Consider the following 57671-nt stretch of genomic DNA (forward strand, 5'->3'; position numbering starts at 1 on the left):
GCGCCAAAAAGCGCGCGCCGGCCGCGTTCCGTCCATTTCGGCGGCTTCATAGAGGTCTTTCGGGATAGCCTGAAGACCAGCCAGAAGAATCAGCGTGTAGAAGCCCATATGCGCCCAGATCGACACGCCGACGGTGGCGGCAAAAGCCCAGTTGCGGTCGTTCAGCCATGTGTAGGGTTCGAAGCCGAAGCCATAGAGGCTGAAGTTCAAGAGGCCCTGGCGCTGCAGGATCCACTTCCAGATGAGGCCGACAACCACCGGTGACAGCAGCACCGGGAAGAAGAACACGGCACGCCAGAAGCTGCGCGCCATCAGGTCGCGGTTGAGGATCAGGGCCGTGATCAGCGACACGATGATCATCAGCGTCACCTGCAGAATGACGAACCAGCCGGTATTGCCGACGGCGGTCCAGAAGGTGTCCTCGGTGCAGCTGTTCGCATTGAGGTAGTTGGCGCAGTCGAACAGCCGGGCATATTGATCCCCGCCGACGAAGCTGCGGTCCGCCAGGAAAAGGGCGGTGCCGCCGGTCATCGAATAGGCGAAGTTGATGAAGAACGGCAAAAGCACGAAGATGCCGAATATCAGCATGTTCGGCATGAGGAAAAAGGCAGCCATGCCGCCGATTCCGAAGACCCGTTGGAGCCATCGTAGCGGTGCGTCGACAATGCCCATCGCAAACCGTACCGGAGCCAAGATGGTCTCGCCAGGGCCGGGGCTGGCTCGTTGTGGAAGTTCTGCCTGCATAGTCTGGCCTCCTGCCCACGCTGATAGCGGTTCGCCATGCCTGCGAAGCCGGTAATCATGTCCATATTTTTATTGCGGTGTTGGCAAACAGTCTTGTGCCGGCGGCGTCGCGTGGCTCCCGCATCTCCGCAGCTGTCGAGCCGCCGGCACGAATTCCTGCCGCTGGGTTAAAGACTGGAGTCTTTTACCTTCGCGGCGATATCCGCATCGATGCGAGTGATCGCTTCGTCAAGCGGCATCTCACCGGCCGCGGCCTGGCTGACGCGCGTGACAAGAGCCCCGTAGAACGTGTCGGACCAGTGCCAGCCGGGCAGCTTGCGAGCGAGTTCGGACAGCGAACCTGCCGCCGCGACAAACTCGGCCAAAGCCGCCTTTGCCTGGGCGTCGTCGGTCTTGAAGTCGAGACCCTTTGCCAGCACGCCCTTGTGCGCGGGCAGGAACAGGGTGCGCTCCGAGAACTCCTTTACGATGTCCTCGCGGGCGAGATAGTCCATGACCTTGGCGACGTCCTTGGGGTTTTTCGTGTATTTGATCGCAACGAGCCCAGCACCACCGGTCATGCCCGTGCAGTTTTCAGATCCGCAGGGGCTGCCGGTCGCCACCCAGTCGAAATTCGAACCGATCTTGGCGGAGAAGTTCGGAACCTGCCACGAGCCGGAGTAGTAGTAAACAAGCTGGCCGTTGATGAAGTCATCGGCGGCGGCGCGATATGTCGATCCGGCGGCCGATACCCAGACATCCTTGCTCATCGTTCCATCTTCAATCCAGCCCACGAACTTGCCGAGGAAGGCCTTGGTGCCTTCATCCAGCGGCGCGGGCTTGCCGTCGGGACCAATGTAGTTGGCGCCATAGGCTAAGTTGGGCCCGCTCAAGCGGTGGCCGGATCGGTCAAGGGCCATCGGGAAGGGAACCTGCTGGCTCTCGGCGACCTGCTTTGCAGCTTTCGCCCAATCATCCCAGGTCGCATCCTTTCCGGGGATTGCAACGCCGGCCTGCTCGAACAAGGTCTTGTTGGCAAAGCCGCCGGCAATGGTGATCTGTGTCATGAAGCCGGAAATCTGGTTCGAGCCGTCAGGACGCATCCAGTCTGCCTGGGCGCCGAAATTTTCATCCCAATAGGCGGCATCGGCCACCAGCGGGCGAAGATCGAGCCAGTGCTGGCTCATCGCCTTGAGGTTGGTTACGCGTGCAATGTCCGGGCCGTCCCCGGCTTCGAGCTGCACGGGGAGCTGCTCGCGCACGACGCTGTAGGACACGTTGTCGAGCACGACGTTGATGTCCGGATTTTCCTTCATGAACCGGTCGAGGAGGTCCTTGAGGACTTCTCCTTCCACACCATCGGAATACCACATGACGCGGACATCGCCGGCGATCGCGGCCGTCGATGTCAAGAGCCCGACGGCCAAAGCCGCCAGCATTGTTCTGGTCTTTCGCATAGTCTTCCTCCTCTTGTGCGCGAGCCCTCCAGCTCGCAGGTCAACGTCACGCCGGCTTCTCCCGCCAGCGCTTCGCTCTTAATTGGCGGTCAGCATGATGACCTCGCCGGCAACCGTGAATTCGTTTGGCAAGATAGTGCGGCCTTCCGCCTCCGCCGAGCCATCCGCGCGGAATGTCACGGTGCCGTATTGCGGATCGTCGATGACGAACGAGCCGTCTTCCTTCTCCTCGACTGCAAGCGCGCCGAACCGGGCTTCCACCGATGCAAGGCTGGAGGCTTCGCAGACCCGCACGATCCAGCGCGTCTTGCGGCCGTATTGGCGCAACTCGGCATTGGCGGACGGACCGTCCTTGACCATGACGAAGTCGGTGCTGCCGCGCAGCATCATCGCCCCTTGGCCGCTGCGTGCAAGTGCCAGATTGCCCACGACGCTGCTTTCTGTGAATTCGGCGGCGGGGAACCAGGCGTGGGTGAAGTCCGGTTGTTCGTCGAAAGTGGAAAAATCGAGTACGGCCAGCCCGCGATACTGGTGGGCGCGAGGGAGGGTGCCGCAGCCGCCCCAGAAGGAGGGCCGGCCGTACCCGAACTGAATCGTCTCGCCGGGATGGTTGATCCAGACGGCGGCCTCGGGCCGCTCGCCGATCCGCAGATGCAGTACCGTCTCCTGGTAGCCCCATTCATTCCAGCGGTAGTGGGCGGCAGAACCCATGGCGAAGTCGCGGCTCTTGTAGTGATAGAGCGCGGCAAGACGGTTTTCGCCCTGCGCGAAACGCCACTCCTGATGCGCCTCTGCCTGATGGTTTGCGATCATCGCGAAATCGCCCGGGATATCGAGGCCGTGGTCGCGCAGGCAGACGGCAAGCTGCGGCAACGCATGGACGCGGCGGCCGTACCAGCCTTTGCCCCACAGCAGCCGCGCGACGCCGGAGAGTTCGAGTGAGCGGCCGGCGCAGAGCGTGTGTTCGTAGGAGCGCCCCTGCGCCGCTGTCATCATGCCGTGGTGAGCCGAGCGGGCGATCACTTCGCAAAGGCGAACGATACCCTTTTTGGCGCGATCGGCGATGTCGGCATCGGGGGACAGGGCGGCGAGCGCCGTCAGACCCTTGAGGTCGATCGGGAAATAGGGCGCGGAGTTGAACTCCGCCATTTCCCAGGCCTCGAAATGATCGAGCCAGGCGCGCACGCGGGCTGCACCCACGGCACGCTGTTCGGCTCCCGTGCGGCCTGAGCGGGTGAAGGTCTCGTCGGCCAGGAGATCTCCGGCGAGATAGGCTGAGGTGTGAAACAGGAGTGCGTGGTTTTCGGAGAAATACCACTGTACGTCGTTGCCGGGCTCGTCCATCCAGTAGCGGAAATCGAGGATCGCCTGGTCGATGCGGTTGCGGGTTTTCTCGGCGATGTCGTTGCCCCAGACGGTTCGCGACCAGATTAGCGGAACCAGCGAAAAATCGGCGCAGTCGTGGCAATCTTCGATCGACGGCAGGATTTCCTCGATCATGGCATCCGTATCGGCGCCGCCGCGGCCGCTTGCGAGCCGTGCAAAGGCGCGTACCGTATCACGTTCGGAAAAAGCCGAGATTTCGTCCAGCGTTTCCGCGATCCGTTCGGCAAGCGCGGCAGGCGCGCTTCCCTGCCGGCCGGCATGACAGATCTCGACGCCAAGCGACCGCGAGGCGACAAAGCCGCCAGCCTGCAGCGTGATGCGGAAATGGCGGAAATCGGCGGGCGCATCTTCCGACGGGCCAATGATCAAGCGCGCATCGCCCGCCTTGAGAACGAAGTCGTAGTCGACGCGCTCGGTCGACATGAAATCGCCCTCGACCGCCACGTTCACGTCGACATCGACCGGCAAGGGCCCGGCGAACAGAAGTTTGATATCGCCTTCAAAATAGGCCGTCCTGTCGAAGTGCATTCCCTGGAGCGCCGCCTCGATCGTCCCGGCGACCTTGCCTTCGATCGGCACCGGCACGGCCACGCTTGCGGCCGGTCCGTCGAGATAATCGAGCTGGAAGAAGTAGCGGGCGTCGCGCTCGGCCAGATCATCGAAAAAGATGGTGATCTCGTTCAACCCAGCCGTCAGCGGCAGGTCGAATTCGGCCTTTGCCTCCAGATTGCGGCTATAGGGCGCCATCCAGCCGATCTCGGTACCGTTCAGCCAGAGGACCGCGCCGCCGCAGGTGCCGAGGCGCAGCTTTGCCGTCCCGGCCTTTTCGGCGGCGATGAAAGTCCGTGCCCAGGTGGCAAGTCGCGTCGGGCGGAACCAGAAGCCGGACAGATCGAGCCGCGGCGAGCCGAAGGGAAGCCACCAGCGGGTGGCCTCGAAGGCGCTGCGCACATCCGGCCGCTTGCCGCGATAGCGCTCGGCGAAGATCGTGCGGCAGGGATATTCGTGCGGGATGAAGTTCTTGTGCTTGGTGAGGAAGAAAAACGGGTCCATCTCGCCCTTCATCGGGGCGTCAGGAACGTCGAAGCGCTCTTCGGCAATCACGCCGAGTTGCCAGTAACGGATGGCTTCGCCTGGATTCAGCTCACGGTTCATAAGAGATCTCATATTCGTCATTTCAGCTCGGCCAGGGCCACCGGGGCCACATCGTTGTATTCCTGGTTTTCGCCGGTCATGCCCCAGACGAAGGCGTAGGGACCCGTGCCGGCGCCCATATGGATCGACCAGGCGGGAGAGAGCACGGCGTCGCCATTGGCGACGATCAGATGGCGCGTCTCTTCGGGGCGACCCATCAGATGGACGATGCGATCCTCCGCCGCCATGTCGAAATAGCAATAGGCTTCCATGCGGCGCTCGTGCAGATGCGGCGGCATGGTGTTCCAGACGCTGCCCTCGGCAAGATCGGTAATGCCCATCAGAAGCAGGCAGGAGGGCGCGACTTCCGGATGGATGTACATGGCAAGGCGGCGCTTGTTTGAACGGCGGCCGTCGCCGAGTTCGAGCGCTTTGGATTCTGCCTTTTTGATCAGCCGGTGAGCGTTGTCCGCACCGGCCGGCACCGAGTTCATGTAGAACCGGGCAGGGGCTTTTCCCGAGGCGCTCGCCATCGTAATTTCGCGCGCTCCGCGGCCGACATAGAGCACGTCGCGATTCTCCAGCGTGAAGGATTGCCCATCTACGGCCACGGTGCCCGTGCCGCCAAGATTGGCAATTCCCATTTCGCGCGCCGACAGGAGATACGGCGTGCCGATCTCGGCACCGGAACCGAAAGTCACGCTCCTGGAAACCGGCATCGCGCCGCCGAGAAGCAGGCGGTCCACATGCGTATAGGTGAAATTGACTGCGTCCGGCATGAACAGGTCGGTCATCAGGAAGGCGCTGCGGAGTTTTTCCGTGTCGTAGCCTTTGATGTCTTCCGGCCCGGCGCCGTACAAAATCTTCATCGTCATGCCGCTTGTCCTTCTATCCCGACGTGCTCAAGGCCTTCGGAAAGGCATAGGATAGCCAAAGCCTGCCCGTAGCCCGTCGGTTGAATGGGAATATCCTTGTAGAACTGGAGGTCATGGCCCATGCGCGTGCCGTAGGAGACGTTGAGCACGGTGCCGGTCTCGTCAATATTATCCATCACCACCCCAAGCGCCTTCAGACCCGCCATGCGCCAGTCCGGGGTGCCGAGCCCGAGCCGGTAACCCTTGAGAAGGCCATAACCGATGCCGGCGGTGGCGGAAATTTCCTCATAGGAGGTGGGATCGTCGAGCAATGTGCGCCAGGCGCCAGACGGTGCCTGAAGCGCAAGCAGGGCATCGACCTGCGCCACGAGAACGCCCTGGAGGAAGTCCTTCACCGGCTTGGCGATGTCGGCGAGATCGAAGAGGTCGAGCAGGCCCGCGGTGATCCAGGCATTGCCGCGTGCCCAGCGGGCCCGCGCGAAATTGTGCCGGCCGTCGAAGGTCCAGCCATGAAACCACAGGCCGCTATGCGTGTCGGCGAGGTAGCGGGCATGCACGAGAAATTGGCGGGAGGCCTCGTCGACCAGTTCGCGCCGGCCGCTCGCCTGGCCATAGGATGCCAGGAACAGGGCGACCATGTAGAGGGTGTCGTCCCAGAGCTCGTTATGATTGACCTTGTCGGAGACGTGATGCTCGAAGCCGCCTTCCGGCGTGCGGCCCAGGTCCAACATCACGCGGTTGGCCCAGTCATCGAGGACTGGCTGCCAGCGGGGATCGCGGGTGCTGGCCCAGAGAACCGAAAGGCCGAGCATGGGCGCGGTGGTGTTGACGTTGAGCTGCGGCAAACCCGCCTCGATGCGCGCCTGGTACCACCCTTCGATGAGCTGACGCAGGTCGTCGCGGCCGGTGAAAAGCCAGAGCTTGATCAGGCCATAGAGGCCGACGCCCTGCGGCCACTCCCAGCTGTCGAAGCTGATGTAGTCGCCGGCAGTTCCGTCGAGATTCGGCTCGTGGAAGCGACCATCGTGCCTCAGGCCGGTCGTTCCGGCGACAAGGCGATCGAGACCATCGCGAATATCGCGGCCATTCAGGGCCATGGCATTCCTCCCAATCCGTCCGCTCTTCGGCGGCTCCTGTGCTGGTAATAAAGGCATGATATTTTTTCTTGCGCAATCTGAAAATTTTTCTCATAATTGCGACAACGAGGGATGAGATGACTGTGAAGCCATTGCCCGGAAAGCGCGGAAAGAAGAGCAAGCGCGTGCGTCTAGAGGATATCGCAGAGGCTTGCGGGGTTTCTCTGAGCACCGCCTCACGCGCGCTCGCGGGTGAGAAGGGCGTTCGGCCGGATATCCGCCAACGGGTGCTCGAGGCTGCGAAGGTTGCCAACTATCTCATCCCGACTGCGGTTGCCGGACAGAAGGTCATTCTGGCCGCATCGAGCGCCGCCATGATCGATTATGTGCGCAACCAGTTCACGCTCTATGTCCTTGAAGGCTTGACGGAGCGCGCGCAGGCGCTCGGGCTTGAAATCGTCACACGCCCGATCGCCGACAGGAACGAAGAACTGGCGGTGCTGAAGGAGGCTTTGGACGATCCTCAGGTTGCCGGCCTGCTTTTTCTTACCGTCGATGACGAAGGCATGCTGGCCGCCACGCGCGGTTTCGACAAGCCGGTCGTGCTTCTGAACGGCGACGATCCGTTCATGCGGCTTTCCAGTGTCACGCCCTGCAATCGATCGAGCGCACGGCTGGCCGCCGATCATCTGATCGATCTCGGCCACCAGCGCATCCTTTTCCTGATGCGGCCCGGCCGGCGCACCATTGAACGGCGCTATGAAGGTTGGAAAGATGCCCTGCTGCAGCACGGGCTGCCTTGCGGTGATGATCTTGTGGTTCCCATCGAAGATTGGCTTCCGGAGCTTGCGGCCCAGGCGGTCGCGTCGCGGATCGCCGCACGCGGCCTTGATTTTACCGCCGTTCTGGCTGCCGGCGACAGTCTTGCCGTCGGCGCCATGATGGGTGTGCAGCAGTCAGGGTTTTCCGTGCCCGGCGACGTCTCGGTGATGGGTATGGACGATCTTCCGCAGGCGGCCTTCCTCAACCCGCCGTTGACGACCATGCATATTCCGATGCGCGAGATCGGTTCCGTGGCGCTCGATCTCTTGCGCGACAACCTTTCCGGTCTTCCAATGCCGCCGCGCCGCGTCGAACTCGCCTGCCATCTGGTCGAACGTTCATCGACGGCGCCGGCCCGGAATAGATCTGCCTAGCAAGAGTTGGGTCGCTTTACTGGACTGTGCCGGAGACCGCCATGCGCGTGAAAATCGTGTAATTGGATTCCGAGACCATCATGGCGACGAAGACGAGCACGAGGAGCGGCGGCAGCAGGATGGCATAGACAAGCGCCAGTCGCTCCCAGGCCATATGCATGAACACAGCGACGATCAGCCCAGCCTTGAGGATCATGAAAAGCAGGATCAGGGACCACCGTAGATAGCCCTGCAGGCCGACATAATCGACCAGATAGGAGCCGGCGCTGAGAATGAACAGAAAGCCCCAGACGACGAGATAGAGCCGGATCGGATGCTGCTGATGCTGCTCCTGCTCCTGCACCTGCTCCTGGGCATGCATTGCAACTTGTGCCATCAGATCACCTCACCACAGATAGAAGAAAGCGAAGATGAAAACCCAGACCAGATCGACGAAGTGCCAGTAGAGGCCCATGATCTCGACGATTTCGTAATTGCCCTTGCGGCTGGTAAAGAAACCGCGCCTTTCCGTATCGAAATCGCCCCGCCAGACCTTGCGCGCGATAATGAGGAGAAAGAGGACGCCGATCGAGACATGGGTGCCGTGAAACCCTGTGATCATGAAGAACGACGAGCCGAATTGGGCGGCACCCCAGGGGTTTTCCCAGGGGCGGACGCCCTCCGAAATCAGCTTCGACCATTCGAATGCCTGCATTCCGACGAAGGATGCGCCAAGAACCGCAGTCAAAAGCATCAGGATTGCCGTCGTGCGGCGATCCCGGCGGTAGCCGAAATTGACGGCCATCGCCATCGTGCCGCTGCTGGAGATCAGGATGAAGGTCATGATGGCAATCAGGATCAGCGGGATTTCCTGTCCGCCGAGCGTGAGTGCGAAGACTTCACTGGGGTTCGGCCAGGGGACGGGTGTCGACATGCGGGCGGTCATATAAGCGAGCAGGAAGCAGCCGAAGATGAAGGTGTCGCTGAGCAGGAAGATCCACATCATGGCCTTGCCCCAGGACACATTCTTGAAGGCTCGCTGATCCGACGACAGATCGGCCGCGATACCGCGTAAGCCCAAAGGGCGCTCGTGCGTTTCGCCGGTATGCACTTGCGTGGATTGCGCCATCGTCACCACTCCCTATGTGAGCAATTGCCGGCAAAGATCGGCGAAATCATTTGCCCAGCCAGCGAAGAGTGCAAACAGGACCAGCCAAACGGCGAGCATGAAGTGCCAATAGACGGCACAGAGATCCACGCTCAGGCGCAGGCTGCGTGATGCGGGGGCGCCCCAGGCCTTCGTCATCGTCCGGCCAAGGGCCACAAGGCCGCCGAGAATGTGGAGGCCATGCATTCCGGTGATCACGTAGAAGAAGCTGTTCGCCGGATTGTCGGCGAGCACGTAGCCCGCCTGCGTCAGTTCCCGCCAGGCGAAGATTTGTCCGGTGAGAAAAAGGACCGCAGTCGCAAGTGCGGCAAGGAGGGCGGTTTTCACGGTGTCGCTGCGGCCGTGTTGCGCTTCAGTTTTGGCCCATTGCATCGCCGCGCTGCTGACAATCAGGGCGGCGGTGTTCAGCCATAGCAGTCGGGGAATAGGCGTCGACCACCAGTCGGGCGTTCCGACCCGCATCAGATAGGCGCTGATGAAGAGGCTGAAGAGGGCGCCGACGACAGCGAGAAACACATAGAGGCCGATTTTTGCAGGCGGGATGGGCGATCGTTCACCGCCTCCCGGTTGTCCAAGGTGCCCCACTTCGAGCCATGGCCTGGAAGTCAGCCGCTGCCCCGCCATCCACCAGATGATGATGACGGCGATAGTGGCGAGGAAGAGCAGCATGACGCTCATCACACCGCCTCTCGCGTCGGCCCGCCGAGCCCCGGCTGGTTTTGCGGAATGAAGTCTTCGGCGGCGCCCGGTACGCTGTAGTCATAGGGCCAACGATAGACCACGGGCAGTTCCTTGCCCCAGTTGCCATGGGCGGGCGGAGTTTGCGGCGTCTGCCATTCGAGCGTCGTCGCCCGCCAAGGGTTGCCGCCGGCCTCTCTACCCTTCTTCAGGCTCCAGACGAGGTTGAACAGGAAGAGGATCTGGGCGGCGCCGACGGTGAGCGCCATGACGGAGATGAACGCATTCAGCGTGTGGGCCGATTCGGGAATAAAGGCCGTTTCGCCAAGTTCATGATAGCGGCGCGGGATGCCCAACAGGCCGAGATAGTGCATCGGGAAAAAGATCAAGTAGGCGCCGAGGAAGGTGACCCAGAAGTGGATCTGGCCCATCGCCTCGTTCAGCATCCGTCCGGTGACTTTCGGATACCAGTGATAGATCGCCCCGAAAATCACCATGATCGGCGCCACGCCCATGACCATGTGGAAATGCGCGACGACGAACATCGTGTCGGACAGGGGCACGTCGACGACGACGTTGCCGAGGAACAGGCCCGTCAGCCCGCCATTGACGAAGGTGACGATGAAGGCAAGCGCAAACAGCATAGGCAGCGACAGGTGGATGTCGCCGCGCCAGAGGGTCAGCACCCAGTTATAGACCTTGATCGCGGTTGGAACCGCGATGATCAGCGTCGTCGTGGCGAAGAAGAAACCGAATTTCGGGTTCATGCCGCTGACATACATGTGATGCGCCCAGACGATGAAGGAGAGCGCGCCGATGATGACGATCGCCCAGACCATCATGCGGTAGCCGAAGATGTTCTTCCTCGCGTGGGTGCTGATCAGATCGGACACGATGCCAAAGGCGGGAAGGGCAACGATATAGACTTCGGGGTGGCCGAAGAACCAGAAGAGATGCTGGAACAGGATCGGGCTGCCGCCCCCCTGTTTCAGCTGCTCGCCCATCTCGACGATGGCCGGCATGAAGAAACTGGTTCCGAGAAGCCTGTCGAACAGCATCATCACGGCGGCGACGAAGAGGGCGGGAAAGGCGAGCAGCGCCATGATCGTTGCGGTGAAGATACCCCAGATCGTCAGCGGCAGGCGCATCAGCGTCATGCCGCGGGCGCGCGCCTGCAGCACGGTGACGACATAGTTCAACCCACCCATGGTAAAGCCGATGATGAACAGGATAAGCGACGACAGCATCAGGAGGATGCCCCAATCCTTGCCGCCCGGCGTGCCTGAGAGGATGGCCTGCGGCGGATAGAGCGTCCAACCGGCGCCTGTCGGTCCGCCGGGTGCGAAAAAGCCGGCGGCCAGGACGAGGACGGCGAGCAGGTAGAGCCAGTAGCTCAGCATGTTGGCATAGGGAAAGACCATGTCGCGGGCGCCGACCATCAAGGGGATGAGATAGTTGCCGAAGCCGCCGAGAAACAACGCAGTCAGGAGATAGATCACCATGATCATGCCGTGCATGGTGATGAACTGGTAATAGTGATCGGCGTCGATGAAATCGAACGTGCCGGGAAAGCCGAGTTGCAGGCGCATCAGCCAGGAGAGCACCAGCGCCACCATGCCGATGGCCGTCGCGGTGATCGAATATTGAATGGCGATGATCTTGGCATCCTGGCTGAAGACATATTTCGTCCACCAACTCTTCGGATGATAAAGCTCGACATCCTCCACTTCCGCCAGTGGAATGACTTCGCTTGCATCGGACCTGATATCGACCATCATTTCCCTCCCGCTTCGTCTTCTTGCACGCCTGCTATTTCGCGGAGGACGTGCTGGATGCAATCGTCGTTTCTTCCTGTCTTGCTGCGAGGAGCTGGGTGAAGGTCTGCTGCTCTTGCAGCCATGTCTGATAGTCGGCCTCGTTATCGACCACGACGGTGCCGCGCATTTGCGGATGACCGGTGCCGCAGAGTTCGGCGCAGAGAACTTCGAACGTCCCGGTTCGGGTCGGAGTAAACCAGAAATAGGTCTCCATGCCCGGTATCATGTCCATCTTCGCCCTGAATTCGGGGACGTAGAAATCGTGCAGCACATCGACCGAGCGCAACAGCATCTTGACGGGTTTTCCGACCGGCAGGTGCAATTCGCCGCCTTCGATGATGAGGTCGTCGAGACCGTTCGGGTCATTGGGGTTCACGCCGAGCGTATTGCCGTCGCCGATCGCGCGGGTCTCGGAGGTGCCGAGCTTGCCATTGGCGCCGGGCAGACGGAAACTCCAGAGCCACTGCTGGCCGACGACCTCGACCTCGGTCGTTCCGGCTGGAACGGTGACGAACTGATGCCACACGAAAAGCCCAGGCGCCAGCATGGCGGCAACGCCGATGCTTGTCACCGAAGCGAGCCAGACTTCCAGTTTTTTGTTTTCCGGTTCATAGGCGGCGCGGTTTCCCGGGCGATGCCGGAAGCGAAGGACGCAATAGGCGACGAACAGCACCACGGCGACGAAGACGAAGCCGGTGATCCAGAACGTGATGATGATGGTATTGTCGATGTAGTTCCAGTTAGACGCAATTGGCGTCCACCACCATGGGCTGAACAGATGGAACAGCACGGATCCAACTGCCAGAATGACGAGAATAAGCACTACAGCCATTTCCTGTCCCCTCCCTGCCTCGGACGGCTGTGGACATGAATTCGTAACCTGTAGAATTGCCGGGTCAGTATCGCACGAACAACAAATTCAGGCAATTAGCAGCTTGCATAAGCCTAAAGAGTACGTGCGGACTTTTCTCATCAGGGGAATTGTTTGAGATAGGCGATGAGGTTGGTGATTTCGTCGTCCTTCTTAACCCCGGCGAAGGCCATTTTCGTGCCTTTCACTTTCGCCTTTGGATTGTGCAGATAGTCGCGCAGCGTTGTTTCGTCCCAGACAAGTCCGCCTTCGCCAGCCGCCTTCATCCCCGACGAGTAGCTGAAATCCGGATGTGTTCCGGCCTTCCTGCCGAACAGGCCCTTCAGCGAGGGACCGACCTTGTTCTTGTCGCTATCGACTACATGACAGGTTGCGCATTTCTTGAAGACGGCGGCGCCTGCCTCCGCATCGCCTTCCTGGGCAAGCGTACTGGGCGGACAGAGAAGAATGACCAACAAGCCTATCGTCAGAACGTCGCCTCGCATTGCAATCCTCCTCCAGGTTGCCCGAAACACCGGCCTGCGCCTCCCATTTTTGCCGCCGCAGCCGGACCGCACCGCTCGTCACCGTTGCGGGTGAAAGACGGTTGCGATCAAGAAAAGGTATGCCTCGGCCCTGATAAGTCAATTGGTACGAAGGGAGAGGGCGCACCAAGCGTCGTCCGCAATCATCTGTCCGGCGGGCGCGGGTGCTGGTTTCAGACCGGTGCGGGTCTGGTCTGATCCACGGGCGTCAGCAGGCTTTGCGCAATTCGGGCTGCCTCCTCGATATGGGCACGGCATGCTGCTGCGGCCGCATCCGGATCGTTGCGCTCGATGGCGTTGAAGATTTCGCGCATTCTCGCCGGGCCCGATACGGTGCGGTTGGTAGTGGAAAGGGTCATGACCCGCAGCCGCGAAATGCGGCTGTTCAGCCGCTTGACGATGTCCCAGGCGATCTCGTGGCCGCCCGACAGGAAGATCGTTTCGTAAAATTCGGTTGTCGCGGCAAGGATCGTCAAGGCGTCGTTCTTGCGCGAATTGCGATCAAGATCCTTCAGGACCGTCTTCAGCTTTTCCTTCGTCGCCGTATCGGCGTTGCGGGCGCAATCGGCGACCGCCGTCGTTTCGAGCGCGATGCGGACGTCGTAGATCTGCCGCGCCTGGCGCCAGTCGATCAGGGCGACGATCGGCCCTTGTTTCGGCGCCGTCTCGATAAGACCTTCCGTTTCGAGATGGCGCAGCACTTCGCGGATGACGGAGCGAGAGACGCCGAGCTGGTCGCAGAGCGTACGCTCGACGAGGCGCTGTCCGGGGCTGAAAAGGCCGGCAATGATGGCGTTGCGCAGCCGTTCGAGCGCCATTTCCCGAAGGGTTACCGGCGGGGTTTCGATCCGGAGCGATTCCAGCTTCCGGGCGGTTTCGGCAGTCGGGGCGAAAAGCTTCTGGTTCATGGTTCACTCATAGACACAGAAATGATTCCAAACAAGACTTGACACGTGATATTATGGTATACCATCATACGGAATATCGACATAGAAGGAAAACGGCCTTGGCTATCGAAATCCGCAAGACACTTCTTCAGGTGGAAACCACGCTGGTCGAGGGCGGCAAGGCCGCCCAGACGCCGCTGAAGCTTTACGCGGCGATGGCCGTGGTGAAGAATCCCTGGGCCGGACGGGGGTTCGTCGAAGATCTCAAGCCGGAAATCCACGCGGCGGCGCCGGTGCTCGGTGAGCTCCTTACGCGCATGATCATCGAGGCCGTCGGGTCGGGCGAAAAGGTCGAGGCCTATGGCAAGGCGGCGATCGTCGGGCTTGATGGCGAGATCGAGCATGCTTCCGCGCTGATCCATACGCTGCGTTTCGGCAACCACTATCGCACCGCGGTCGGTGCAAAGTCCTATCTTGCGTTCTGCAACACGCGTGGCCCGGCCAATGCGCCTGTCATGATCCCGCTGATGGACAAGAACGACGAGGGGCGCCGCTCGCACTACCTCACCATCCAGACGTCGATCGCCGACGCGCCGGCGGCCAATGAGATTGTTGTCGCGCTTGGCGCCTCGGTCGGCGGCCGTCCGCATCATCGCATCGGCGATCGCTACCAGGACCTCAAGGATCTTGGCAGCGACGTGAACAACCCGGCAGCGGTCTGAGGCTGACATGGAAGCGGTCCGGCGGTTGCACACCAAGAACGGCACGGCCTATGCGGAGCAGGGCGCCGGCGAACCGCTGGTGCTTATCCATGGCGTCGGCATGCGGCTGGAAGCCTGGGCGCCGCAGATGGCGGCGCTCGGCAAGAGCCATCGTGTGATCGCAGTCGACATGCCGGGGCATGGCGAGAGCCGGCCCTTGTCAGGCGAGGCTGGGCTTGAAGCCTTCGTTGCGTGGCTTGGCCTTTTCCTCGACGATCTGGGGCTTGAGCGCATCAATGTCGCCGGACACTCCATGGGTGCCCTGATTGCCGGCGGTGCGGCCGCGACGTTCGGTGCGCGAATTACCCGCGTGGCGCTGTTGAACGGCGTCTATCGTCGCGATGCTGCTGCAAGTGCCGCGGTCATTGACCGGGCGCGGGAGATCCGGGCCGGGCAGATCGATGTCGACGGTCCGCTGCTGCGCTGGTTCGGGACGGGCAGTCAGGAAAGCGATGCCTACCGCCTGACCCATCGGTGGCTGTCTTCGGTCGATCGCGGGGGGTATGCTACGGCCTATGCCGCCTTTGCCGCCGGTGACAGCACCTATGCCGATTGCTGGCCGAATGTCGGATGTCCGGCACTGTTTCTGACTGGAACCGACGATCCCAATTCGACCCCGGCCATGGCGCAGGCCATGGCGGATGCGGCGCCTGCCGGTTACGCCGTGCTGATCGGCGGCCACCGGCACATGGTCAATCTGACGGCGCCCGACGAGGTCAATGCGATCCTCTCGGACTGGCTGGCGAAACCGGAGGAGATGAGATGAGCGAAGCGGGTTTCGATGCGCGTGCCCTGCGCGATGCGTTCGGCGCTTTTCCAACCGGCGTGACGGTGGTGACGGCCCATGACCCATCCGGACAGCCGATCGGCTTCACGGCCAATTCCTTCACCTCGGTGTCGCTCGATCCGCCGTTGCTGCTGATCTGCCTGGCAAAGACCTCGCGGAATTTTGCGGCAATGACCGGGTCAGCCGGCTTCGCGGTCAATATCCTGTCCGAAGCCCAGAAAGATGTTTCCAACACCTTCGCCCGTCCGGTCGAGGACCGCTTTACCGCCGTCGAATGGAAGAAGGGACCTGAAGGTTCGCCGATCTTTTCCGATGTCGCGGCCTGGTTCGATTGCGCGACCGAACAGGTGCTGGATGCGGGCGACCACGTCATCATGACCGGCCGGGTCAAGGCGTTCGCCAACAGCGGCCTGAATGGTTTGGGTTATGCCCGGGGCAGCTATTTCACGCCGGCATTGGCGGGCAAGGCGGTTTCGGCGGCGGCTGAAGGCGCAGCACAGTTGAGCGCCGTGATCGAACGCAACGGCTCCGTCCTTCTGCTTGGAAGCGACGTTCTCAGCCTTCCCACCTGCGCCATGGAAGGCGGCGAGCCGACGCAGATGCTGCGGGATTACCTTGAGACGCTCACGGGACTGAGCGTGTCCATCGGCTTTCTCTATTCCGTCTATGAAAGTCGCGCCGACAACCGGCAACATATCGTCTACCGCGCAACCGCGCTAGCCGGGGAGCCGGCCACCGGACGCTTCCTGCCGCCCGCCGAGGCATTGAAGCAGACATTCGACACCACTGCCACCGCCGATATCCTCCGACGCTTCGATCTGGAAAATTCCATCGGCAATTTCGGCGTTTATTTCGGCAATGAGACGGCCGGCAAAGTTCACCCGGTATCAAGGAAGGCCTGATCGCGATGAAATTTTCCCTCTTCGTCCATATGGAGCGGCTCGATGCCGGTCAGGATCACAAGCGCCTGTACGAGGAATTCGTGGCGCTCTGCGAGATCGCCGACAAGGGCGGCATGCACGCCATATGGACCGGCGAGCATCACGGCATGGACTTCACCATCGCCCCCAACCCGTTCGTGACCATCGCCGATCTGGCACGCCGGACCAGCAAGGTGCGGCTGGGCACAGGTACGGTGATTGCGCCGTTCTGGCATCCGATCAAGCTCGCCGGCGAGGCGGCGATGGCGGACCTCATCTGCGACGGCCGGCTGGATATCGGCATCGCGCGCGGCGCCTATACCTTCGAATATGAGCGGTTGCTGCCGGGCCTCGATGCCTGGGGGGCCGGCCAGCGCATGCGCGAACTCATTCCCGCGGTGAAGAAATTGTGGGAAGGCGACTACGCCCATGACGGCGAGTTCTACAAGTTCCCGTCGACCACCTCTGCGCCGAAGCCGATCCAGCAGCACCCGCCGATCTGGGTGGCGGCGCGCGATCCGAACTCCCATGAATTCGCGGTCGTCAATGGCTGCAACGTGCAGGTGACGCCGCTCTGGCAGGGTGACGATGAGGTCGAGACGCTGATGGGACGCTTCAACGAGGCCTGCGCCAAGCACGCTGCCGTCGAGCGGCCGAAGATCATGCTTCTGCGCCACACCTATGTCGGGTCCGACGAGGCCGACATCACGCAGGCCGCCCATGAGATGAGCGTCTACTACAATTACTTCTTTGCCTGGTTCAAGAACGAGAAGCCGATCCATCAGGGCCTGATCGAGCGGATCCCGGCCGAGGATATCGCCGCCAATGCGATGCTGTCGGCGGACGTCATGCGGGCAAACAACGTGGTCGGCAGCGCCGGCGACGTCATCAACCGGCTCAAGGCTTATGAGGCCATGGGCTATGACGAATATTCCTTCTGGATCGACACCGGTATGAGCTTCGAGCGCAAGAAGGCCTCGCTGGAGCGTTTCATCGCCGATGTCATGCCGGCATTCGGGGAGTAGGGTGATGCAGCAGTTCCAATGTTACATCGACGGACGTTTCGGCAATGGCGAGGCGCGTTTTCAAAGCGTTGATCCCGCAACAGGCGCTGCGTGGGCGGAGATGCCCGAGAGCCGTAAGGCCGATGTCGACCGCGCGGTCGAAGCGGCCCATCAGGCGCTGCACGGCGGCGGCCGCTGGGCGCGGATGACGGCGACGCAGCGTGGCAAGCTGCTCTACCGGCTCGCCGATCTCATCGCGGCGAGCGTGCCGCGGCTGGCCGAGCTCGAAACCCGCGATACTGGCAAGATCATCCGCGAGACGTCCTCGCAGATCGCCTATGTCGCCGACTATTATCGCTATTATGCGGGGCTCGCCGACAAGATCGAAGGCGCCTTCCTGCCGATCGACAAGCCGGATATGGACGTCTGGCTGCGCCGCGAGCCCGTCGGTGTCGTCGCGGCCATCGTGCCCTGGAACAGCCAGCTCTTCCTCGCCGCCGTCAAGATCGGCCCGGCGCTTGCCGCCGGCTGCACGATCGTCGTCAAGGCATCGGAAGATGGCCCGGCGCCGCTGCTCGAATTTGCCCGGCTCGTCGACGAGGCCGGTTTCCCGCCCGGTGTCGTCAATGTCATCACCGGCTTTGGGGCCACCTGCGGCGCTGCGCTCACCGCGCATTCGAAAGTCGCCCATATCGCCTTTACCGGCGGCGCCGAGACCGCCCGCCATATCGTGCGCAGCTCGGCGGAAAACCTCGCCTCGACCTCGCTCGAACTGGGTGGCAAGTCGCCGCTCATCGTCTTTGCCGATGCCGATCTCGAAAGTGCGGCGAATGCGCAGGTCGCCGGCATCTTTGCCGCCACCGGCCAGAGCTGCGTCGCCGCCTCCCGGCTGATCGTCGAGCGTAGCGTCAAGGACCGCTTCCTCGAAATCCTCGCTGCCAAGGCCGAGGCGATCCGCATCGGTTCACCGCTCTCCATGGACACCGAAGTAGGGCCGCTGGCAACGGAACGGCAGCGCCGGCATATCGAAACCCTGGTCGCCGCCTCGCTCGATGCGGGTGCCAAGGTCGTAACCGGCGGCTCGGCGCCGGCCGGGGAGGGCTATTTCTATCGCCCGACCATTCTCGATTGCGACGGCACGAGCGCGCCGTCGCTGGACAAGGAATTCTTCGGCCCGGTCCTCTCCGTCATTTCCTTCGAGACGGAGGCCGAAGCGATCGAGCTTGCCAACAGCACGCCCTATGGGCTCGCGTCGGGCATCTTCACGCAGAACCTGACGCGGGCGCACCGGCTGATGAAAGCGATCCGCGCCGGCATCGTCTGGGTCAACACCTACCGGGCGGTGTCGCCGATTGCGCCCTTCGGCGGCTCGGGCCTTTCCGGCGACGGGCGCGAAGGCGGGCATGCGGCGGCACTCAGCTACACCCGCACCAAGACCGTGTGGCTCCGGACGTCCGATGATCCGATCCCCGATCCCTTCGTGATGCGGTGACGACGATGTTCTACGAAATCCGCACCTACCGGCTGAAGAACGGTGCCATCCCGGCCTATCTCAAGGTCGTGGAAGAGGAAGGCATCGCGATCCAGAAAAAGCATCTCGGCGACCTCATCGGCTATTTCTTCTCGGAAATCGGCCCGATCAACGAGATCGTCCACATCTGGGGTTTTTCCAGTCTCGATGATCGCGAGGCGCGCCGCGGCGGCCTGATGGCCGATCCGGACTGGCAGGGTTTTCTGCCGAAGATCCGCGACCTGATCGAGGTTGCCGAAAACAAGATCATGAAACCGGCAGCCTTTTCACCAACGGGAGGATCGCGACCGGCGTGATCACAGGTGGCCTACATGCCGGAGGAGGGAAAACTCCGGCGTCAACGGGTCCACAAACAGCGGCGCAGATCGCTGCAAACCATCAGAACGCAGTCCAACAATAACGGAGCAAGGGAACATGACAAAGACATTCATCATCGCGGCCATGGCCGCCACACTCGGCCTGTCCACCACGGCCGCGGCCGCCGATCTGGTGTTCACCAGTTGGGGCGGAACCACCCAGGATGCACAGAAGGCCGCCTGGGCCGATCCGTTCACATCGGCAACCGGCATCAACGTGGTGCAGGACGGACCGACCGATTATGGTAAGCTCAAAGCCATGGTCGAGGCCGGAAGCGTCACGTGGGACGTGGTCGACGTCGAGGGCGACTATGCCGTCCAGGCTGGCAAGGCCGGCCTGCTCGAAAAGCTGGATTTCTCGGTCATCGACAAGTCGAAGCTCGATCCGCGCTTCTTGACCGACTATTCCGTCGGCAGCTTTTATTATTCCTTTGTCATCGGCTGCAACAAGGATGCCGTCTCGGCCTGCCCGAAGACCTGGGCGGACCTGTTCGACACCGCCAAGTTCCCCGGAAAGCGGACGTTCTACAAGTGGTCGGCACCCGGCGTGATCGAAGCTGCCTTGCTGGCGGACGGCGTTGCGCCCGAGAAGCTATATCCGCTTGATCTGGATCGCGCCTTCAAGAAGCTCGATACCATCAAGGCCGACATCATCTGGTGGACCGGCGGTGCGCAATCGCAGCAGCTGCTGGCTTCCGCGGAAGCGCCGTTCGGGTCGTTCTGGAACGGGCGCCTGACGGCGCTTGCCGAAACCGGCGTCACCGTCGAAACGTCATGGGAGCAGAACATCACCGCGGCAGACGCCCTGGTCGTGCCGAAGGGCACGAAGAACAAGGAAGCGGCGATGAAGTTCATTGCGGCTGCAACCAGCGCCGATGCCCAGGCGAACATGGCGATCAACACCGGCTACGCCCCGATCAACCTCGATTCCAGCGCCATCATGGATGAAAAGATTCGCATGACCCTGCCGGACATGCAGTCGGCGAGCCAGATCAATGCCGACATGGAATACTGGGCGGCAAACCGCGATGCGATCGGCGAACGCTGGTACGCGTGGCAAGCCAAGTAAGGCGTCATCGGCGGGGCGCGACCGGTTCGCGCTCCGCCTTCCGCACTCGACGGAACCGTTCTGATAAGGGGTTTTCGGCATGGCCTTGCTGACCGAGCGAGACAACACAACGGCGATGGGCAACGTCCGCTCGGTCCGGTCGAGGAATTTCGCCCTGACCGTTCCGGCACTGCTGCTGCTCGTGGTGTTCTTCATCCTGCCGGTGGTGTCGCTGCTGTTGCGCAGCGTGATGGAGCCTGAGCTTGGCCTCGGCAACTACAAGGCCCTGCTCGCCTCGACCACCTATCTGAAGATATTCCTGAACACCTTCAGCGTGTCCGCACTGGTGACCGTGGTGACACTCGCGATCGGCTTTCCTGTCGCCTGGGCACTCGCCATCATGCCGACGCGCTGGGCCTCGATCGTCTTTGCCGTTTTGCTTCTGTCGATGTGGACAAATCTTCTCACGCGCACCTATGCCTGGATGGTGCTGTTGCAGCGCACCGGCGTCATCAACAAGACGCTGATGGGATTAGGCCTGATCAGCGAGCCGTTGCCGCTGGTCAACAACCTTGTCGGCGTCACCATCGGCATGACCTATATCATGCTGCCCTTCATCATCCTGCCGCTCTATGGCGTCATCCGCAAGATCGATCCGGCCATCCTGCAGGCGGCGGCGCTATGCGGCGCAACCCGCTGGCAGGCGCTGACGCGCGTTCTCATCCCGCTCGCCGCCCCCGGCATGGTCGCCGGCGCGCTCATGGTCTTCGTCATGTCGCTCGGTTACTTCGTTACCCCGGCGCTTTTGGGCGGCACGGCAAACATGATGCTGGCCGAACTGATTGCGCAGTTTGTTCAATCGCTGGTCAATTGGGGCATGGGCGGCGCGGCGGCGCTGGTGCTTCTCGTCGTCACCCTGGCACTCTACGCCGTACAGCTTCGCCTGTTCGGGACCGCCCGCATGGAAGGACGCTGAGATGCTGTTGAATTTCGATCGCCTTGGCGGATGGAAATGGGCGCTCATCGCCATCACCGGCCTGACGGCGGCCTTTCTGATCCTGCCGATCGTCTTTATCGCGGCGTTGTCCTTCGGCTCGTCGCAATGGCTGATCTTTCCTCCGCCTAGCTGGACGCTGAAATGGTATGAAGCCTTTTTTGCCGATCCGCGCTGGCTCGAGGCTGCCGGGACGAGCTTCTACATCGCCGCCATCGTCACGGTTCTGTCGGTCCTCATCGGTCTCGTCGCCTCGTTCGGTCTGGTGCGGGGCCGCTTCATCGGCAAGGAGGGTCTGCGGGCACTGTTCCTGACGCCGATGATCCTGCCGGTCGTGGTGCTTGCCGTCGCTCTCTATGCCTTTTTCCTGCGCATAGGGCTCAACGGAACGGTGACCGGCTTCGTCATTGCCCATCTGGTCGTGGCGCTGCCGTTCTCGATCCTCTCCATCACCAATGCGCTGGAAGGTTTCGACAAGTCGATCGAGGACGCGGCCGTGCTCTGTGGGGCGAGCCCGCTGGAGGCGAAGCTGCGGATTACCCTGCCGTCGATCAGCCATGGGCTATTTTCGGCAGCTGTCTTCTCGTTTCTGACGTCCTGGGATGAAGTCGTGCTGGCGATCTTCATGGCGAGCCCGACCCTGCAGACGCTGCCCGTCAAGATCTGGGCCACGCTGCGGCAGGACCTGACGCCCGTGATCGCCGCCGCCTCCACCCTTCTGATCGTCATCACCATTGCCCTGATGCTTCTGGTCGCGCTGCTGCGCAAAGGACTGAAATCATGACCGCACCCTTCCTGCAAATCCGCAGCTTGAGAAAAGACTACGGCATCGTCACGGCCATCCGGGAGGTCAGCCTCACGGTCGAGCGCGGCGAGTTCATGACGTTTCTCGGCCCCTCCGGATCGGGCAAGAGCACGACGCTCTACATCCTCGCCGGCTTCGAGAACCCGACGGCGGGCGATATCCTGCTGAACGGCCAGAGCCTGATCGCGACGCCCTCGCACAAGCGCAATATCGGCATGGTGTTCCAGCGCTACACGCTGTTTCCGCATCTGTCGGTCGGCGAGAACATCGCGTTTCCCCTGAAGGTCCGGCGTCTTCCCAAGGCCGAGATCGACGCCAAGGTGGCGAAGATGCTGAAGCTCGTCCGGCTCGAAGGGTTCGAGGACCGCAAGCCGGCACAGATGTCGGGTGGTCAACAGCAGCGCGTGGCGCTGGCGCGGGCGCTCGCCTACGATCCGCCGGTGCTTTTGATGGATGAGCCGCTGTCGGCGCTCGACAAGAAGCTGCGCGAGGAAATCCAGCACGAGATCCGCCGCATCCATCAGGAAACCGAGGTGACCATCCTCTACGTGACGCACGACCAGGAGGAGGCGCTGCGGTTGTCCGATCGCATTGCTGTGTTCTCCAAGGGCGTGATCGACCAGATCGGTACCGGCCCGCAGCTCTATGCCAATCCTGCCACCCGCTTCGTTGCGGAGTTCATCGGTGACAGCGATTTCGTCACCTGCCGCGTGCTCTCTGCCCGGGACGGACGGGCGGAACTCGCGGTGGGCACGGACATGACGATCAGCGGCGTTCCCATGCATGGCAGCGCTGCGGCCGGTAGCAAGGCCGCCTTGATGCTGCGCCCCGAACGCCTCTCCCTCAAGCGTGGACAAGGCGGCGGCAACGGCCTGTCGGCTACCGTCACGGACATCACCTTCCTCGGCAGCAACATCCATGTCGCCGCAATGGTTCCGTCCGGCGAGGCGCTGTCGGTGCGCTTGCCCTTTGGACACGAGGCGACCGCCGGCCTGGCACGGGGAGACACGGTATCGCTTGGTTTCGACCCGGCGAGCGCGCACGTCTTCTGCGCCTAGACGGCGCGGCCGCCGCGATGGTGCGGAGGGAGCGTTCTATCGTCTGAACGTCTCGCTTGAGGGGCGTTATGCGCTGCGATACGGTCGGTCTCGGGATATCGCCGATACCCTGAAGCCGCTGTGGCTTCGGAGACGGCAGTCGAGGCTGCGGCACCGGGAGTGGCGGCGTGAACAGGCATGCGAATGAGGCCGCAGTCGATGCGGGCAGTTATGATTTCATTATCGTCGGCGCGGGCTCGGCGGGATGTGTGTTGGCGAACCGGCTGTCGGCTGATCCGAAGACACGGGTCCTTCTCCTGGAGGCAGGGGCAAGCGACCGCTACCATTGGGTGCATGTACCGATCGGCTATCTCTACTGCATGGGCAATCCGCGCACCGACTGGATGATGAGGACCGCGGCGGAAAAAGGGCTGAACGGCCGCTCCCTGCCATACCCGCGCGGAAAGGTGCTGGGTGGCTGCTCCTCGATCAACGGCATGATCTACATGCGCGGGCAGGCGGCGGACTATGACGGCTGGCGGCAGGCGGGCAATACCGGCTGGGGCTGGGACGATGTCCTGCCCTATTTCCTGAAATCGGAGGACAGTTATCGCGGCAAGTCTCAGATGCATGGGGCCGGCGGCGAATGGCGGGTGGAAAAACAGCGGCTCTCCTGGCCGATCCTCGATGCTTTTCGCGACGCGGCCGAGGAACTCGGCATCCCGAAGACGGACGATTTCAACGCTGGCGACAACGAGGGATCGGGTTATTTCGAGGTGAACCAGCGCGGCGGGTTGCGCTGGAACACCACGAAGGCCTTTCTTCGTCCGGCGATGAAGCGGCCCAATCTGCGGGTATTGACCGGAGCGGAGACCGAACGTCTCGAGCTTGACGGCAGACAAGCTACCGGTGTCCGCTTCCGGCGGAACGGGCAGCTCCATGTCGCCCGCGCAGGCCGAGAGGTGATCCTTTCGGCGGGCGCGATCAATTCGCCGAAGATACTGGAGTTTTCGGGGGTCGGCCGGCCGCAGGTGCTGTCCGCCGCCGGCATCGATGTCAGCCATGAATTGCCTGGCGTCGGTGAAAACCTGCAGGATCATCTGCAGATCCGCACCGTCTTCCGCATCGAAGGCGCAAAGACGTTGAACCAGCTCTACCATAACCTCTTCACCCGCGCCGGGATGGGGCTCGAATATGCGCTATGGCGTTCCGGGCCGCTGTCGATGGCACCCAGCCAGCTCGGCATCTTTGCCAAGAGCGATCCTGCCGTGGCGACCGCCGATCTCGAATATCACGTGCAGCCGCTCAGCACCGATCGCCTCGGCGAGCCGCTGCATCGCTATCCGGCGGTCACCGTTTCCGTCTGTAACCTGCGGCCGGAAAGCCGGGGGACGGTACATGTCACTGACGCGGACCTGTCGGCGGCGCCGGAAATCCGGCCCAACTATCTGTCGACGGCTGGAGACAGGATCGTCGCGACGAAATCGATCCGTCATGCCCGCCGGTTGATGGCGGCGAAGGCAATCGGGAAATACCGTCCGCAGGAGATGCTGCCGGGGACCGAGTTCCAGAGCGACGAGGACCTGATCCGTCGCGCAGGCGATATCGCGACAACGATCTTTCATCCGGTCGGCACCTGCAAGATGGGCGGTGACACAATGGCCGTCGTCGATCCCCAGTTGCGGGTTCATGGGATTGCCAATCTCCGGGTCGTCGATGCCTCGATCATGCCGGCGATCGTTTCGGGCAATACCAATTCGCCGGTCATCATGATCGCGGAAAAAGCGGCAGCGATGATCGCAGTGAAAGGATGAGGCGAGGCTTTTGGATCAGGATTTCCGGGTGACACCATCTGGCTTGTGACCTATCTCTTCACCACACCTCTTTACGGCGGCAACGAAAGCCTGACGTATGCCCAGGTGCTCGGCCTTACGCCGGGTTACTTTTCCGACTATGCGCGTGAAAACGGCTGCAACCTGGGAGACCTGACATGATGGCTGGCGTTTTTTCCTTTTTGATCTTTTCCGCGGCGATCGGCGCCGGCCTCAATGCCGGTCTGTTCTTCATCTTCTCCGTCTGCATCATGGCCGCGCTCGGGCGCCTGCCTGCTGAGCAGGGCATTGCCGCCATGCAGTCGATCAATGTCGTCATCCTCAATCCGTGGTTCATGCTGGCCTTCTTCGGAACGGCGCTTCTGTCGCTTGTGCTCGTCGCTGGTGGGTTCATGACCGGCAGCCCGGCGAGGCTCTACGTGATCGCAGGTGGATTTCTTTTCCTCGCCGGCACGATCCTGGTGACGATGGTCTTCAATGTGCCGATGAACAATGTTCTCGTGGCATTGCAGCCGCAAAGCGAGGAGGCCGCCCGGCTGTGGTCCTCGACCTATCTCGTCGATTGGGTCAGGTGGAACCATGTGCGGACGCTGTCGTCCGTCGGTGCGCTCGGTTGCTTCGTCATGGCTTTCCGGGTTGCCTGATGGGCTCTCCGGAAACCAGCTAAGGCACCGGTCGCCCGGTTGCCGTTTCCAACACGTGGAACCAATCCTGAAGTTCAAGCTCGATTTCGCCGGCGCGGGCCAGCGCCTGCACCCGTTTGGGGTCGGTCGAGCCAATGATCGGCAGTGGTTTGGAGGGCAGACGCAGCAGCCACGCAAGTGCAATGGCGCCCGGACCACCCGCATTGTAGCGGGCCGCGAGATCGGTCAGCAGTTCGACAAGTCTCGGATTGCCCTTCTCCGGGTCAAACAACCGGCCACCGCCAAGCGGAGACCAGGCCATCGGGAGTACACCGAGGCGCTGGCAGTCGTCGAGCGTGCCGTCATGAAGCGGTGCCGTATGGGTGACGGACAACTCGATCTGGTTTGCCACGAGCGGAATGTTGAGCTTCGATTGCAGCAGCGCGAATTGCGGGGGCGTGTAGTTCGAAACGCCGACAGCGCGGGTCTTGCCCTCCGCAACCAAGGTTTCCAGCACGCCGGCAACCTCTCCGGCATCAAGCAGGGGATCTGGTCGATGCAAAAGCAGCAGATCGACGTGATCGACTTTCAGATTGCGCAATGAGTTTTCGAGCGACTGCCGAATATGCTGGGGAGTGCTGTTATAGTGTTTAATGCGATGATCCGGCCGCGCCGGGCCGACCAGCGCGATGCCGCATTTCGTCACCAGTTCGATCCTGTTGCGCAAATCGGGGCGGCTCGCCAGCATCTCGCCGAAGAGCGCCTCGACCCGGTAGCCGCCATAGATATCCGCGTGATCGATCGTCGTGATCCCTGCGTCGAGACATGTGTCGACCATGCGGGCGATGTGCGCGATCTCGCGCCGCTCCGGATCGTTGGTGACGCGGTACGCTCCCCAGACCAATCTCGAAAGTACAGGGCCGTCGCTGTGAAGCTGGATACGGGACATCATGGTCGCACCTCTAGCCCGCTGCGTTGGCGCGGGTCTTCAGGATCGCCGAAAAGCGCGGGTCGAAGGCGCGGCTGATCGGCTCGGCGGCGGCGCCGAGCGCCACCGACCAGGGGTCGGTCATGCCAAGCTGCAGGCGGGGCAGGGTGCGGCCGGGGCGATCTGCGATCGATGGCAGCAGAGGATGGATGGCGTCGAAAATCCGGCGGGTCAGGGCCTCCGGCGCGCCGGAGCACAGGATGACGGTCTGCGGATCGAAGATCGTTTCGATGAGTTGCACGCCCCAGCGCAGTTCTTCGGCAGCGGCGTCGATCCATGAGGCGATCGCCGGATCGTTCTTGCGGACCAATAGGGTCAACCGTTCGTGAAGGTCCGGATCGGCCGGATCGGCATTCAGATGCTGGTAGAGCGAGGCAAGCGATGCGCGATGTTCGAGTGATGATTGTTCCAGACGCCGAACGGTTGGCGGCAGAAGTGCCATGCCGATTTCGCCGGCATTGCCGTTGCCGCCGGCGTAAAGCTCGCCATTGAGGATAAGACCGGCGCCGATGCCGTAGCCGACATAGAGGCAGACGGCATGATCGATGCCGTGGGCGGCGCCGACCATGCGCTCGGCGGTGGCGCAGGCGGCGGCGTCGTTCTGCAGGGCGACTTCCAGCCCCGTTCCGGCAGCGAGCGTTTCAAGCAGCGGAAAATTCTGCCAGGCCGCCATCATCCATTGATCGTCATTGTCGGAGGCAAGGCCGAATGGTCCGGGCATGGCGACACAGAGGCCGACAAGACGCTTCTGCGAATGTTCCGCGATACCGGCGAGTTCTGTCCTCGCCTGCTGGATCAGATCGAGGATCACTCTCACGCCGTTCGCAGGCCCCCCCGGTGGCAGGTCGGCCTCAGCGCGCACCAGCACGGTGCCGATAAGGTTCACGGCGATCACCCGGGTCATATGGCGGTCGATCTGCAGGCCGATTGCGAACGCACCTTCCGGCACCAGCCGATACGGCGTCGAAGGCTGGCCGCGGCCTTTGCGCACGGCCGCTAGCGACACCACCAGCCCGTCCTGCTCCAGATCGTCGATGATGTTGGAGACCGCCTGCTTGGTGAGCCCGGACGCCCGGGCAAGGTCGGCGCGGGACAATTTTCCGTTCAGCCGCAGCGCGTCGATCATGACGCGGCGATTATGGGCGCTCGTTCCCTCCTGGTTGGTGCCGCTCTTACCCCGTATCACCCGCATCGCATTCACTCGCAAAATCCTCTTGACACTATTAGAATATTGAACAAGAAATAAGTCAAATCAATTGACTTATTGAAGGGAGCCAAAGAGCTCTCATGGGAACGGGAACGGCTTGCGGGAACACTCCCATGGCCGTGCGACACTTCGACAAGGCATGCCGGATGTCGCCGAAAGCGGCTTTCCGGAAAGATGCGCGCGATCGCGCGCCGGCGAAACGATTGTTGTCAATCACTGGAGGCAAGACATGTTGAAATCCAAGCGCAACGCACTCATCGGCGCGACACTGATCGGTGTATTCCTTGCGACTAACGCCTATGCCGAAACCACGCTCAACGCGTTGTTCATGGCGCAGGCGGCCTATAGCGAGGCGGATGTCCGCGCTATGACGGAGGCGTTCAGCAAGGCCAATCCGGACGTCAAGGTCAATCTCGAATTCGTGCCCTACGAGGGCCTGCACGACAAGACCGTGCTGGCACAGGGCTCGGGCGGCGGTTACGATGTCGTCTTGTTCGACGTGATCTGGCCGGCCGAATATGCGACCAACAAGGTTCTGGTCGATGTGTCCTCGCGTATCACCGACGACATGAAAAAGGGCGTGCTGCCCGGCGCCTGGACGACAGTCCAGTATGAAGGCGCTTATTATGGCATGCCTTGGATCCTCGATACGAAATACCTGTTCTACAACAAGGAAATCCTCGAGAAGGCCGGCATCAAGGCGCCGCCGAAAACCTGGGACGAGCTTGCCGAACAGGCAAAGATCATCAAGGACAAGGGTCTGCTCGCGACGCCGATCACCTGGAGCTGGTCGCAGGCGGAAGCGGCGATCTGCGATTATACGACGCTAGTCAGTGCCTATGGCGGCAAGTTCCTCGATGGCGGCAAGCCGGCGTTTCACACGGATGGCGGCCTCGATGCGCTGAAATACATGGTGTCCAGCTACACCTCCGGCCTCTCCAATCCGAATTCCAAGGAGTTTCTCGAGGAAGACGTCCGAAAGGTGTTCGAAAACGGTGAAGCCGCTTTTGCGCTCAACTGGACCTATATGTACAACCTTGCCAATTCAGGCAAGGACAGCAAGGTTGCCGGCAAGGTCGGCGTCGTTCCGGCACCGGGCGTCGCCGGCAAGAGCGAGGTTTCGGCGGTCAACGGCTCGATGGGGCTGGGCATCACCTCGACCAGCAAGCATCCGGACGAAGCGTGGAAATACATCACCTTCATGACCTCGCAGGAGGTCCAGAACCAGTACGCCAAGCTCAGCCTGCCGATCTGGGCATCGTCCTATGAGGACCCGGCCGTGACCAAGGGTCAGGAGGAGCTCATCGCGGCCGCGAAGCTCGGGCTCGCCGCCATGTATCCGCGGCCGACGACGCCAAAGTACCAGGAGCTTTCCACCGCCCTGCAGCAGGCAATCCAGGAAGCGCTGCTTGGCCAGACCAGTCCGGAGGATGCGCTGAAGACCGCCGCCGAAAACAGCGGTCTCTAAAGGCGCGGGGGTCCGCCCCTTCGCTCGCATTCACCATATCCGGGCGGCACCCTCCCTGCCGCCCGGCACCTTGCATCCCATGAATTTCAGGAAAAGCAGCCCCATGTCCGGGACCTCTATGACCACACGCGCATGGCTTCTGATGCTGCCGCTGCTCGCCGTCATGGTTGCCGTCATCGGCTGGCCGCTCGCCGATACGGTCGGGCTCTCCTTCACCGATGCCAGGCTCGTCGGGACCGCCGGAAATTTTGTTGGCATCGACAACTATGTGAAGACGATTTCGGGCGCCAATTTTCAGCGTACCCTGATCACCACGACGCAATTCGCGATCATTTCAGTCTTCGCCGAGATGGTTCTCGGTGTGCTTGCCGCCCTTCTCCTCAATCAGCAATTCTATGGCCGCACTGTTCTGCGCGGACTGATGATCCTGCCCTGGGCGCTGCCCACCGTTGTCAACGCGACGCTGTGGCGGCTGATCTACAATCCGGAATATGGCGCGCTGAACGCGGTGTTGACGCAGATCGGTTTGCTCGACGCCTACCGCTCCTGGCTCGGCGAACCCGGCACGGCGCTCGCATCGCTGATCGTTGCCGATTGCTGGAAGAACTTTCCGCTGGTGGCGCTGATCGCGCTTGCCGCGTTGCAGGCCGTGCCGCGCGATATCACCGCCGCCTCGCTGGTCGATGGTGCAGGTCCGTTTGCCCGCTTGCGCTTCGTCATCCTGCCATATCTGGCCGGACCGCTGATGGTGGCGCTGGTGCTGCGCACCATCGAAGCGTTCAAGGTGTTCGATATCATCTGGGTGATGACTCGCGGCGGACCGGCAAACAGCACACGGACATTGTCGATCCTCGTCTACCAGGAGGCATTCTCCTTCCAGCGGGCCGGATCGGGCGCTTCGCTCGCCTTGATCGTCACCTTGCTGGTGGCAGCGCTCGCTGCCGGCTATGCTGCGCTTGTGCGCAAGACCGCGGGGAGCAACGCCTGATGGAACGCAAGAGCTTCCTGTACTCCCTGTTCATCCATGCCTGCGCACTGCTGCTTGCCGCCGTCATCCTCGCGCCGCTCGTCTGGCTGTTCGTCATGAGCATTTCGCCGGCCGCCGATCTCACAGCAAAACCATTGCGCTGGTGGCCGCAGGCCATGGATTTCTCGCGGTACGGCGTATTGCTCTCCAGCATCGAAAACAGCGCCGGTGCGGCCTTTGTCGCCTCCCTCATCAACAGCATTGTCGTCGCCGGCATGGCGACGATCGCGGCGCTGGCGCTTGCCATTCCGGCCGCCTGGGCCGTATCACGAACGCCTGCGGTCGGCTGGTCGCTCTATATGGTGATCGCCACCTACATGCTGCCGCCGGTGGCGCTGGCGGTGCCGCTCTATTTCGGGCTGTCGCACCTTGGCCTGCTCAACAATGTCTTCGGGCTGGCGCTGGTCTATCTGACTATTCTTGCGCCCTTCACAACGTGGCTGATGAAGTCCGGCTTCGATGCCATCCCGAAGGAGATCGAGGCGGCGGCGATGATCGATGGCGCCGGGCTGTTTGCGACGCTGCGTATCATTACCCTGCCGCTGGCAGCACCTGTGATGGCCACCTCGGCGCTGTTTGCCTTCCTGCTTGCCTGGGACGAGTTCTTCTACGCATTGCTGTTCACCTCCGACCTGCGCGCCAAGACGCTCACCGTCGCCATCGCCGATCTCGCCGGTGGCCGCGTTTCCGATTATGGCTTGATCGCAACCGCGGGCGTGCTTGCCGCCCTGCCGCCCGTGGCGATCGGCCTTGTCATGCAACGGGCCCTGATCTCCGGGCTCACCAGCGGCGGCGTCAAGGGATGACCATGACTTCGAACGACAAACGCCCGCTGGGCCTCCAAGCCATCGATCGCGAAATGGCGCGGCAGAATGCCGATGCCATTGCCTCCTTCGAGGGCAATGGCGAACAGGCAAAAACCGCCGCAGCTTCGATCGGCGGGACAGGCCGTTTGCTGCTGCTCGGCATGGGCGGCTCGCACGCCGTCAACCGCGCCGTCGAGCCGCTTTATCGCGGCTTGGGCATCGAGACGATTGCAGTCACCCTGTCCGAACAGCTCGGCATGCCGCTGCCGATCGGGGGACGCATCGTGCTCGTCACGTCGCAATCCGGAGAAAGCGCTGAGGTGCTGCGCTGGTTCGCTGAGACCGGCGGCACTCGGGATACATTCGGACTGACGCTGGAAGGCACATCCTTTCTTGCGCGGTCGGCTCCGTCTTTGATCGGCGCTGGCGGCACCGAGCTGGCCTTTGCCGCGACACGCAGCTTGACGGTGAGTTTTGCCCTGCATCTTGCGATCCTTGCGGCTCTTGGCACCGATCCCGCGCCGGCGCTGGCCGCGCTCAAAGCGCCGGCCGAAGTCGATATCCAACCGGCACTTTCCGCATTCGGGGACGTTGGTGCCGTTGTGACCTCTGGCCGGCGGCTGCAGGGGCTTGCGGAGGCATTGGCGCTGGGGCTGACCGAACTCTCCCGCCGACCGTGTTTCTCGCTGGAAGGAGGACAGCTTCGACATGGGCCGATGGAGATGCTTGGTCCCGAGATCGGCGTTGTCCTGTTTCGAGGGCAGGATGCCACCGCCGATCTCGTCACCGCCACGGCGGTTTCCGCAGTCGAAACCGGGGCGCCGGTGGTCATTTTCGATTCCTCAGGCATGGTGCCGGTCGAGGGCGCGACAATGCTGGGCTTCGAGCCGGCGGACGGCCTAGCCGCTATCCTCGCGATGCTGCCGGTTGCACAGCGCTTCATGATCGCCTTTGCCGAGAGCCGCGTGGAAAATGCCGGTACGCCGGTGCGCTCAACCAAGATCACCCGGAGTGAATGAAATGCGTCCGCTTGCCGTCATCGGAAATGTCAATGTCGACCTTATCCTGGGACCGGCCGAGCCTTGGCCAAAAGCCGGCACCGAGATCATTGTCGATCATGACGAGTTACGCGTCGGCGGTGCTGCGGGCAACTCGGCGCTTGCCTGGCGGGCGCTCGGTATCGATTTCGACATTGCTGCCAATACCGGCACCGACGAGTTCGGCCGCTGGCTGCGCGAATCCTTCGGCGAAAGAGCTGAAAAATGGCCGATCCGGCCGGAGGGGACGACGCTCTCCGTCGGCATCACCCATCCCGATGGCGAGCGCACCTTCTTCACCACGCGCGGCCATCTGCCACGCTTCTCGCTCGCGGACGTGTTTGCCGCTCTCGATGGTTGCCGCCTTTCGGGCGGCTATGCGCTGCTCTGCGGATCGTTCCTGACCGACGATTTGACGGGTGACTATCCAGCCCTGTTCGACTGGGCCGACAGCCATGGCATCACGCTGGCGCTCGATACCGGCTGGCCGCTCGACGGCTGGACGGAGGCGAACCGGCAGGCCACCCGCAACTGGCTTTCCCGTTGCGGCTGCGCTCTCCTGAACGAGGTGGAATCGACCGCGCTTTCCGGCCGCTCCGACCCGATCGAGGCCGCGCGCGAGATCAAGCGCCATATGCCGGAGGGGGCGATCGTCGTCGTCAAGCGAGGTCCCGATGGCGCCATTGCCGTCGATGCCGACGGCGCATTCGTTTCCGCCGCGGCCCCCAGCGTCCAGGTCGTCGACACGATCGGTGCTGGCGATGTATTCAATGCGGCTTTCCTCGCCGCACTGGCGGATGACCTGCCGCTCTCCGATTGCCTGGCGACCGGCACATGCGTCGCCTCACGCGCCATTTCCACGCTTCCTCGCAGCTATGTCGGCTCGCTGTCTGCCGCGACGGGAGGGGCTGTATCATGAGTGCGCTCGATATCGAGAACATCCGCAAGACCTATGGTGGGATCGAAGCGCTGAAGGGCATCGACATTTCGCTCGACAGCGGCGAGTTCCTGGTGCTGCTTGGATCGTCGGGCTGCGGCAAGTCGACCCTGCTCAATATCATCGCCGGCCTTGCCGAGGCATCGGGCGGCGATATCAGGATTGGCGGACGCTCCGTCCTCGGGGTGCATCCCAAGAATCGCGATATCGCAATGGTCTTCCAGTCCTATGCGCTCTATCCGAACCTTTCCGTTCGCCGCAACATCGGCTTCGGCCTGGAGATGCGCGGCGTGCCAACGGCTGAGCGGCAAAAGGCGGTCATGGAAACCGCGAAACTGCTGCAGATCGAGAACCTGCTGGATCGCAAACCCGGCCAGCTTTCGGGTGGCCAGCGCCAGCGTGTCGCGATCGGCCGGGCGCTCGTCCGCAAGCCGCAGGTCTTTCTTTTCGACGAACCGCTGTCCAATCTCGATGCGAAGCTGCGCATGGAGATGCGCACGGAGCTGAAGCGATTGCACCAGATGCTCGGCACGACGATCGTCTACGTCACGCATGACCAGATCGAGGCGATGACGCTGGCAACCCGGATTGCGGTGATGCGCAACGGCCGGATCGAGCAGCTGGGTACACCGGAGGAGGTCTACGACCATCCCGCCACGCTCTACGTTGCCGGTTTCGTCGGTTCGCCGCCGATGAACGTGCTGGATGGCGTCGTGACGGGCGAGAGCGTTCGGTTGGATGGGTCGGACTGCGTCATCGCGCTGCCTGCCCGTTTCAACAATGCCATCTCTTCAGGCAGGCGCATCAAGATCGGCATCCGCCCGGAAGCGCTGCGACTGGTTGAGGATGGCGACCGGCAACCTGCGCTGGACGTAGCGGTCGAGGTTGTCGAACTGACGGGACCGGAACTGGTGGTCACCGGCCGCGTCAGCGGGCAGCGGGTCACCGCCTGCCTGCCGCCCCGCACAAGGCTTGCGGTGGGCATGACGCAGGCGTTCGCCTTCGACAACGATGCGCTGCATCTCTTCGATGCCGAAACGGAACTGGCGTTCGGGCGGTAGCTTCCGGGGAATTCGTCGCTGCCGCCGTTCCCATCGCCGGCGCGATGTTCTAAACCGCATTCTGATGAAGATCGCTTTCTATTGTCCGCTGAAATCTCCCAACCATCCCGTTCCCTCCGGGGACCGGCTGATGGCGCGCCTTCTGATGACGGCGCTGGAGCGGGCGGGGCATCAGGTGGAGATAGCTTCGGAACTGCGGGCGTTCATGCCCGAGGCGTCGAGCGCGGCTGTCGGGGCTTTGGCGGCCGCAGCGGAAGCGGAGAGGGGGCGGCTTTCGGCGCGCTGGCGCGAAGCCGGCCGGCCGGACGCGTGGTTCTGTTACCACCCTTACTACAAGGCACCCGATCTGATCGGTCCGGCGCTCGTCCGCGATTTCGGCTTGGATTATGTGACGGCGGAAGCGTCCTATTCTGCCCGGCGCAACACCGGCTTGTGGGTGCAGATGCAAGCGCATGTACTGGAGGCGGTGAAGCTCGCCTCCGTTAACATCTGCCTGACGAGGCGCGACCTCGCCGGGCTTGCGGCGGCTCCGGATGCGCGGCTCGCCCTGTTGCCGCCCTTCATCGATTCGGGCCTGCTGCTTGAGAAGCAACCCGCGCCTCGGCCCGGGCAACTGATCACCGTGGCGATGATGCGGTCCGGCGACAAGATGCAGAGCTATGTCATGCTTGCGGATGCGCTCTCGCGGTTGGCTCATCTGCCCTGGCAACTGTCCGTCATCGGTTATGGCCCGCGTGCCGACGAGGTGAGGGCGCTTTTTGCCGGCTTCGATGAAGGGCGCATCGTCTGGCACGGACAGAAAACGGCTGACGAGATCGCCGGTCTCTTGTCGAAAAGCGCGCTCTATGTCTGGCCCGGCTGCGGCGAGGCCTATGGTCTTGCCTATCTCGAAGCGCAGGCGGCGGGTCTGCCGGTCGTGGCGCAGGAGATCGCCGGCGTGCCGGAAGTGGTGGCACACGGCCGCACCGGCCTGCTGACGCCAGCCGGTGATATCGATGCCTATGCGAAAGCGATTGAACGGCTGTTGACGCGGAACGAGGAGCGGCTGGCCCTTGCTGGCGCCGCACGGATTTTTGCCGGCGAGGAGCGCTCGCTCGATCGGGCCGCCGTGCGGTTGGGCACTATCCTCGATCAGCATCTCAAGCGGGCGGAATGAAATGGACGATTTTGACAGGTTCATCACCGAGGAACTGGACCGGTGGCAGCGGGCCGGCAAGGTTGCGCGCTTCTGGCTGCGGGATGACGATGCGGTCGAGCCGAGTGCACCGCTCGAGCGGCTGCTGGAGATCACCGGCGCATTTTCCATACCGCTGACGCTTGCCGTCATCCCGGCTCATACCGGGGAGGCGCTGGCTCGAAGGCTGGAACGCGAGCCTTGGTGCACTGTTGCGGTGCACGGCTGGTCGCACATGAACCATGCAGGCCCGGAGGAGAAGAAGCAGGAACTCGGCCGTCATCGCCCGGCTTCTGAAGTTCTCGGAGAGTTGCAGCAAGGCCTCCGCCATCTGGCGAGGCTGCACCCGAACCGTCTCGTCCCCCTTCTCGTGCCGCCATGGAACCGGATCGATGCGGCGCTCGTGCCGCAGCTTGCCGGCCTCGGCTTTGAAGCACTGTCGGTCTACGGCCCGGAAAAACCGTCCGCCCTGCCAGTGGTGAATACGCATGTGGACGTGATGGACTGGCACGGTACGCGCGGCGGGCGCGACCGCATGGCGCTTGCTGCGGAGATCGTCGCGCGTCTCGGGCAGATGTTCGATCACGGCGGGTCACTGGGGCTGTTGACCCATCATCTGGTTCATGACGAGGCCGCCTGGGATTTCATGACCGCGCTTTTCGATGTCACAGCGCGCCACCCTGCCTGCCGCTGGAGCCGGGTCACGGACATTCTGCAAGATCAGTAACCCGACGGACGGTCGGGGCGCGTTGTTCAGAGGTCGATCGCCTGGCCGTCACGCGCCATGAAGGCGCCCTTGAATTCCTGCACGGCGAGCCGCTGGATGGCGTCAAGCTCGCGGTCGGTGCGCAAAGGTGAGTGGTGGATGAAGGCCACCCGTTTGGCGCGGGCGGCCTTGGCGAGGCGGATGGCCTGCTGCCATGAGGAATGGCCGTAGCCGACATGGCGCGGCATCTCCTCGTCGGTATACATGCAGTCGTAGAGGAACAGATCTGCGCCATCGATGAGATCGAGCACGGCCGGATCGAGCGTTCCCGGCCGATGCTCCGTATCCGTGACGAGTGCCACCGCACGGCCTCCCCATTCCACCCGGTAGCCGATTGAACCGCCGGGGTGGTTGAGGCTGCCGGTCTTGATCGCCACATCCTCATAGGGAACCAGCACCTCGCCGGAACGGAAATCGTGGCAATTGATGGCGGCGCGGCAGATGTCCGGTTCGACCGGAAACCAGGGCGGCCGCATGAATTCGCCGATCATCTGGCGCGTCGACATACGCCCGGCCAGATGTCCCGACCACAGCGTCACCGAGGCATGCGGATCGAATAGTGCCGGCAGATAGGGCAGGCCGATGATGTGATCATAGTGACAGTGGGTGAAGAACAGGTTGAAATCGGAGACGCCGGCGGCCTTGAGCGCCTGGCCCGCGGGCATCAGCCCGGAGCCGGCATCGAACAACAACCTATGCGGCCCGCATTGCATCTCGATGCAGATGGTGTTGCCGCCATAGTGCTGAAACTCGGCCCCCGAGACCGGGAGACTGCCGCGCACTCCCCATAACCGCACCCGAAACACGTTTTCGTTCACTCTCTTGCCTCAGTCACGGCTAGCCGTAACGACTGTCCGTCTGCAACCGTCCCACGTAATTCTTAAGGTCGTCTTTTTATGGCAGGCTTGATTAATCAATCCTAATTTCAATCATGTTAGCCAAACTGCCGGGGTTAAGCGAGACACCAATTCGCTTTTTCTTTCCATATGTGGCAGAGACGAAAGCAAACGAATCCGGTTTGAACCTGCCGACGGAAACTCTGACAGTATGCCGCCCTTTGAGCATCCGCGCATCGCCGTCATCGCCGATGCGCATTTTCATGATCCTTATGCCGATTACGGCTTTCCCGGAATCGTGCAGGGCGGCCGCCGCGTGACCTTCAGGCTGCTGGCCGATGCCGCCCGGTCGACACGGGTCTTCAACGAGAGCTACTTTGCGCTTCACCACGCGCTCGACGGTATCGCAGAAAGCGGCATCCGCCATGTGGTGCTGCTTGGCGATTATTCCGACGATGGGCAGGTGGAAACCGTCAAGGCTGTCAAAAAGGTACTCGACGGTTATGCTGCACGATATGGCATGCGCTTCTACGCTACCGTCGGCAATCACGACATCTTCGGCGCGACCGGCCGCCACCGCGCCAAGCGGTTCATGAACGAGGACGGCAGCTACAGTGTTGTCAGCAGCGATCCGCAGGTGCGCGACCGGGGCGCCCGGTCGATCGTCGGCAGCGATCGCATGTATTGCCAGGGTTATCCGGACGGGCTCGATGCCGTCGCGGATTTCGGGTTTTTTCCGCGACCCGGCGACCTTCATTGGGAGACGCCGTTCGGTACGGATGGCGATCCGTCAGCGCGGCTTTACGACGTACATTCGCCGGATGGGAAAACCACCCGCTCGCTGATGGACGCGTCCTATCTCGTTGAACCGTTCCCCGGCGTCTGGCTGTTGATGATCGATGCCAATGTCTTCGTGCCCGTCGATGGCGTCGTGCCGGGCGAGGCGGGAGACCTTGCCGACAGCACGAGCGCCGGCTGGAACGCCATGCTGACGCACAAGCGGTTTGTCTTTGACTGGATGAAAGACGTTTCGGCGCGGGCGCGCCGGTCGGGCAAAAGCCTTCTGGCTTTCTCCCACTATCCCGTGCTCGATCCTCTCGACGGAACAATGGGCGAAGAAGTCTCCCTGCTTGGCCGGACGGGCATGTCTGAGCGCATTCCGGTTGCGGCCGTTGCCGAAGCCCTGATCGAGGCGGGCATCGACATACACTTCAGCGGGCATCTGCATGTCAACGACACGGCGCAGCATCGTCGCGGCAGCCGGTTCCTGGTCAATGTGGCGATGCCGTCGCTCGTTGCCTTTCCTGGCGCCTACAAGGTGGTCACCATCGGCGAACACCATCTCGACATAGAGACTGTCGGGATCGAGGACATGCCATTGAACCCCGAGCTGCGGCAGACCTACGACCGGGAGATCGTGCCGTCGGGGCTCGATGCGGGCGGCATGCTCGACGTCGGCGACTATGGCGGCTTCCTGTTCGAGCATCTCGGCCATCTGGTCGGGCGGCGGTTCCTCAAGCGCGAATGGCCAAAGGATATGGCAGCGCTCATCCGCAGCCTCGACCTTGCCGATCTGGCGGCGCTGGCGCTGATGGACAAGCCGGTGGCGACGGATGACGCCGTCGGTGCAACCGCGGCTGCCCGCAACGACAGGGTACTGCAAGGCCGCCTCGCGGCCCGCTTGAAGGGTGCCGGCGCAAGATCTGAATTGCTGCGCGACATTTCCGCGATCGACTTCCTAGCCGACTGGTATCGGCTGCGCATGGGGAGCGACCTTGCGCTCGACTGGATCACGCAGGAGCGGATGGCACTTTATCGGGCGGTTGGCCGTCTTTATGCGGATGGTGGTTGGGACGACGCGAATGCGGCGCAGGCACGCTTTGCCCTGGTCTTCCGGATGTTCGAGAAATCCGTGTCCGGTCTGCCGTCCGGCAATTTCCGTATCGACCGGATGACCGGGGCCATCGCCTTGAGAGATCCGATGGCGAATGCGCCATTGGAGAGGCTGGGGGCCAACTGAGGGACGCGCCCTGAATGCGACTTGCCAACAATCGCCAAGGCTTACTCGGCCTTGCGGGCGCGGCTTCTAGCCTCGGACAATTCGCTCGTGGTGTGGCTCAAACGGTCGGCCAGCACGCGCATGATCTCGATGGTGATTTCGGGGAAATCGGTCAGGAGCTTGAGGAAGTGTTCCTTGCGGATGCGCAGGGCTTCCACCGCTGTTGTCGTCTGCACCGTGGCCGTTCGCGAGACATCACAGAGGATGGCGATCTCGCCGACGATGGAATTGGTCTCGACTTCGGCGATCTTGATCGGGCCTGTCGAAGAGTCGACCAGAATATCCGCCTTGCCGGCCAGCACGACATAGGCAGCATCGCCGGTGTCGCCCTGATGGAAGATGGCCTCGCCGGCATTGTAGCTGACACGGTCCGACGTGAAGGCGAGAAGCTTCAGCTTTCCCGGCTCGACATTCGAAAACAGCGGCACCCGCCGCAGCATTTGAACTTCATCCTTCAGAAGCATTTCCGTGCCCATTCCCCATTTTCCTCCTTCCGGGATCAGGCGCCGGTGATGTTCACCGATGCTACCGTTTGGAAGGATGCCCCTGCCTGCACCGACTGCACGCATGGACTTTGCCTTTGCATTATGATGACACAAGTTCCTTAAAGATACCGTTATTCTCAACAAGTGCCGCATGCGTCCCGTCCTCCACCAGCATGCCCCTGTCGAAGACCAGGACACGATCGAAAAGGCTCGACAGCGCGGTATTCGAAAGCACCCAGACGACCGCCGGGTCGCGTCCGTCGCGGCGCACCAGCTTCAGTACGTCGCGGACGATTTCATCCTGAAGACGGTGGTCGAGACCGGGTAACGGACGGTTAAATATATAATAATCCGAACGGCGCACCAGTGCACGCGCCAGATTGAGCTTCTGCCGCTGCACGGCGGTCAAGCGCTTGCCGCCGGCGCCGAGATTGAAGTCCAGGCCGATAGCAATCACGTTCTCCAGGAGGCCAAGCGAGTTCAACAGAGAGCTGACGATCGAACGAATGCGCTTCGAACCGTCGGAATGCTTGTGACTGATGCGGCCGAACAGGATGTTGTCCATCAGGCTTGCGGAGGCCAGGTAGCGTTCCGGGTCATAGCGCTCGATGTCGCCGCGCATGCTTTCAGGCAGGCCGTCATGGAACTGGCGGCGGACATCGACGATCTTCGCCATCAGCTCGGGGGTCAGGAGACCGAAACGATGCCGCGGCTCGATGTAGCGGAAGCTCAAGCGAATGATGGCGCCTTTTTCATCCTCGGAGGCCGCATCGAAGCCCTTGCCCTTGAGTTTCTGCAGGAGCAGTTGATACTCCGGAATGTCGTCCGCGGTCATGAAGGTGAGCTGCTGGAAGAACGGATGATCCGGCGGCAGGTCGGCAAACAGTTCCACCGCGTTTTCCGCGATGCTGTAACCCATGTCGAACATGATACGGTCGAGGCCGGTGCGGCCGACCACGGAGCGGAAATAGGCGTTCTTCCCGATCGCCTTGCCGATGAATGCCGGACCGGTTGCCGTGCCGAACAGAAGGTTCTCGCCGACGGTTGCCTCGGTGTTGTAGGCTCCCGGCTCGAAGGAAACGACGAGGCTGCTGAGGCCCGCTTCCTCAAGCTCCTCGCGAAGGGCATGGCGCATCTCGACGATGCCCTCCGCAAGGCCAGGATGGTCGTTGGGAGACACGGTGCTGCGCAGTGCGAGGTCGAGAATGTCCTTGGATAGCTGCACGGTATCCAGCACCGACAGGACCGGCGTAAACAGATCTTCCCGGTCCGTCGCATCGGCGGCCTGGTAGTCGATCCAGTCGCCGTTGACGTCGTAGTCCGGGTTTCCGGCCATCCGCGCTTCGTTGATCTCCCATTTGCGATGGGCGGCACCGCTGCCCTCATAGCTGGCGTCCTTCAGCGGCGCGTGCTTCAGCCCATAGAGCAGGTTGTCGCGCAGGCTCCCGTAGAAGAAATAGGCATCCGCCGAAACATAGGAAATGCCGCGTCCGGTGATCGATTCCGGCAGCTCGAGAAGGTCGTCGCCGCCGGCGGTAACCTTGCCGCTCTCGGGCCAGGTCAGCCGGCCAAAGGCTTCGGCCAGCATGTCGCCGCCGCCGGCAGCACCACCGACGATCGCCACCGTCTCGCCGGGATGGATCTGCACGGAAACGCGCTCCAGAAGCTTGGCCCCGCTATCGTCAGCAAGCGACAGGTTGACCGCCGCCAGAGGATGTTTCATCGAACCGGCATTGTCGATGGCGACTGCCTGAATGGACGGATCGACCGTCCGGTCGACGCTGAACTGCTCGACGACCTGAACGTATTTCACCTGGACGTCCTGACGGGTCTGATCCCAGTCGATGAGGTCCTTCAGCGGACCGGGCAGGTCCTTGTAGGCGCTGATCACCGCGACCAGCTGGCCGATGTCGAGGCGACCCTGCAGCGCCAGATAACCGCCGATGCAGTAGAACAGGAACGGTGTCAGCTGGGCGAGGAAATTGTTGATGAACTTGACCAGGAATTTCCACTGGTAGAGGTCGTAGCGGATCTTGAAGATGCGGCCGAGGCGCGAGGCGATATCGGCGCGCTCGTAGTTCGAGGTATCATAGGCGTGGATCGTGCCGATGCCGTCGACGATTTCGCTGACACGGCCGGCAAGTTCGCGCGCCGTGAGTTGGCGTGCGCGGCCAAGCACCAGCAGCCGCCGGCGCATGCGCGGAATGATCACCGCCTGGATGCCGACCATGACGGCCGCGATCAACCCGAGCCAGACATTCTGCATGAAGATGAAGAACAGCGCCGTCAGCGCCTGCCCACCGAGCAGCGCTGGCTGAACGAATGCGTCGCCGGTGAAGCCGCCAAGGGGCTCGACCTCGTCCTTCACCATGCTGGAGACTTCCGCCCCCTTCATGCGCTTGAACTGGCTGGGCGGGAAACGCAGGATGCGGTCGACGAGTTCGAAGCGGATGCGCCGCAGCAGCCGCTCGCCGAGACGCCCCTTATAGGTGTTGATGTAGAATTTGAAGAGTCCGTTGACGATCACCAAAGCCAGGAACACGAGGCTGAGCGCGAACAGCATCTGCATGCGCGTCAGCTCGATGCCGCCAAACAGCGTGACCGTGCCGAGCCAGGGCAGGTCGAAGCTGAGGTTCATGAAGGTTTGCGTGGCGCCCGGCTGATCGAAACCCTGGCCCTGGATGGGGCCGTTGACGATCTGCTTGGGCAGGTCGAACGACAGGAAATAAGGAACCATCGAGACTGCGACGACCAGCAGAATCCAGAGCTGCTGACCGCGCGTATGGGTCCAGATATATCGGGAGAGACGTTTTTCCATGGGCGGGTTCAACTGACCGAATAGCGGGTGTCGAGGACATAGAAGCGCCGGGCGGCATAGGGCGTGCCGGCGACCTCGGGATCGTGGAGGTGAAGATCGAACTGCCCGCGAATCTTGACCGATGGGCGGCTGACGATCTGTGGTACCTGTGATGCGGCACGTTCGAGTTCCGGCGCGTATTCGATGACGACGATCCTCGCATTGTCGATCAGCGAGAACAGCAGTTCGCCAAGCGGGTCCTTGCTGCCGAAAGGCTTCAGCGAATAGCCGAGCATGACCAGACCGTAGCTGCCGGGCTGGTAGTGATAATCGATCTGCTGGAACTTGGCCCGAATATGCCGGACATGGCACTGCCTGCCGTTCAGTTCATGCGCGTCATAAGCCTCGGTTTTCGGATCGACGGCGGTCACCGACAGCGGATGATGGGTGAGGTAGGGCGTGATGGGCCGGATATGGCTACCGATCTCCAGGACGTGCGGGCAGTCGCGCATGAAATGCGCGGCAAAGACCTGCCGCATGGTCGCGCCTATTCCTGCCAGATGCGGTATGTCCTTTCCTGTCTCCAGGCTCTCAGAAACGGAGACGGCATCCCTCAGGTTGACTTGCATTCCTTGCACTCCAGAAAAGTCCAGACTACAACACGCGCATGATGAAAACCACCCGAACAAACGAAGCAAACACAACAGATTGGCACGAAAGTGCCTTCGATATCATCCGCGGTCTGGCCGCCTATACGGGAAGCTCTCTGGTCGAAGGTCTTGCGAAAGTCGTCGCCAAATATCCGGACGCGGACCTTGGTACGGCCTTCAACCACAAGCAGGTTGGAAGCAAGATATGGGCACGCGACAGGCTGTTTGAAAGTCTTGGCGGAAAATTTAAGCGCATCGTCATTCTCGGCGGCTGGTACGGCGTGCTGTCAGCCATGTTTTTCGACGACAGCCGTTTCGATATCGGGCTGATCGAGAGCGTCGATATCGATCCGCAGGTTGCAGACGTGGCCGAAACGCTGAACGTCAAGGCGGGGGAGCGTTTCCGCGCAGTCACGCGGGATATGTACGCGCTCGACTACAGGGCTTCCGGGGCTGATCTGGTGATCAACACCAGCTGTGAACACATCGCCGATCTTCCGGCGTGGCTGTCTTTGCTGCCGCGCGGCACGCAGGTCCTGTTGCAGTCGAACGATTATTTCAGCGAGCCTACGCACATCAACTGTGTGCCGACACTTGAAGCCTTCCAGGACCAGACGGCGCTCGGCCACGTTGCCTTTGCCGGCTCGCTGGCGATGAAGAAATACACCCGCTTCATGGTGATCGGCACCGTCTGATCGCGGATCAGAGGAGGCCGCGTAGAATTTCCGCGGTGCGGTGCGCGCCATCGAGATCGAGCGTGTGCGGCCGACGGCCGGAAGCTGTGAGCGCCGATTCGATCGCCTGCGTCATGCTTGCCGGCGACAGCGCGTCCTCGGTGAGGACATGGGCGAGCCCCAGCTTTTCGAGGCGTTCCGCCCTGACCGTCTGTTCGGTTTCGCCGCCGGCGGTGAAGGGGATGAGCAAGGGGTGGCATCCGGCGCGCAGAATGTCGCAGACCGTATTGTAACCCGCTTGTGACACGGACAGTTTGGCGCCCCTGAGAAGGCTCGCGAAGTCCGGGCGGAACCGATAGACGCTGACATGATCCGGCGCATCCGCCGAGATCGCATCGAAATCGGATTGCAGCAGATTGGGACCGGTGATCAGGGCCCACGACAAGGGCTTGTCGATCGACTTTGCTGCTTCGAGGCCAGCGCGGATCAGGGCATTGCCGACCGCGCCGCCGCCGGCCGATACGATGATGTCGAACCGCTCCGCCGGTTCTGCGGGGGGCGGTGCCGCGACGAGGCCGGTGTAGACGACCTTGCCGGCAATCTCGGCTGAAAGTGGAAACGTATCTTCCAGCCTGGCGAAGGCCGGATCTCCGTGAACGAGGACCCGGTCGAAATACTGTTTCAACACTGCGACTGTTTCCTCGTCGCGGCCGGGCTTGGAACGTTCCTGCAGGATATCGCGCAGCGATGTCACGACCATGGGTCTGTCGTCCATCGTGGCGATTTCGTCGAGGAGCGGCAGAAGTTCGAAGCGGACCTGGCGGCGGCCGAAGGGAAAGGCTTCGATCACGACGATGTCCGGCCGGTTGTTCCGGAATGCCGTCAGCAAAAGATTGCGGCGGTTGTCCTTGAAAGCGTCATCGACCGGATTGCCGTTGATATCGGCAAGCCCGGAAAAGCCGGCGTTGCTGGCGGTGATCGGTGGCAAGGCGACGTGGTGCACCTGTGGTCCGGGGAAACCCGGGACCGGCGTTCCGCCCGTTGCCACGGTCACCTCGAAACCATCCGCGGCAAGCGCACCGGCAATGCGGCTGGCGCGCGCAAGATGCCCGATGCCGAGCAGGTGCTGGACATAGAAAAACACGCGCGGCGACGCCGTCCGGCCACTGGTCATTGCGCTGCCTGCCATTCGGTCTCGAAGAGGGTTTTCAGCTGGCCGATGCTGGTGTGGTGGTCGAATTCCCGGCGCACGGTTCGTTCCGCCGCTTCGCCCAGCCGTTGACGCAGGGCTGGATCGCGAATGGCCTTTTCCAGGGCGTCAGCGAAGGCTTGCGGGGCCTCCGGTGGCACCACCAGGCCGTTTTCGCCATCGACGAGCAATTCCGGTACGCCGGAAATGTTCGTCGATACGCAGACCAGCGCCTGGCTCGCTGCTTCGACCAGCACATTCGGCAATCCATCGCGGTCACCGTCTGCCGTGATGCGGCAGGCGAGGGCGAAAATGTCGGCGTTGCGGTAGTGCTGAAGAACGTCCGTTTGCGACAGTGATCCGTGCCAGACGACCTTGCCCGCAATGCCGAGTTCGGCCGCCAGCGCCTGAAGCCGCTTCAGCTGTTCGCCGCCGCCGATATGTTCGAATTGCCAGTTAAGCTCGCTGGGCAGCAGGCTGAGCGCGCGCAGCAAAATGTCGAAGCCCTTTTTCTCGACGGCACGGCCGACACTCATGATCGTCACCGGCGCATCCGGCCGCGAGCCATCAGAGGGTGGCCGGACGCCGTCAAACGCGCCGAAGCGGCTGAGGTCGAGGCCGTGATAGCTCAGATGCACGTGCGGCTTGCCGCCGGCAAGATGCCGCAGATGCTCAAATCCCGTCTGCGTGCAGGTCACCGTCCAGCGCGTGCTCGCGAGCTTGCCTGCAAGTTCCCATTCGGGCGAGGTCCAGATGTCCTTGGCATGGGCCGAGCAGGTCCAGGCGATCCCCTTGATCGTGCTGGTGTAACGGGCAACGGAGGCCGGCGTGTGGATAAAATGGGCGTGCAGCCATTCGCCGCCCTTTGGCCACTCGGCGGCAAGGACCATCGCCTGGCCGAAGCGACGCAGCCGGTTGCGTGTCCGGTCGCGCCAGAGATCGGACAGGAACGCCGGAAGGCTGCGCCAGAAACCGGGTTTCGCAAGGCAGTGTGCGAAGGCGCGAGCGACCCGCAAAGGCTCGTCGTGCAGATATTCAGGAAGATAGTGAACCGGCGCGCGGATTTCGTCGTGCACGGGGTGGCGCTTCTCGTCCGTCGGGCGGCGTAACGCCACCAGCGCCAGTTCGAAGCCGGCCCGTTCCAATCCCAGCAGCTCCTGGGCGATGAAGGTTTCCGAAAGGCGCGGATATCCCTTAAGCACCACGACGATCTTGCGACGCTGCGTCAAAGTGAAGTCATCCCTTCAGGGCGGTCAGATGCTCGTGTTCACGGCGACCGAGCCATTCTCCAACGATCTGCGATATATTGGCAAGACCTTCAAGCGTCATGCCGGAAGCGCTTTTCGACGGCGGCTGTCGGTCCGGCAGGGCCTTGAGGGCTGCGGCAAAGCGCATGGGGTCTCTGGCTTCCTCCGGCAGGAGCATGTCGATCAACCCAAGCTCAGCAGCCCGGCTTGCACGGATCAACTGTTCTTCACGCGGCATGACCCGCGGCACGATCAGCGCCGGCTTGTCGAAGGACAGAATTTCGCAATAGGTATTGTAGCCGCCCATGGCGACCACGGCCTTGGCGCCGGCAATCAGTTCTTCCATCCGGTTGTCGAATTCGATCACTTCGAGATAGGAGATCTTCGCGCATTTGGTGATCAGCTTGTGCCGCTGTTTCGCCGGCATGTAGGGGCCAAGCACGATCAACAACTTGTGCGTCAGCGTCGGATCTTCCTGATAGGCGTCGATCACGTCATGGATCAGGTCCGAGCCGTCGCCGCCGCCGCCGGTGGTCACAAGGATGTAGTCGCCCTTCGGCTTGTGTTCGGACTCCACGTCAGGGGAGACGCTTCTCTGCAGGAAGCCGACGAAATCCATCTTCGCCCGAACGTGCGAGGGAACGTCGAGACCGACGAGCGGATCGTAGAAATCCGGCGGGCCATAGACCCACACGTTGTCGTAGAACTGGCCGATCTTGCGCATTACGTCGTTGGCCTTCCACTCCGCATCGAGCAGATGCGGCGCGTCCATGACCTCGCGCAGGCCGAGAACCAGGGTCGTCCCCTGTTTTTTCAGATAGGCGAGGGTCTCCTCGACTTCGCCCTGCAGGCCCATCGGCTCCTTGTCGACGATGAAGATATCCGGCTGGAAGGTCTCGGCGGTATGGCGGATGATCGACTTGCGCATCTTCAGCGTCTCGTGCAGGTCGATATGCCGGTCCATCGAGGTGTATTCGCCGTTGCGCAGTTTGATGACGCTCGGGATCTTCACGAAATCGACGCGGGCCCGATAATCGAAGGCACCGGCGATGGTGGCGCCGGAGATGATCAGGATGTTGACGCCGCGATAGTCCTCGACCAGTGAATGCGCGATGGTGCGACACCGCCTGAGATGACCGAGGCCGAACGTGTCGTGGCTGTACATCAGGATCCGGGCGTCTTCGATCCGGCGGGTCATGAGCGGAGCCTCTTGTCTCCCCTCGCACTGCCCATCTTCCTCAGCATATCAAGTTCCACTTCACTTATAGGGGTCGGCAGCATCGCGAAGACCGTCGCCCAGGAAATTGAACGCGAGAATCACCAGGATGACCGGAATGGTTGGAAACAACAGCCAGGGATAAAAAGCAATGACGCTGACGCTACGGGCTTCCGTCAGCAGAATGCCCCAGCTCGTGATCGGCGGGCGAAGGCCCAGGCCCAGGAAGCTGAGTGCGGTTTCGCCGAGGATCATGCCGGGGATCGACAGCGTCGCCGTTGCGATCAGGTGCGACATGAAACCGGGGACGAGGTGACGGCCGATGATGCGGCTCGAACCTGCGCCCATGAGCTGCGCTGCCAGAACATAATCTTCCTCACGCAGCGCCAGCAGCTTCGAGCGCACAGCGCGCGCGAGGCCTGTCCAGTCGAGCAGGCCGAGAATGGCCGTGATGCCGAGATAGATGAGGATCGGGCTCCAGGTCACCGGCATGATCGCAGCAAGCGCCATCCAGAGCGGAATGCTCGGGATGGATTGCAGCACCTCGATGATGCGCTGGACGATCAGGTCGAAAATGCCGCCGTGATAACCGGCGAGACCGCCGATGACGATGCCGAGCACGAAGCTCATGGTGATGCCGAGCAGGCCGATGGTCAGCGATATGCGGGCCCCGTAAAGAATGCGCGACAGCACGTCGCGACCGAGGCGGTCGCTTCCGAGCAGGAACATCTCGCCGCCTTCGGCCGGGCAGATCAGGTGTTTGTCGGCTTCGAAGAGGCCCCAGAAACGGTAGGTATCGCCGCTGCAGAAAAAGCGGATCGGCTCGACCCTGTTCACATCGTCGGTATAGATGCGGCGCAGCGTGTCCATGTCCAGCGCCATCGAACGCCCGTACACGAACGGTCCGACGAAATTGCCGTCGTGGAACAGATGCACACGTTGCGGCGGCGAGTGGATGAAGTCGACGTTGCGGGTGTGCAGATTGTAGGGGGCGAGGAACTCGACGATCGTGATGATCGCGTAGAGAAAGCCGAGGAAATAGAGCGAGTATAGCGCCAGGCGGTGTTTCTTGAATTTCCACCACATCAGCCGCATTTGCGACGCCTGATAGACGCGCGATTGCTCCTCGCTCATCACATCGACGGAATGCGGGTCGAAGGGCGCGGTCGATACGTAGTGCGCCAGCGGCGCGCCGGATTCGGGAAGGGATATCGTCACTTGGTGCTACCGCCTTGCAGTCTGATGCGCGGATCGAGCAGGGCAAGCGCGATGTCCGATATAAGCACGCCGATCACCGTAAGGAAGGCCAGGAACATCAGGAAAGAACCGGCAAGATACATATCCTGACTTTGCAACGCTTTTATCAGCATCGGCCCGGTTGTTTCGAGCGACAGGACGATGGCGGTGATTTCGGCACCGGAAATGATTGCCGGGAGGATCGAACCGATATCCGAGATGAAGAAATTGAGTGCCATGCGCAGCGGATATTTGACGAGCGCGCGGAACGGATGCAAGCCCTTGGCGTGTGCCGTCACGACATATTGTTTTTGCAGCTCGTCGAGCAGGTTGGCGCGCAGCCTTCGGATCATGCCGGCGGTGCCTGCCGTGCCGACGATCAGCACCGGGATCCACAGATGCTCCAGGATCGACTTCGCCTTCTCCCAGCTCATCGGTTCGGCGAGGTATTTCTGGTCCATCAGATGGCCGATGGACGTGCCGAACCAGATATTGGCGAAATACATCAGAATCAGCGCGAACATGAAGTTCGGAATGGCGATACCGACCAGGCCGAGGAATGTGAGGCCATAATCTCCCCAGCTATATTGGTGGGTGGCCGAATAGATGCCGATCGGAAAGGCGACCAGCCAGGTGAACAGGATGGTGACGAAGGAGACCAGCACGGTCAGCCACAGGCGGTCGCCGACAACCTCGTTCACCGGAAGCTGATATTCGAAGGAATAGCCGTAGTCGCCTTGCAGCATACCGGCAACCCAATGGAAATAGCGCAGCACCGGCGGGCGGTCGAAACCGTATTGGGCGCGCAACTCCTCGATTTCCGCCATGTCCACGGCTTCGCCCTGGGCCCGCAGTTCGGAAATGTAGCTTTCGAAATAGTCGCCCGGCGGCAGTTCGATGATGGTGAAAACCAACGCGGAAATGATCAGCAGCGTCGGGATCATCGCAAGGATGCGCCAGAATATGTAACGCAACATGATCAGCTAACCTCGCTGCTGTACCAGAAGGTATCCGGCATATAGACCCCGAGGTAACAGGTCGGATCGAAGCCGTAGAGACCCCTTTCCGGAACGTTGCGGATAAACGCCGAGTGCAGCACAGGCTGCAGTGTGCTGTTGACAATGCCGATTGAAAACACATTTTGCGTGTAGATGCTCAGCATCTCGCTCCAGATGCGCGTTTTCTCAGCTGTGTCGGAGGCCCGGCGCCAGGATTTCAGAAGAGCGAGCAGAGCTGCCGCTTCGGGAAGCTCCGGCGCATGACCATATTGTCCGAGTGAAAGATAGTGCATGCCCCAGACTGGCCACTGCAACTGATCGTCGGCGCTGGGGGCGAGCTGTCCGGGGTTCATGTCTGCGGTCGGCACGCCGTTGTCGATGCCCAACCACATGGACATCATGATGTCGCCGCCCATCGCGCGGCTTCGGAAAACGTCGCGCTGCGATGTCTTGACGAAAAGCGAGAAGCCGATTTTCATCCAGTGATCCTTGATCAGCTCCAGCACATCGGTCTCAAGCGTACTTTCGCCAGCGGTCTCGATGACGATCTCAGCCTCGCGCCCATCCGGCAGGAGACGAATGCCCGCGCTGTTTTTCTGCACGAGGCCGACCTGGTCCAGCAGGGCATTGGCCGCATCCGGATCGTGGCTCGCCCATGCCGAGGCATATTCGGGCTTGAACAGCGGGCTTTCCGGAAGAATCGTGTCGGCGCTTTCCTTGCCGAGGCCATAGAAGCTCACCATGTTGATCTCGTGCCGGTCAATCGCGAGCGAAAGGGCGCGCCGCACACGCACGTCCCAAAACAGATCACGCCATACCTTGTCGCTGCAATTGAGGTTGGGCAACAGGGCGATGCGTGAGCCTTGCGTTCTCTTCCAGAGATTGACTTTTACCGGGTAGCGTTTTTCCGAGTCCTTGAAAAACGCATAATCGGAGAAATCAACGCCCGAAATTTGAAGGTCGCTCTCGCCCGCCCCCGTCTTGGCCGGGATGATTTCGGATGAGCTGATATTAAGCAGGAAGCGATCGATATAGGGCAGCTGCAGCCCGTTTTCATCGACCCGGTGGAAGAATGGATTGCGCTCGAAGACGAATTGCTCGGCCGGCGGCGCAGTCCTGTTGACCCATGGATCGAGCGTCGGCAGATCGGGGTTTTCAGGACGGAATTGCCGCGACATCTTGATATGCAGATCGGCCCATTTCTTGACCCGGTACTGTTTCATCAAGGCCGACAGACGGAATTTGTCCTGATACTTCTTGTGGAAATGCCGCATATAGGCGGACGGCAGAAGCAGGATGATCGGGGATGCGGCTGCAAGACCCGGCAGGAAGTCCGGGTTCGGCGCGCTCCAGGTGTAGCGGACGGTCAATTCGTCCAGGATCTCGAAGACGGGTGGTTTTCCATCGGCCAGAAGTTCGCGCTGAACGCCGCCCTTGCGCAGATCCTTGTCGAGGATCACATCTTCCCACGTATAGCGGAAATCCTCAGATGTCAGGTAGCTGCCGTTCGACCAGCGGTGGCCGTCACGTATCTTGAACGTGAAAATGCGGCCTTCCTGAACATCGAAGCTTTCCAGGATATCCGGTTGGAATTGCAGGTTCTCATCGTAGCCGACCAGACGGGAATAACCGTTGATCGTCATCAGCCGGATGTCCTTCTGGCTGCCGATCAGCATGCGAACCGTTCCACCGTATTTTCCAGGCTCCCGGCCCATGGCGGCAAGATTGACGCGGCGCGGATTTTTGGGAATCCGCTCGCTGAGGACAGGCAGCGTTTGCGCGCGCAGGTGGGGTCGCAGATATGCAGGCTCCGGCGTGGCGCGGCTGGTGCCGGGAACCAGCACGGAGGCAAGCATGCCAAGTGTCGTTCTGCGGGTAATCACGGTTGCAACTCCCTCACGTCGGCGTTTCGCCGCGCAAGGACCAGATGGCCGTCGCCAAGATCCGCCGTCGCTAGAACGCCCTCATCTCCCTCATCGGAGAACTGTTTGCCCCAGCTGCGCGTATCGGAGGCACCGCTCGGGTCGAGCATGGAAAAGTCGAGCGGCCGGTCGAGATCGGGAAAGGGTACGGCGGCGAGCAGGGACTTCGTATAGGGATGGACCGGCGCGCGCATCAGCGTTTCGCGCGGGGCGATCTCGACGATCCGCCCGCCGCACATGACGGCGATGCGGTCGGCCATGTAGTCGACGACCGCGAGATTGTGCGAGATGAAGAGATAGGTGAGACCCAATTCTTTCTGCAGGTCCTTCAAAAGGTTGAGAATCTGCGCCTGGACGGAAACGTCGAGCGCCGAGACGGGCTCGTCGCAGATCAACAGGTCCGGTCCGAGAGCCAGCGCCCTCGCTATACCGATGCGTTGCCTTTGGCCGCCGGAGAAGCTGTGCGGATAACGGTTGAGATGACGCTCGTTGAGGCCGATCGCCTTGAGCAAGGCCTTGACTGTCTCGACGCGCGACTTGCCGCTGCCGCGACCATGGATCTCGAGCGGTTCGCTCAGGATGTTCTGCACCGTCATGCGTGGCGACAGCGAGGAGACCGGGTCCTGGAACACCATCTGCACCTTGGTGCGCAGTGCCTGCAGGCCACCGCCCTCGGCATTCAGAACGTCGATCGGGCCGTCGCTGCTGTTGAGCATGACCGCGCCTCTATCCGGTGTCACGGCCCGCATCAGGATCTTGCTGACCGTCGTCTTGCCGCAGCCGCTTTCGCCGACGAGCCCGAGGCATTCGCCACGCATGATGTCGAAGCTGACACTGTCCACTGCCTTGGTCACCGTTGCGGTATTCTTGGTCAGCCAGCTCGATTTGCGGGTGCTGAAGGTCTTGCTGATGTCGCGCACCGAGAGCAGAACGTCGGGCTTGATAGGTTGGGCATGGGCGACGAGCTTCTGCTTTCCGAGCAGGTTGCTGGTATTGACCGGTACCTCGCGCAGGGCTTTCAGCCGTTCCCCCGGCTTCATGTCGAAATGCGGCACCGCGGCCATCAGGCCCTTGAGGTAGGGGTGTGCAGGCTTGCGGAAGATGGTTTCGACCGGCCCCGCTTCCATGACCTCGCCATGATAGATCACCACCACCTCGTCGGCGACATTGGCGACGACGCCGAGATCATGGGTGATCAGGAGCATCGCCATGTTCAGCTTGGTCTGCAAGTCGCGCAGCAATTGCAGGATCTGCGCCTGGATGGTCACATCGAGCGCCGTCGTCGGCTCGTCTGCGATCAGAAGCGAGGGATTGCAGATCAGCGCCATGGCGATCATCGCACGCTGGCGCATGCCGCCCGACAGTTCGAAGGGATACATGTCGAAGGCGCGCGACGGCTTGGCAAATCCGACCAGTCCGAGCATTTCCTCGGTCCGCTCGCGCCGCTCCCGGCCTGACTTGTCCGTGTGGATTTTCAGGGATTCGCTGATCTGGTTGCCGATCGTATGGAGCGGCGACAGCGAAGTCATCGGTTCCTGGAAGATCTTACCCATACGGTTGCCGCGCAGGTGGCGGATTTCCCGCCCGTCGCGCGGCATCTGCAGAAGATCGGTCGGTCTTTCGCCGGTCGCCGGGTCGCAAAAGAGGATGCGGCCGCTGCAGGTCGCCGTCTTCGGCAGGATGCCCATCACAGCTTGGCTGATAACGGACTTGCCTGAGCCGGACTCGCCCACCAGAGCCGTTACCTTGCCCGGCAGCACCCGCAGGCTCGCCTTGCGCACCGCGTCGATCTGCCCGCCGAGCATCGCGAACGAGATACTCAAATCCTCGATCCGCAACAGGTCCGCGCCTGAATTCATGCCAGCAGGTGTCCTTGTTTCATGGCGGCTCGCGACTAGGCAAGGCTCGCCTCCGGGTAGAGGCCCGGCTTCGTTATAGGCAGACTATCCCACTGAATTTAGCCTGTCCATGACCTTCGGCTGGTAAAGTGTGCATGGATATAACGGTGGTGAGAACGTAAAAATTGCAATCATTCGAACGGGATCGTGGTGTTCTGCGTCCGTGAAGGTTATTGCACGCGGGCCGTGCTAATAACCCTGTTCTCTACTGCAACAGTTTGTTCCAGAGAAGGTCGCGCGGTTGCGCTTTCTTCTTGCTGTTGCGGTAGAGCAGCATGACCTGCTCCGCCTCCGAGCGCGTCTCCAACGATCGGCCCTGCATGGCCTCGCCATTGTCCAGCTTCATGATCTCGTCTCCGGGCAGAAGCACCGCGACCTTCTGGCCGACGCCGCGCAACTTCTCGTGGCCAAGCGTGACCCAGTCGCCGCCGCAATAGGTGGCGAAGGACTGGCTGGCGATGATGGGCTTGGAATATTTCTTCGTCAGCCCCTGCAGCCGCTCGACCTCGTTGACCGCCGCTCCGAAGGCGGAAAAGGTCAGGCGGTCGTTGAGGCCGACATTACCGAACATGACGTTGCCGACATGCAGTCCGATGCCATATTTGACGTCGGTCAGACCTTGCCGACGCCGGCCGGCATTGAGTTCCGACATACGCGCCGTTGCCTGGCGAACTGCCGCCATCGCGGCCAAGGCGGCGACTCGTGATGGCTCGCGGTGACGGCCGCAGGGATAGACGGCGAGAAAGCCGTCGCCGACGAAACTCAGGATTTCACCGCCGTTGCGGCTGAACGGCGTGGCGATTGCATCGAAGAACTGGTTGAGCGTATCGATGTAGACCTGCCGGCCTTCCTTTTCCGCAAGTACCGTCGATTGACGCATGTCCGCCATGACGAGTGCCGCGCGGATGGTCTCGCCATCGCCGCGGCGGGTCTGGCCCGACAGAACGCGCTTGCCGGCATTTTCACCGAGATAGGTGGTGAGCATGTTGTCGGCGAGCTTACCGAGAACGGCCATCTTGGCAGCCACGGCCAGGCTGTTCTGGATGCGCAACAAAGCCTCTATGATGTTGTCGCTAAATCCGCCGTGCGCATCGGTGGACCAGGAGCCGATCATCCCCTGACCGGATGTTTCGCCGAAGGATTGCACAAAGGCGATGTAGTCCGTGACGCCGATTTCCTTCAGGTCGTCGAAGATCGGGAATTCGGACGGAGCAGTCGGATCGATCTGCCGGCGCAGATGGTCGAGATTGTTGCTGAGCAGGTAATAATAGGGGCTGAGAAGAAAACGATCGGGTTTGTCGTCGTTGGGGTCGGCGCGGTAGCCCTCGACGGTAACGCCCTGGCCACGCAGCCAGGTGAACCCCAGCGCATCATAGAGGGGGTGCAGCATCGAGAAACTCAGGTGGACACGATTGAGCGGCAAGCCGGCCGCCGCCAGCCTTTCGCAGAAGCCCGTCACCACCGTTTCGAGATTTTCACCGTTGAGTGCGGCCTGCTGCAACCAGTTCGATACGCGGTCCAGCAGGTGAATGGAAACATTCGTCTTGTGGATGTTCATAGCGTGTCTTGCCGCTTTCTATAAGAAAATCCGGCGGTTCGCTGACCCGGTATGTCCAGACCGCTTCTCGGTGGCCGGTGCTAGCGCCTTGATCAATATAGGAGGCGATATCGGCAAAACCAGATTGTGTGCCAATAATTTGGCGGATCGTGGCACGTGCTGTGACGGCCCGATCGGGGCGGATGCTTGACACCCGGAGATTTTATCCTCAACTGACCGGCATCAGCAAGGCCGCTTGCGCGTGCCACGATCAGCCGGGAACATGCATTTGACCGTCCTTTCCTCCTCAAGCGAAACCCTTCTGTCGAAGATCGCAGACCGTACCGCCCATGCCGCCGTGATCGGCCTCGGCTATGTCGGCCTGCCGCTGGCAATCACCCTGGCGCGCAGCGGATTTTCCGTTACGGGCTTCGATATCGACCCAGAGAAGATCGTCGCCATCGATGCTGGACGCTCCTATATCGAGGCGGTGCCGGACGCGGTGCTCTCCGCGGAAACGGCGCAAGGCCGCTTCGGTGCGACGACGGATTTCGGCCGCCTTGCCGACTGCGACATCATCATCATCTGCGTTCCGACGCCGTTGACGAAATACCGCGATCCCGATCTTTCCTTTATCACGACGACCTGCGACCGGATCGCCGAGACGCTGAAGCCCGGACAGTTGATCGTACTGGAATCGACGACGTATCCCGGCACCACGGACGAAGTCGTGCGGCCGATCCTTGAGAAGACCGGGCTGAAATCGGCCAAGGATTTCTTCCTCGGTTTCTCGCCGGAGCGCGAAGACCCCGGCAATCGCGATTTCCACACGTCGAGCATCCCGAAGGTTGTCGCCGGCGATGGCGCCGAGGCGGCGAAATTGATGGAGGCTTTCTATGGCGCCGCCGTCCAGGCCGTGGTGCCGGTGTCTTCAACGGCGACGGCCGAGGCCGTGAAGCTGACGGAGAACATTTTCCGCGCCGTCAACATCGCGCTCGTCAATGAGCTGAAGGTCGTCTACGAGGCGATGGGCATCGACATCTGGGAGGTTGTCGATGCCGCCAAGACCAAGCCGTTCGGCTACATGCCGTTCTACCCCGGTCCGGGACTTGGAGGCCACTGCATCCCGATCGATCCGTTCTACCTGACCTGGAAGTCGCGCGAATACGAATTGCCCACCCGTTTCATCGAGCTTGCCGGCGAGATCAATTCGGCCATGCCGCGTCATGTCGTCGGACGGCTCGCCGAAGCGCTCGACATCCATCTCGGCAAGGCCCTCAGCCGTTCGCGCGTTCTGCTGATCGGCCTGGCCTACAAGAAGAACGTGCCGGACATCCGCGAAAGCCCCTCGCTGAAGCTGATCGAACTGATCGAGGAACGTGGCGGGAGTGCTGCCTATCACGATCCGCACGTGTCCGAGATTCCACGGACGCGCGAATACATGGCTCTGAAGGGGCGGCAATCGGTGCCGCTCACCGAGCCGTCGGTGAAGGCCTTCGATGCGGTGCTGATCGCCACCGATCACGACGCGGTGGATTATGCCGCACTTGCCCGTTGGGCGCCGCTGATCGTCGATACCCGCAATGCCTTCGCAAGACGAGGCATAGAGGGCCAGACGATCCTCAAGGCGTAACCGCGACGGAAGCTGCTGCCGATACCTGATCCTTCAGGCGGCCGGCGGCGACCGCATAACCGCCGGCTGCGCCGTCGATGAAGTGCATGTGGTTGTGGCTGAGCGGCGTCGGCACGATACAGGTCATCAGCGCCGAGTCCTGCCGGTGCAGGCCGTAACGGCAGACGCCCGCCTTGGCCGCGTCCTCCAGCCGCGTCTCAATCAGCCTCAGCCGTTCGGGATCAACGTCGATTGTCATCTTCAGGCCGTCGTCGAACTTGCGGAAATCCGAATTGCGGGCGACCTCCCGCCTGTATTTGCGCGGGTCGAAACTGCCGAGCGTCAGGCCGAGGCGGTAGAGCCAAACAAGGAGCAGATATTGCCCTACAATAAATAGCCGATGCTGGAGGCGTTTGCCCTTAGGGGCGGTTTTCGTCTCGACCGACAGTCCCGCCGCCGACAGTTCGAGCTGCGGTCCTTCGGATGCAACCGGATGGCCATCTCGTTCTTCGCCGGCTGCGAGCGCCACGACATCGGAAATCAGGGCCTGAAACGCTTCGTTGTTGCCGGAGCCGGTTGGCACCGCGATGATCGAGACGATATCGCCGTGGCGGGATTGAATGGGGTTCCAGCGGCAGGAGAGGCCGGTCAGGTCTGGCCGCGCGCCTTCCGGCGCCGGCGGGACGGCAAACAGGCCTTCCTTCATCCGCGCTTCCGCCCAACTCGAGCCACCGCCGGCAAACATCGCGTAGGAGATATTCGGGTTGACCTGAAAGCGTGCGACGCGGACCTCGAGGCCGGCGGTAACAACATCGGTGACGGGAACGAGGGCTGCGCGGAGCGTCAGTTGCAGTTCTTCCGTGACCCATTTCTGCACCGCGGAGAGGGCGGCGCGGGCTTTTTCAATTCCCGAAGGAGGTATGGCGACAAGCGCGCCATCACCGCCGAAGACGAAGGGAAGATCGTGTTTGCCGAGCGCGTTCAAGATCGCCGAGATGACGCTGGCGCCGGCCATGTTGACGGCCTTGTAGCGCCCTGCCGCGATCGCGCCGGTCGAATCGACGATGTCGGCGGTCGCCAGAGCCCAGTCGGGGGGCAATGCCCGGTAATTGCTGGCGTCGGCAACGCCTTCGAATTCGACAAAGACCGGAAGTGTACCGAAGAATGTTTCGCTGGAAAACTGGCTCATGCCGTCAGGCTAGCATATTCACGCGGGGCAGGCGACGACGGTCTGGCGATCGCGGATATCAAAAAGTGCGGATGCGGCGGCCCGTCGCGTGGTTGAAATAGCAGCTTATTTCATGCCGGGCGGTCGACCGGTTGCGCGACGTCATGTTAAGCGGGACAACCCATATGATTTGGCCCGCATGATTTG

51 protein-coding genes (1 of these 51 cut by a window edge) are annotated in these 57671 nt (G+C 61.8%); 24 read left to right on the forward strand and 27 right to left on the reverse strand.

The window, feature by feature from the left end; genetic code table 11:
- From ACSQ2W_RS12180 to bglB, 5 genes are all read right to left on the reverse strand, one after another.
- On the reverse strand, nt 1-744 hold the 5' portion of the coding sequence (locus ACSQ2W_RS12180; protein WP_436086461.1) for a carbohydrate ABC transporter permease. Its footprint begins 285 nt before the window's first position; 744 of the gene's 1029 nt are visible here — the first part of the coding sequence; it begins with the start codon at nt 742-744; the stop codon falls past the left edge of the window.
- A 167-nt stretch (nt 745-911) separates the two neighbouring features.
- On the reverse strand, nt 912-2180 hold the full coding sequence (locus tag ACSQ2W_RS12185) for an ABC transporter substrate-binding protein (protein WP_436086462.1): 1269 nt from the start codon (nt 2178-2180) through the stop codon (nt 912-914).
- A gap of 78 nt (nt 2181-2258) precedes the next feature.
- Nucleotides 2259-4742: a hypothetical protein gene (locus tag ACSQ2W_RS12190; RefSeq protein ID WP_436086463.1), complete on the reverse strand. Its 2484-nt coding sequence runs from the start codon at nt 4740-4742 to the stop codon at nt 2259-2261.
- Nucleotides 4739-5575, reverse strand: coding sequence for a 5-dehydro-4-deoxy-D-glucuronate isomerase (kduI, locus tag ACSQ2W_RS12195; protein ID WP_436086464.1), 837 nt, complete (start codon nt 5573-5575; stop codon nt 4739-4741). Before kduI ends, ACSQ2W_RS12190 begins: the two co-directional genes overlap by 4 nt.
- The gene (bglB, locus tag ACSQ2W_RS12200) at nt 5572-6672 is read right to left on the reverse strand and encodes a beta-galactosidase BglB (protein ID WP_436086465.1); all 1101 of its coding nucleotides are present in this window, start codon (nt 6670-6672) and stop codon (nt 5572-5574) included. The genes kduI and bglB overlap by 4 nt, the downstream gene beginning before the upstream one ends.
- Before the next feature lie 116 nt (nt 6673-6788).
- Between bglB and ACSQ2W_RS12205 the strand changes: the two genes are divergently transcribed.
- Nucleotides 6789-7847, forward strand: coding sequence for a LacI family DNA-binding transcriptional regulator (locus ACSQ2W_RS12205; RefSeq protein ID WP_436086466.1), 1059 nt, complete (start codon nt 6789-6791; stop codon nt 7845-7847).
- 16 nt (nt 7848-7863) lie between these two features.
- Here the strand turns inward: ACSQ2W_RS12205 and ACSQ2W_RS12210 are convergent, their stop codons facing one another.
- From ACSQ2W_RS12210 to ACSQ2W_RS12240, 7 genes are all read right to left on the reverse strand, one after another.
- Complete coding sequence (locus ACSQ2W_RS12210) at nt 7864-8223, reverse strand: cytochrome C oxidase subunit IV family protein (RefSeq protein WP_436086467.1); 360 nt, start codon at nt 8221-8223, stop codon at nt 7864-7866.
- Between the two features lie 9 nt (nt 8224-8232).
- A complete protein-coding gene (locus ACSQ2W_RS12215) occupies nt 8233-8955 on the reverse strand; it encodes a heme-copper oxidase subunit III family protein (RefSeq protein ID WP_436086468.1) in 723 nt (240 codons plus the stop codon).
- Nucleotides 8956-8967: 12 nt separating this feature from the next.
- On the reverse strand, nt 8968-9672 hold the full coding sequence (locus ACSQ2W_RS12220; protein ID WP_436086469.1) for a cytochrome c oxidase subunit 3: 705 nt from the start codon (nt 9670-9672) through the stop codon (nt 8968-8970).
- Complete coding sequence (gene ctaD / locus ACSQ2W_RS12225; protein WP_436086470.1) at nt 9672-11447, reverse strand: cytochrome c oxidase subunit I; 1776 nt, start codon at nt 11445-11447, stop codon at nt 9672-9674. The genes ACSQ2W_RS12220 and ctaD overlap by 1 nt, the downstream gene beginning before the upstream one ends.
- 34 nt (nt 11448-11481) lie before the next feature.
- Nucleotides 11482-12321 carry a cytochrome c oxidase subunit II gene (locus tag ACSQ2W_RS12230; RefSeq protein ID WP_436086471.1) on the reverse strand — a complete coding sequence of 280 codons (840 nt, stop codon included), beginning with the start codon at nt 12319-12321 and terminating at the stop codon, nt 11482-11484.
- Nucleotides 12322-12461: 140 nt separating this feature from the next.
- The gene (locus ACSQ2W_RS12235) at nt 12462-12845 is read right to left on the reverse strand and encodes a c-type cytochrome (RefSeq protein WP_436086472.1); all 384 of its coding nucleotides are present in this window, start codon (nt 12843-12845) and stop codon (nt 12462-12464) included.
- A gap of 212 nt (nt 12846-13057) precedes the next feature.
- Nucleotides 13058-13792, reverse strand: coding sequence for a GntR family transcriptional regulator (locus tag ACSQ2W_RS12240; protein WP_436086473.1), 735 nt, complete (start codon nt 13790-13792; stop codon nt 13058-13060).
- A gap of 98 nt (nt 13793-13890) precedes the next feature.
- Between ACSQ2W_RS12240 and ACSQ2W_RS12245 the strand changes: the two genes are divergently transcribed.
- The 12 genes from ACSQ2W_RS12245 to ACSQ2W_RS12300 all read left to right on the forward strand — a co-directional run bounded on the left by ACSQ2W_RS12245 (nt 13891) and on the right by ACSQ2W_RS12300 (nt 25490).
- Entirely contained in the window at nt 13891-14493 is a 603-nt protein-coding gene (locus ACSQ2W_RS12245) for an amino acid synthesis family protein (RefSeq protein WP_436080337.1), read from the forward strand.
- A gap of 7 nt (nt 14494-14500) precedes the next feature.
- Nucleotides 14501-15298 (forward strand): alpha/beta fold hydrolase, encoded by a 798-nt coding sequence (locus ACSQ2W_RS12250; RefSeq protein WP_436086474.1) that lies wholly within the window; start codon nt 14501-14503, stop codon nt 15296-15298.
- A complete protein-coding gene (locus tag ACSQ2W_RS12255; RefSeq protein ID WP_436086475.1) occupies nt 15295-16221 on the forward strand; it encodes a flavin reductase in 927 nt (308 codons plus the stop codon). Before ACSQ2W_RS12250 ends, ACSQ2W_RS12255 begins: the two co-directional genes overlap by 4 nt.
- A gap of 5 nt (nt 16222-16226) precedes the next feature.
- Nucleotides 16227-17264 (forward strand): LLM class flavin-dependent oxidoreductase, encoded by a 1038-nt coding sequence (locus ACSQ2W_RS12260; protein ID WP_436086476.1) that lies wholly within the window; start codon nt 16227-16229, stop codon nt 17262-17264.
- Between the two features lie 4 nt (nt 17265-17268).
- Nucleotides 17269-18735, forward strand: a complete 1467-nt coding sequence (locus tag ACSQ2W_RS12265; protein ID WP_436086477.1) for an aldehyde dehydrogenase — start codon at nt 17269-17271, stop codon at nt 18733-18735.
- A gap of 5 nt (nt 18736-18740) precedes the next feature.
- Nucleotides 18741-19070, forward strand: a complete 330-nt coding sequence (locus ACSQ2W_RS12270) for an NIPSNAP family protein (RefSeq protein ID WP_436086478.1) — start codon at nt 18741-18743, stop codon at nt 19068-19070.
- 118 nt (nt 19071-19188) lie between these two features.
- Nucleotides 19189-20199, forward strand: coding sequence for an ABC transporter substrate-binding protein (locus tag ACSQ2W_RS12275; protein WP_436086479.1), 1011 nt, complete (start codon nt 19189-19191; stop codon nt 20197-20199).
- Nucleotides 20200-20314: 115 nt separating this feature from the next.
- Nucleotides 20315-21154, forward strand: a complete 840-nt coding sequence (locus ACSQ2W_RS12280) for an ABC transporter permease (protein ID WP_436087767.1) — start codon at nt 20315-20317, stop codon at nt 21152-21154.
- 1 nt (nt 21155) lies between these two features.
- On the forward strand, nt 21156-21956 hold the full coding sequence (locus tag ACSQ2W_RS12285; protein WP_436086480.1) for an ABC transporter permease: 801 nt from the start codon (nt 21156-21158) through the stop codon (nt 21954-21956).
- The gene (locus tag ACSQ2W_RS12290; protein WP_436086481.1) at nt 21953-23035 is read left to right on the forward strand and encodes an ABC transporter ATP-binding protein; all 1083 of its coding nucleotides are present in this window, start codon (nt 21953-21955) and stop codon (nt 23033-23035) included. The genes ACSQ2W_RS12285 and ACSQ2W_RS12290 overlap by 4 nt, the downstream gene beginning before the upstream one ends.
- A 167-nt stretch (nt 23036-23202) precedes the next feature.
- Nucleotides 23203-24828 carry a GMC family oxidoreductase gene (locus ACSQ2W_RS12295; RefSeq protein ID WP_436086482.1) on the forward strand — a complete coding sequence of 542 codons (1626 nt, stop codon included), beginning with the start codon at nt 23203-23205 and terminating at the stop codon, nt 24826-24828.
- Between the two features lie 179 nt (nt 24829-25007).
- The gene (locus ACSQ2W_RS12300) at nt 25008-25490 is read left to right on the forward strand and encodes a DUF1772 domain-containing protein (RefSeq protein ID WP_436087768.1); all 483 of its coding nucleotides are present in this window, start codon (nt 25008-25010) and stop codon (nt 25488-25490) included.
- Between the two features lie 19 nt (nt 25491-25509).
- Here the strand turns inward: ACSQ2W_RS12300 and ACSQ2W_RS12305 are convergent, their stop codons facing one another.
- On the reverse strand, nt 25510-26421 hold the full coding sequence (locus tag ACSQ2W_RS12305) for an aldo/keto reductase (RefSeq protein ID WP_436086483.1): 912 nt from the start codon (nt 26419-26421) through the stop codon (nt 25510-25512).
- Between the two features lie 10 nt (nt 26422-26431).
- Nucleotides 26432-27658 (reverse strand): ROK family protein, encoded by a 1227-nt coding sequence (locus ACSQ2W_RS12310; protein ID WP_436086484.1) that lies wholly within the window; start codon nt 27656-27658, stop codon nt 26432-26434.
- Between the two features lie 235 nt (nt 27659-27893).
- Here ACSQ2W_RS12310 and ACSQ2W_RS12315 point away from each other — a divergent pair, with 235 nt between their 5' ends.
- The 8 genes from ACSQ2W_RS12315 to ACSQ2W_RS12350 all read left to right on the forward strand — a co-directional run bounded on the left by ACSQ2W_RS12315 (nt 27894) and on the right by ACSQ2W_RS12350 (nt 35901).
- Nucleotides 27894-29132, forward strand: a complete 1239-nt coding sequence (locus tag ACSQ2W_RS12315; RefSeq protein ID WP_436086485.1) for an extracellular solute-binding protein — start codon at nt 27894-27896, stop codon at nt 29130-29132.
- 103 nt (nt 29133-29235) lie between these two features.
- The gene (locus ACSQ2W_RS12320; RefSeq protein ID WP_436086486.1) at nt 29236-30120 is read left to right on the forward strand and encodes a carbohydrate ABC transporter permease; all 885 of its coding nucleotides are present in this window, start codon (nt 29236-29238) and stop codon (nt 30118-30120) included.
- Complete coding sequence (locus ACSQ2W_RS12325) at nt 30120-30965, forward strand: carbohydrate ABC transporter permease (RefSeq protein WP_436086487.1); 846 nt, start codon at nt 30120-30122, stop codon at nt 30963-30965. The genes ACSQ2W_RS12320 and ACSQ2W_RS12325 overlap by 1 nt, the downstream gene beginning before the upstream one ends.
- Nucleotides 30966-30967: 2 nt before the next feature.
- Nucleotides 30968-31984, forward strand: coding sequence for an SIS domain-containing protein (locus tag ACSQ2W_RS12330; RefSeq protein ID WP_436086488.1), 1017 nt, complete (start codon nt 30968-30970; stop codon nt 31982-31984).
- 1 nt (nt 31985) lies between these two features.
- Nucleotides 31986-32921, forward strand: coding sequence for a PfkB family carbohydrate kinase (locus ACSQ2W_RS12335; protein WP_436086489.1), 936 nt, complete (start codon nt 31986-31988; stop codon nt 32919-32921).
- Nucleotides 32918-34000, forward strand: coding sequence for an ABC transporter ATP-binding protein (locus tag ACSQ2W_RS12340; RefSeq protein ID WP_436086490.1), 1083 nt, complete (start codon nt 32918-32920; stop codon nt 33998-34000). The genes ACSQ2W_RS12335 and ACSQ2W_RS12340 overlap by 4 nt, the downstream gene beginning before the upstream one ends.
- A gap of 64 nt (nt 34001-34064) precedes the next feature.
- Complete coding sequence (locus tag ACSQ2W_RS12345) at nt 34065-35156, forward strand: glycosyltransferase family 4 protein (RefSeq protein ID WP_436086491.1); 1092 nt, start codon at nt 34065-34067, stop codon at nt 35154-35156.
- 1 nt (nt 35157) lies between these two features.
- Entirely contained in the window at nt 35158-35901 is a 744-nt protein-coding gene (locus ACSQ2W_RS12350) for a polysaccharide deacetylase family protein (protein ID WP_436086492.1), read from the forward strand.
- A gap of 26 nt (nt 35902-35927) precedes the next feature.
- On the opposite strand, the gene ACSQ2W_RS12355 is transcribed toward ACSQ2W_RS12350, so the two are convergent.
- The gene (locus tag ACSQ2W_RS12355) at nt 35928-36758 is read right to left on the reverse strand and encodes an MBL fold metallo-hydrolase (RefSeq protein ID WP_436086493.1); all 831 of its coding nucleotides are present in this window, start codon (nt 36756-36758) and stop codon (nt 35928-35930) included.
- 229 nt (nt 36759-36987) lie between these two features.
- Here ACSQ2W_RS12355 and ACSQ2W_RS12360 point away from each other — a divergent pair, with 229 nt between their 5' ends.
- Complete coding sequence (locus ACSQ2W_RS12360) at nt 36988-38796, forward strand: metallophosphoesterase family protein (protein WP_436086494.1); 1809 nt, start codon at nt 36988-36990, stop codon at nt 38794-38796.
- A gap of 41 nt (nt 38797-38837) precedes the next feature.
- On the opposite strand, the gene ACSQ2W_RS12365 is transcribed toward ACSQ2W_RS12360, so the two are convergent.
- The 3 genes from ACSQ2W_RS12365 to ACSQ2W_RS12375 form a co-directional block, all read right to left on the reverse strand.
- On the reverse strand, nt 38838-39299 hold the full coding sequence (locus tag ACSQ2W_RS12365) for a cyclic nucleotide-binding domain-containing protein (RefSeq protein WP_436087769.1): 462 nt from the start codon (nt 39297-39299) through the stop codon (nt 38838-38840).
- A gap of 121 nt (nt 39300-39420) precedes the next feature.
- Nucleotides 39421-42138: an ABC transporter transmembrane domain-containing protein gene (locus tag ACSQ2W_RS12370; protein WP_436086495.1), complete on the reverse strand. Its 2718-nt coding sequence runs from the start codon at nt 42136-42138 to the stop codon at nt 39421-39423.
- Nucleotides 42139-42146: 8 nt separating this feature from the next.
- A complete protein-coding gene (locus ACSQ2W_RS12375) occupies nt 42147-42746 on the reverse strand; it encodes a hypothetical protein (protein ID WP_436086496.1) in 600 nt (199 codons plus the stop codon).
- 38 nt (nt 42747-42784) lie between these two features.
- Here ACSQ2W_RS12375 and ACSQ2W_RS12380 point away from each other — a divergent pair, with 38 nt between their 5' ends.
- A complete protein-coding gene (locus ACSQ2W_RS12380; RefSeq protein ID WP_436086497.1) occupies nt 42785-43462 on the forward strand; it encodes a class I SAM-dependent methyltransferase in 678 nt (225 codons plus the stop codon).
- A gap of 7 nt (nt 43463-43469) precedes the next feature.
- On the opposite strand, the gene ACSQ2W_RS12385 is transcribed toward ACSQ2W_RS12380, so the two are convergent.
- From ACSQ2W_RS12385 to ACSQ2W_RS12420, 8 genes are all read right to left on the reverse strand, one after another.
- Complete coding sequence (locus tag ACSQ2W_RS12385) at nt 43470-44630, reverse strand: glycosyltransferase family protein (RefSeq protein ID WP_436086498.1); 1161 nt, start codon at nt 44628-44630, stop codon at nt 43470-43472.
- Entirely contained in the window at nt 44612-45859 is a 1248-nt protein-coding gene (locus ACSQ2W_RS12390; RefSeq protein ID WP_436086499.1) for a glycosyltransferase, read from the reverse strand. Before ACSQ2W_RS12390 ends, ACSQ2W_RS12385 begins: the two co-directional genes overlap by 19 nt.
- Before the next feature lie 7 nt (nt 45860-45866).
- On the reverse strand, nt 45867-47075 hold the full coding sequence (locus ACSQ2W_RS12395) for a glycosyltransferase family protein (protein ID WP_436086500.1): 1209 nt from the start codon (nt 47073-47075) through the stop codon (nt 45867-45869).
- Nucleotides 47076-47135: 60 nt separating this feature from the next.
- Nucleotides 47136-48311 carry an ABC transporter permease gene (locus ACSQ2W_RS12400; RefSeq protein WP_436086501.1) on the reverse strand — a complete coding sequence of 392 codons (1176 nt, stop codon included), beginning with the start codon at nt 48309-48311 and terminating at the stop codon, nt 47136-47138.
- The gene (locus ACSQ2W_RS12405) at nt 48308-49306 is read right to left on the reverse strand and encodes an ABC transporter permease (protein WP_436086502.1); all 999 of its coding nucleotides are present in this window, start codon (nt 49304-49306) and stop codon (nt 48308-48310) included. Before ACSQ2W_RS12405 ends, ACSQ2W_RS12400 begins: the two co-directional genes overlap by 4 nt.
- Before the next feature lie 2 nt (nt 49307-49308).
- A complete protein-coding gene (locus ACSQ2W_RS12410; RefSeq protein ID WP_436086503.1) occupies nt 49309-51210 on the reverse strand; it encodes an ABC transporter substrate-binding protein in 1902 nt (633 codons plus the stop codon).
- Nucleotides 51207-53108, reverse strand: coding sequence for a dipeptide ABC transporter ATP-binding protein (locus ACSQ2W_RS12415; RefSeq protein ID WP_436086504.1), 1902 nt, complete (start codon nt 53106-53108; stop codon nt 51207-51209). The genes ACSQ2W_RS12410 and ACSQ2W_RS12415 overlap by 4 nt, the downstream gene beginning before the upstream one ends.
- A gap of 244 nt (nt 53109-53352) precedes the next feature.
- Nucleotides 53353-54705 (reverse strand): adenylate/guanylate cyclase domain-containing protein, encoded by a 1353-nt coding sequence (locus ACSQ2W_RS12420; RefSeq protein ID WP_436086505.1) that lies wholly within the window; start codon nt 54703-54705, stop codon nt 53353-53355.
- 262 nt (nt 54706-54967) lie between these two features.
- Here ACSQ2W_RS12420 and ACSQ2W_RS12425 point away from each other — a divergent pair, with 262 nt between their 5' ends.
- Complete coding sequence (locus tag ACSQ2W_RS12425; protein ID WP_436086506.1) at nt 54968-56317, forward strand: nucleotide sugar dehydrogenase; 1350 nt, start codon at nt 54968-54970, stop codon at nt 56315-56317.
- Here the strand turns inward: ACSQ2W_RS12425 and ACSQ2W_RS12430 are convergent.
- Entirely contained in the window at nt 56307-57485 is a 1179-nt protein-coding gene (locus ACSQ2W_RS12430) for a DUF3095 domain-containing protein (RefSeq protein ID WP_436086507.1), read from the reverse strand. The genes ACSQ2W_RS12425 and ACSQ2W_RS12430 overlap by 11 nt on opposite strands.
- Nucleotides 57486-57671 lie beyond the last annotated feature (186 nt).

The organism is Pararhizobium sp. LjRoot255, from assembly GCF_964252905.1.
Lineage (GTDB): Bacteria > Pseudomonadota > Alphaproteobacteria > Rhizobiales > Rhizobiaceae > Pararhizobium.

Coding starts and splice junctions, on each gene's coding strand:
- ACSQ2W_RS12185 (WP_436086462.1), bottom strand. CDS start 2,180: ATGCGAAAGACCAGAACAATGCTGGCGGCTTTGGCCGTCGGGCTCTTG.
- ACSQ2W_RS12190 (WP_436086463.1), bottom strand. CDS start 4,742: ATGACGAATATGAGATCTCTTATGAACCGTGAGCTGAATCCAGGCGAA.
- kduI (WP_436086464.1), bottom strand. CDS start 5,575: ATGACGATGAAGATTTTGTACGGCGCCGGGCCGGAAGACATCAAAGGC.
- bglB (WP_436086465.1), bottom strand. CDS start 6,672: ATGGCCCTGAATGGCCGCGATATTCGCGATGGTCTCGATCGCCTTGTC.
- ACSQ2W_RS12205 (WP_436086466.1), top strand. CDS start 6,789: ATGACTGTGAAGCCATTGCCCGGAAAGCGCGGAAAGAAGAGCAAGCGC.
- ACSQ2W_RS12210 (WP_436086467.1), bottom strand. CDS start 8,223: ATGGCACAAGTTGCAATGCATGCCCAGGAGCAGGTGCAGGAGCAGGAG.
- ACSQ2W_RS12215 (WP_436086468.1), bottom strand. CDS start 8,955: ATGGCGCAATCCACGCAAGTGCATACCGGCGAAACGCACGAGCGCCCT.
- ACSQ2W_RS12220 (WP_436086469.1), bottom strand. CDS start 9,672: ATGAGCGTCATGCTGCTCTTCCTCGCCACTATCGCCGTCATCATCATC.
- ctaD (WP_436086470.1), bottom strand. CDS start 11,447: ATGGTCGATATCAGGTCCGATGCAAGCGAAGTCATTCCACTGGCGGAA.
- ACSQ2W_RS12230 (WP_436086471.1), bottom strand. CDS start 12,321: ATGGCTGTAGTGCTTATTCTCGTCATTCTGGCAGTTGGATCCGTGCTG.
- ACSQ2W_RS12235 (WP_436086472.1), bottom strand. CDS start 12,845: ATGCGAGGCGACGTTCTGACGATAGGCTTGTTGGTCATTCTTCTCTGT.
- ACSQ2W_RS12240 (WP_436086473.1), bottom strand. CDS start 13,792: ATGAACCAGAAGCTTTTCGCCCCGACTGCCGAAACCGCCCGGAAGCTG.
- ACSQ2W_RS12250 (WP_436086474.1), top strand. CDS start 14,501: ATGGAAGCGGTCCGGCGGTTGCACACCAAGAACGGCACGGCCTATGCG.
- ACSQ2W_RS12255 (WP_436086475.1), top strand. CDS start 15,295: ATGAGCGAAGCGGGTTTCGATGCGCGTGCCCTGCGCGATGCGTTCGGC.
- ACSQ2W_RS12260 (WP_436086476.1), top strand. CDS start 16,227: ATGAAATTTTCCCTCTTCGTCCATATGGAGCGGCTCGATGCCGGTCAG.
- ACSQ2W_RS12265 (WP_436086477.1), top strand. CDS start 17,269: ATGCAGCAGTTCCAATGTTACATCGACGGACGTTTCGGCAATGGCGAG.
- ACSQ2W_RS12270 (WP_436086478.1), top strand. CDS start 18,741: ATGTTCTACGAAATCCGCACCTACCGGCTGAAGAACGGTGCCATCCCG.
- ACSQ2W_RS12275 (WP_436086479.1), top strand. CDS start 19,189: ATGACAAAGACATTCATCATCGCGGCCATGGCCGCCACACTCGGCCTG.
- ACSQ2W_RS12280 (WP_436087767.1), top strand. CDS start 20,315: ATGGGCAACGTCCGCTCGGTCCGGTCGAGGAATTTCGCCCTGACCGTT.
- ACSQ2W_RS12285 (WP_436086480.1), top strand. CDS start 21,156: ATGCTGTTGAATTTCGATCGCCTTGGCGGATGGAAATGGGCGCTCATC.
- ACSQ2W_RS12290 (WP_436086481.1), top strand. CDS start 21,953: ATGACCGCACCCTTCCTGCAAATCCGCAGCTTGAGAAAAGACTACGGC.
- ACSQ2W_RS12300 (WP_436087768.1), top strand. CDS start 25,008: ATGGCTGGCGTTTTTTCCTTTTTGATCTTTTCCGCGGCGATCGGCGCC.
- ACSQ2W_RS12305 (WP_436086483.1), bottom strand. CDS start 26,421: ATGATGTCCCGTATCCAGCTTCACAGCGACGGCCCTGTACTTTCGAGA.
- ACSQ2W_RS12315 (WP_436086485.1), top strand. CDS start 27,894: ATGTTGAAATCCAAGCGCAACGCACTCATCGGCGCGACACTGATCGGT.
- ACSQ2W_RS12320 (WP_436086486.1), top strand. CDS start 29,236: ATGTCCGGGACCTCTATGACCACACGCGCATGGCTTCTGATGCTGCCG.
- ACSQ2W_RS12325 (WP_436086487.1), top strand. CDS start 30,120: ATGGAACGCAAGAGCTTCCTGTACTCCCTGTTCATCCATGCCTGCGCA.
- ACSQ2W_RS12330 (WP_436086488.1), top strand. CDS start 30,968: ATGACTTCGAACGACAAACGCCCGCTGGGCCTCCAAGCCATCGATCGC.
- ACSQ2W_RS12335 (WP_436086489.1), top strand. CDS start 31,986: ATGCGTCCGCTTGCCGTCATCGGAAATGTCAATGTCGACCTTATCCTG.
- ACSQ2W_RS12340 (WP_436086490.1), top strand. CDS start 32,918: ATGAGTGCGCTCGATATCGAGAACATCCGCAAGACCTATGGTGGGATC.
- ACSQ2W_RS12345 (WP_436086491.1), top strand. CDS start 34,065: ATGAAGATCGCTTTCTATTGTCCGCTGAAATCTCCCAACCATCCCGTT.
- ACSQ2W_RS12350 (WP_436086492.1), top strand. CDS start 35,158: ATGGACGATTTTGACAGGTTCATCACCGAGGAACTGGACCGGTGGCAG.
- ACSQ2W_RS12360 (WP_436086494.1), top strand. CDS start 36,988: ATGCCGCCCTTTGAGCATCCGCGCATCGCCGTCATCGCCGATGCGCAT.
- ACSQ2W_RS12365 (WP_436087769.1), bottom strand. CDS start 39,299: ATGCTTCTGAAGGATGAAGTTCAAATGCTGCGGCGGGTGCCGCTGTTT.
- ACSQ2W_RS12370 (WP_436086495.1), bottom strand. CDS start 42,138: ATGGAAAAACGTCTCTCCCGATATATCTGGACCCATACGCGCGGTCAG.
- ACSQ2W_RS12375 (WP_436086496.1), bottom strand. CDS start 42,746: ATGCAAGTCAACCTGAGGGATGCCGTCTCCGTTTCTGAGAGCCTGGAG.
- ACSQ2W_RS12380 (WP_436086497.1), top strand. CDS start 42,785: ATGATGAAAACCACCCGAACAAACGAAGCAAACACAACAGATTGGCAC.
- ACSQ2W_RS12385 (WP_436086498.1), bottom strand. CDS start 44,630: ATGGCAGGCAGCGCAATGACCAGTGGCCGGACGGCGTCGCCGCGCGTG.
- ACSQ2W_RS12395 (WP_436086500.1), bottom strand. CDS start 47,075: ATGACCCGCCGGATCGAAGACGCCCGGATCCTGATGTACAGCCACGAC.
- ACSQ2W_RS12405 (WP_436086502.1), bottom strand. CDS start 49,306: ATGTTGCGTTACATATTCTGGCGCATCCTTGCGATGATCCCGACGCTG.
- ACSQ2W_RS12415 (WP_436086504.1), bottom strand. CDS start 53,108: ATGAATTCAGGCGCGGACCTGTTGCGGATCGAGGATTTGAGTATCTCG.
- ACSQ2W_RS12420 (WP_436086505.1), bottom strand. CDS start 54,705: ATGAACATCCACAAGACGAATGTTTCCATTCACCTGCTGGACCGCGTA.
- ACSQ2W_RS12425 (WP_436086506.1), top strand. CDS start 54,968: ATGCATTTGACCGTCCTTTCCTCCTCAAGCGAAACCCTTCTGTCGAAG.
- ACSQ2W_RS12430 (WP_436086507.1), bottom strand. CDS start 57,485: ATGAGCCAGTTTTCCAGCGAAACATTCTTCGGTACACTTCCGGTCTTT.